This is a genomic window from Arthrobacter sp. JUb119, from assembly GCF_024807995.1.
GTDB lineage: Bacteria > Actinomycetota > Actinomycetes > Actinomycetales > Micrococcaceae > Glutamicibacter.
This window is the reverse complement of the sequence record NZ_JANUFE010000001.1, coordinates 1,205,165-1,260,298: the sequence shown is the minus strand read 5'-3', so window position 1 is coordinate 1,260,298 and position 55,134 is coordinate 1,205,165. Positions and strand designations below refer to the sequence as shown.

Here is a 55,134-nt window from a genome sequence, read left to right as displayed (position 1 = left end):
CAATCCCTCGCGCCAGGTTCTGCAGTCCTTGGCACGGCTGTTCCGGCTCACCCCGGTGGAATCCTCGTACCTGTTTTCTCTGGCAGGGCACGGTGAGCTTGACCCGATTGGCACCGGCGGCATGACTCCAGCCCTGCAGCGTTTGCTCGATGCGTTGCAGTTCCCGGCCTTCCTGCTCTCCGCCGACTGGACCATCCTGGGCTGGAATGAGGCCTATGAACAGCTGTATCCGCGGGTGGCTTCATTGGACAGCGAAGATCGGAACCTGTTGTGGCTCGTATTCACCGATGCGCAATTGCGTGAGATGCTCCCGGATTGGGAAGTGCAAAGCCGCGGTTTCGTGGGAAGCTTCCGTGCCGAAACGCGTGGATGGCTCAGCCCGTCGGGGGAGAGCGGCATCGTTGCGCGGGTCTCGGCGGCCTCCCCGGAATTTGCCGCGATCTGGAATGAACGCGACGTTGCAGGTTTCCGCACCGGTGAACGGGTGTTCCGGCATCCTAAATTGGGGCTGACCCGCTACGAGCAGCACAACCTGACTCCTACCGAAGCCACGGACTTGACCTTGTTGATGTACACGCCGCTGTAGATGGAACCGATTTCGCAATGAGTTTGTCGTAGGGAGAGCTTCGTAACAGAACGCATCACATTGCCATTCGGTTCCAGTACTGCAAATTAGTCCCGAAACCGAACGCTCCGTTTAAAGATCCTTATCCCAAATTTCACTGTATTCCGTGCTGAAGGCGGGCCAAATTTTGGATCGAACATCATCGAGACACGAAATGCCCTTCATATCGTCGCCTGTGAGGACAAATTCATGAGGAATGACTCGGCCCGATCTGTCCTTGCGGTCCAGCGGATCAGCGAAACGAATAGCTATGGAATCGGCGTCTCGGTGGAATACTTCTAATTCGTCGTCGACTTCAGAAAACGCTCGATTGTAGAATTCCAGAGGCTTTTCGTGACTCCCATCTCGAAGAAATCGAAATCCCCAAATCCTGCCCCGTGTGGCCCAAATGACGCTCAACGTGGGCTCCTGAGCAATACCTTGTCAGATTCAGCTTGTGAGAGTTCTAATTGGAAACCCGCAATAATGGCACTGATAAAGTCCTTCTTCTGTATTGCCTTCTTCTGGAGTTTCTCCAAACCTTCATCCGCCATGTTTGCTACGTGAGCCATAGCTTGTGGCTGGACATGATTAAATAGCGATGCGATGCGATTGGGGAATCGATGTTGGACCAGTTGAACCGCCGCAGCGATTAGTCCTACGCCATTTAGCAGTTCTTTCGCAACCTTGCCGGGCAGGACACGTGCATTCGCCCAGCGAAGATGGCGTTGCATTGGCAGCGCTGAAGCGAGGGGTAGGACCAGATTGATGCCAACGCGATCACCGAGATCGATATGGCCAGATTCAAATTTCGCTGATGATGTCAGCACGAAGTCTTCCCCCACAGACAGTGCTTCATTTCCAGTGACAAACCCTGACAAAATTTGCCGGAGATCTGCGATTTCGCCTGCGACCTTACCGATCAAAAGATCGCGAAAACGATACGCATCATAATCTGGCAGCAAGTCACATTTCGTCAGTGCAAACATCCAGATTCGAGGGAACCTGACGAGCTTCTTGCCATCATGCAGCAATTCGTCTTGAAGTGATAGGAGGGTGCTCTTGAGATTTCCTAGCAAGGACTTGAGGTAACGCTCGATGTCGTCGTCATCGTCAAGGAGTCGCGAACTGTCGACGAGGATCAAGGCAACGTCCGACCGGATCAAGTCGTTGAAGGTCTTCAGGCGGATCTCGGCTTCTTCTTCAGTATTGGCTCCGTGGCTGAGCCATTCGCCTGGATAATCGTGCCATACGAGCCTGAGCGCATTGAAAGGGATGCTCGGATGGTTTTGTCCGTTGTTTTCTTTCAGCTTTAAAGTGAATGAGTACGTTTCGTTATTGAAGCGGTTGGCTAGCGGTGTGCGCGAATTTTCCCGCATTCCCAAGTAGTTCTTATGAAGTTTTGCACCCTGCTTAAAGTCGTCGGCAACTATCCGATAGAGGTTGCGTTCGGTGAACTCCGGTTCTTGCGCGGCTCCGTATAAAGCGGACAGTAGAACTGTTTTTCCGCTACCACTTTCGCCGAAGACAGCAATGTGCTGCTCAGGTGTTTTAGTACTCGCCATGGAATCATTCCTCAGGCTTATCGCGCAATTAGCGCTGTCAATCGATTTCTGTTGGGATCAGCTTATAGGCATACAGCGACGAAAGGGCGGAGGTGTCTAATAGGCGAACTATTTTGACTGCAGAGTAGCGGCGAAATGTAAATTATAAGAATTCAGCATTAACGAAGTTTAGTGCCTTTTCCTTGAACTCGCGGCTGGTTACCGCGTTGGCGTGATTGCGTCCTGCCAGCCACAGCACTTCATTGCGTGTTCCTTCGTCCTTCAGGAGGCGACGCAAATGCGGCATGGTGGTCGCGAGATCATCCTGGTCTCCGGCGACCAGCAAGGTGGGAACCGATGGCACCTTGGCTGCCGGATCGTAGGGCTCGGATTTGATTGCCTCAATCAGCTCAAAGAGCGCCGATAGATCATTGGACGGTTCAGCCTCGGCAATCCGCATGATGGCGGCGGTGTAGTCGTCATGGATCTTTTCGCCGGTCTCAACGTAGGTGCGGGCCTGGTCCAATTCGAAGGCGGCCAGCGGATCACCGGCTCCTGGACCCCCGATGACCAAATGATTCACCAAATCCGGATTGAAAGCGGCGAATTCCCAGGCCAGCCGGGAACCCAAAGAGTAGCCGATGACATCTACGGGTCCATCGTCCAGATCCATCACGATGGCAGCCAGGGCCTGGCGAATCTGGCTTGGTGCCCAGCTGCCGTCGTTGCGGCGAGGATCTTCTCCATGGCCCGGCAAATCAACCAGAAGGACATCGCGTCCTGCATCAGTGAAATATTTCAGCCACCGCGAGCGGTCCCAATTCAGTTCGCCGGATGAGGCGAAGCCGTGGATGAAAAGCACGGATGGGCTTTTCACCTCAGCGTTTGCGCGAACCACTCGAAGATTCAGATCCAATGTCATGCCATTGATCATAGGTCATTCACCCTTGAAATGTGATCTGGGCTAGCGCCTCAAGAGCGTTAATGTCAGAATGACTCTAACGAATCCGAATGTGCTGAAAACGAGGCAAATAAGAAATGTCATCCGTACCGGGTTGGGCGAATGTCGACGAACGCCGCAACCTCCCGCCCGCTCTTGCGGTTTCCACTGTGATCCTGGGAATCCGTGAAGGCAAAGATGGCGGACCCGACAAACTCTGCTTGCCAGTGGTACGCCGCATTCGCCAACCCCACACTGGAATGTGGGCGCTGCCAGGCGGACCAGTTGATCCGCGGGAATCCCTCGGCCAAGCGGCAGGGCGCAACCTTGCTGAAACCACAGGCCTACGCCCCACCTATCTGGAACAGCTCTACACCTTCGGGGATATCGACCGCTCGCCAACCCACCGCCTAGTCACCATCGCCTACTTTGCGCTGCTGAACGCTGACCAGGTCGGTGCCACCGTCCAAGACGACAACGTGGCCTGGTTCGATATCGATGATCCGCAGATTGCCCAGATGGCTTTCGACCACCGAAAGATCTTGGACTACGCCATGTGGAGGCTGCGCAACAAGACCGAGTACGGGCAGATAGCGCATCGATTGCTAGGAGAACGCTTCACCCTGGCGGCCCTGCGCGGAGTCTATGAAGCTATCCTCGGACGCCGCCTGGATCCTGCGAACTTCCGCCGAACACTCAAGAACACTGCCTCCATCGAGGAGACCGATGAGTATCTGGCCGGCGGACAGCACCGGCCGCCACGGTTATACCGCTACGTGGGCCACGGACCAGACCCGTTGGAAGTCGACCCGCTGCACGACTAGCAAGCACCATTCATACTTTTCACCGTCATCCTGTAAGAAACGGACGAACCCATGAGCACCCAAATCACTGACAACGCCAATGCCTCGGTAGCCCAGAACATCGCTCGGCTCAATCTGCTGGCTCCGGAATCCACCTGCTCCACCGATCTGGCCTCCAACCCGTGGGACACCCCTGCGGGCTACGGGCCAGGTGCCTCCCAAGAGGATTCGGTTCCAGCTGGTTACCCGGTGCAGGGTTCCATCCCAGAGGAATACCTGGAGGCTAGCGACGCCGAGCTTGATACTCGCATCATTGCTGCCAAAGAAACCCTGGGGGACAGGGCAGTGATCCTAGGGCACTTCTACCAGCGCGATGAAGTGGTGAAATATGCGGATTTCGTGGGTGACTCCTTCCAGCTGGCCAACGCAGCATTGACCCGAGACAAGGCGGAAGCCATCGTGTTCTGCGGTGTGCACTTCATGGCCGAAACGGCAGATATTCTCAGCCGCGAGGACCAATCGGTGATCCTTCCGAATCTTGCAGCAGGTTGCTCCATGGCAGACATGGCAGACGGTCCGAGCGTGCAAAAGTGCTGGGAAGAGCTCACCGCCCTATATGCGGATGAAGCTGATGATGGGCGGATGCCGGTCATTCCGGTGACCTACATGAACTGCTCTGCAGAGCTTAAGGCCTTTGTCGGTCGCAACGGCGGACTGGTCTGCACCTCCTCCAACGCTGCAACTGTTCTGGAGTGGGCTTTTGAGCGAGGACGCCGCGTCCTGTTTTTCCCGGACCAGCACCTTGGACGCAACACCGCTAAGGCCATGGGCATTCCCCTGGAGCAGATGCCGATGTGGACTCCGCGCAAGGAATTGGGCGGCAACGAAGCTGACACGCTGCTCGATGCCAAGGTCATTTTGTGGCACGGCTTCTGCTCCGTGCACAAGCGCTTCAACCCCGCGCAGATCGCCAAGGCGCGTGAGGATTTCCCTGGCGTGCGCGTGATTGTGCATCCGGAATGCCCCATGGAAGTTGTGGACGCGGCAGATGAAGCCGGCTCTACCGACTACATCCAAAAGGCTATTGCCGCTGCTACCGAGCCAACTGCTTTTGCCATCGGTACCGAAATTAATATGGTCAACCGCTTGGCTGCCCAGTACCCGCAGCACAACATCTTCTGCCTTGATCCAGTGATCTGCCCATGCTCCACGATGTACCGAATCCACCCGGGCTACCTTGCCTGGGTGCTCGAAGAGCTGGTTGCCGGACGAGTGGTCAACCAAATTTCGGTACCGAAGGAACAACAAGGGGATGCAAAGATCGCCCTGGAGCGCATGCTAGCTGCCAAGCCATGAGCCAGGTCCAACAAGAACCGAAGAAGCTGGTGATCGTCGGCTCCGGTGTGGCTGGACTGTGCGCAGCTTTGCACGCCGTAGAGCTGGGCATCCAGCCGGTATTGCTGACCAAATGGAAACTGGGGGACTCGAACTCTGAGCTCGCGCAGGGCGGGCTATCAGCTGTTACCGGAGCATCCATGGCCCAAGGCGACTCTGTTTCCAAACACGTTGCCGATACGCTCAAAGCTGGCGCGGGCCACTGCGGCGTGGAACCGGTGGAACACCTGTGTTCCTCAGGCGAAGAGCTAGTGCAGGCTTTGGAATCCTATGCAGTGGATTTTGACCGTAATGCAGATGGCTCCTACCAGCTTGGCCTTGAAGCCGCGCACAGCGCACACCGTATTCTGCATATCAATGGGGATGCCACCGGCGCTTCATTGGTGCAATCCCTGGTTGGTGCCGTGCGCCAGCTGGAGACTGCCAAGAAGCTCAGTATTATCGAGGATGCGCTTGCCACCGAACTGCAGCTGCAGGACGGAAGGGTTTCAGGGGTGCACTACTTGCGCCACGATGCACAGCAGCTGCTCTCGTCCAGCGCCGTGCTGCTGGCTACCGGTGGACTGGGCCAGTTGTACTCAGCGACCACCAATCCCCGAGGAGCAACCGCCGACGGCCTGGGACTGGCTGCCCGGGCCGGTGCTGTCATCGCGGATGCCGAATTCGTCCAGTTCCACCCAACGCTGGTTGACCCGGCCCGATATCCCGAAGCCGGGATGGTTTCCGAAGCTGTCCGCGGCGAGGGCGCCATCCTGGTCAATGACGCAGGGCAGCGGTTCATGCCTGGAATTCACCCGGACGCTGAGCTGGCACCTCGTGATGTCGTGGCCCGAGGCATCCATGAGCAGATCCAAGCCGGACACCAGGTGTACCTTGATGCGCGGGCCGTGGAAGAAACGCGCGGCGCAGGATTCCTCGCTCGCCGTTTCCCGTCCATCACCGCCAAGCTGGCGAGTTGCACCGCGGGCGGCTCCGGCCTGGACATGGCTCATGACCTGATTCCGGTGGTAGCGGCCCAGCACTACTTCATGGGCGGGATCTACACCGACACGTCAGGACGAACCTCTGTCCCCGGTCTTTATGCGGCCGGCGAATGCGCCAACACGACAGTTCACGGCGCCAACCGACTAGCCAGCAATTCGTTGCTGGAGGCCATGGTTTTTGCGCGGAACGCGGTTGCCGCCATGGCCGGTGAAGCTTCCGACACCGGGTGCGATATCAGCAGGCTGGTGGTCCAGGAGATCAGCGCGCCAACTCCACAAGCACCCCTGGATCTTGAACAGTTGCAAACGGCAGCCAGCAGCAAACTTGGCGTCTACCGCACCGGCGTGCAGCTCGAAGAAATGGTCCAGCTGCTAGCGACGAGCGCGCCTGTAGCTGCCACTGCGCGCGAGCAATCGGAACTGCGCAACCTGTGGATCACCGCACGGATCATCGCCGCAGGTTCCATGGCACGCACCAAAAGCCTGGGTGCGCACCATCGCTTGGATTCAACCGAATTCACCAGCAGCCAGCCAGATGAGGGTGTGCGCTATGGCTGGACTCTGCACCCGAGCGAGCTGGACAATGAAAATCTTTTGAGCAAGGAATTGAACGCGTGAACACTTCGACCCATCCGGTACCGAACGCCGCCATGGACCGCATCATCGAGCTGGCGCTCGCCGAGGACAATCCGCGCGGCGACATCACCGCGCTGACCATCGTTCCCGAAGGTGCGACAGCGACTGCTGTGGTCCAGGCCCGCCAGCCAGGCGTACTCTCAGGAGGGGCGGTATTCACCCGGACAATGCAGCTAGTGGATCTGCAGCTGGAGGTAGAGCAGCTGATTGCCGACGGAAGCACGTTTGCCGCCGGTGACAGCTTGCTCAAGGTCACCGGGCCGGCGGCGAGCTTGCTGACCGCTGAACGCGTGGGGCTCAATCTCCTGCAGCGCATGAGTGCCATCGCCACGGCGACCGCTGAGCTCGTCGGCCTGGTTGCGCATACCAAAGCCCGCATTGTCGATACCCGGAAAACTACGCCAGGCCTTCGCGTCCTTGAACGCTACGCAGTGCGCTGCGGTGGAGGAGTCAACCACCGGGACAACCTGTCGGATGCTTTCATGGCCAAGGACAACCACCTGGCTTTGCTGGATAACGGGGAGCAGCTTACGGCGGCCTTGAAATCCGTACGTGCGCGGCTGGGGCACACGACATCGATGGAAGTTGAAGTGGATTCGATTGCGCAGATTCCAGCTGTGCTCGCCGCCGGCGTGGATATCATCATGCTGGATAACTTTGATCCGGCGGGCATTCCCGCAGCCATTGAACTGATCAACGGGCAAGCGGTGGTCGAAGCCAGCGGAAATATCAACGCCGCAACTGTCGTGGCTGTCGCTGAAGCTGGTGTTGATGTCATTTCCTCGGGGGCCATTACGCACTCGGTGAAAGCTATTGACCTTGGACTGGATATGGTTATTGCATGATCTACATGGATGCCGCATCCACTGCGCCGCCTCGCCAAGACGTTCTCGACATGCTCAATCCGTTGCTGACCAAAGATTTTGGAAATCCGGCATCTTTGCATGAAGCAGGGCAGCAGGCCAAGCGGGCTAACGACTGGGCAAGAACCCAGGTGGCTAGCCAGCTGGGCGTGGCAGCTGAGGAAGTCTATTTCACTTCCGGCGGCACCGAGGGGGCCAATGCTGCCGTGATCGGGGCGGCTTTGGCCAACCCCCGCGGACGCGTGGTGGTCTCCAGTTCCATTGAGCATCCAGCGGTACTGGAAGCCTGCAAGTACCTTGTTGAATTCCACGGATTCGAACACCGCATCATCCCGGTATCGGCCACGGGGCTGGTCGATCTGGATGCGGCCGGCCAGCTGATCGATGCAGCTGTTGCCGTGGTTTCGGTGATGGCAGTGAACAATGAAGTGGGCACCATTCAACCGGTTGCGCAGGTTGCCCAGCTGGCCCGCAACGCTGGGGCGATCATGCATACGGACGCCGTGCAGGGCGCCGGCTGGATCGATCTCAAGCCGTTGTGCGCCGCTGTGGACGCATTGAGCATTTCCGGGCACAAGCTCGGCAGCCTCAAAGGCAGCGGAGCACTGTACCTGTCCGCTAAGCATCGCTTTGTGCCGCTGCTGCACGGTGGCGGACAGCAGGGCGGAATGCGTTCGGGAACCGAGAACCCGGCCGCTGCCGTGGGCATAGCCGCGGCATTGCAGGCAGCGACCGCACAGCGCGAAGCAGGACTGGGCGCAAGCTTTGGCCCGTACTTGGTTGAACGGATTCTCAAGGAACTCAATGCCAAGCATCCGGGCAGCGTCCAGCTGACAGGGGATCCGGACCATCGTGTTGGCGGCATAGTCTCCTTCGTTTTCCCGAAGACCGCAGGCGAAACTGTGCTGATTGAATTGGCCCGCAGGGGAGTCCTATGTTCTTCAGGTTCTGCTTGCGCAGCAGGCTCGACCGATCCTTCGGCGGTACTCACTGCGATGGGCTATGAAGAAGAACTGGCCCATACTGCTGTCCGTCTTTCGTTCACGCGCACCGCAAAAGAAAATGAGATCAGCCAGGTGGCCTCGGCTGTAGTTTCCTGCGTCTCCGGGCTCTTAAGCTGAAAATCCTGCTTCCCGGAACAGAAAAGTTCTTGGAAGCAGGATTGCAGCCAGCCGATGCCGGTGCCCTAGCGCAAGTACGTGCCGGAGACCCAGCCGTTCTTCCCGGCATACTTCACCGGGTACCAGCCGGACTTCTTCGAGCCGCGGATGGTCACCGTCTTTCCTTTGGGAATAGTGAGGATGACACGCTTGCCTGTTCCCGCGCCACTGCGCATGTTCAGGTTCGCGATGGTCTTCTTAGACGAGGACTTTGAGCTCTTGGGCTTGGTGGTCTTCGGCGCAGTCCCGGAGGAGGAGAAATTGCTCAGGTAGGTGCCCGAGACCCAGCCATTCTTCCCTGCGTACTTCACCGGGTACCAGCCGGACTTCTTTGCGCCGCGAATGGCGAGCTTCTTGCCATTCGGAATAGTCAGCACGACGCGATGGCTGGTGCCTGCCCCGGCACGCATATTCAAGTTCGCAGTGGTCTTGGCAGACTTGGCATTGCTGGTGCTCTTCTGAGGCGAGCTCTTCTTCGAATCCTTCTTCGGTGCTGCCGGCATCGAGATGTTCTTCAGATACTTGCCCGATACCCAACCGGTTTTCGAGCTGTAGCGAACCTGGTACCAACCGGACTTCTTGGATCCGGTCAGTTGGACGCTCTTGCCTTTCGGGATGGTCAGCAATAGTCGGTTCCCGGCGCCTGCCCCGGTGCGCATATTCAGATTCGCGGTGGTCCGCGCTGTGCCCTTGGTCTGCTTGGGAGTGCTCTTGGCTTTCTTGCCTGAAACCCCATAGTAGGCTTCGAGGCTCTTGGCGCCAGAGTTCTTCACGCTCTTGGCCAGGGAGGTACCCAGGTAGCGGAAGTGCCACGGCTCGTAGGAGTAGCCCGTAACGGATTCCTGGCCCTTCTGGTAGCGCATGATGAAGCCGTACTTGTGTGCGTTCTTGCCGACCCACTTGCCCACGGGAGTGTTGGCGAAGCAGGCCTGCAAACCGCAAGCGCCGTTGGCATTTCCCACGTCAATGGCCAGGCCAGTTTGGTGCTCGCTGGTGCCCGGTACAGCGGAGATGCGTGAAGCGTAGCTCTTGCCATAGATGCGGGTGTAGTAGTTGAACAGCTCAGCCTGGCGGTTGTATGAACGATAACCGCTGACAGCCCGGATCTTGACACCGTCCTTCGCAGCTGCCTTGGCCATCTTGGTGTAGGCCTTGGCCGCCGAGGACTTCAGCCGGACGTTGGTGCCCTTGACCGCTACCGTCTTCGGTGCGTACTTAACGGGACTGAGCGGGTAGTTCTTGTTGACGAAGACGTCATCCTTGCTCGGATTGCGCTGGATTTTCTTGGCGGCAATCTGCAGTCCGCTATTAACTGCCAGTGCCTGAGCCTGTACCGCTGAAGTTGCTGGGGCAGGGGCTGCGGCTAGTGCCGGGGTTGCCGGAAGCACTGTTGCGAGCAGTGCGGCCGAGAGGACGGCAGCCATTGAAGTCTTGAACGCCCGAGGCAGTTTCATGGAACTCTCCGATAGAGGTGACAAGCGATGCGACCATCATTCCATCATCTATCCATGACTCGTTCAAGACGTTACTGCAAACGTTAGAGAAGGAATGGTCTCGTTGGGCCCATCTTTTGAATCAACTAGCGGGGCAGTTCCGCCCTTGGCGCCAGGTGCCGGCAACCAGTGGCTGCTGGCGGTGCGGATATGGATAAACGGCCTCCCACTTGAGGCACCGCAAGTTTTCCCGGGGCCATGGCCGCAGGGTCTTCGCAACTGGGTTTTCCAGTCGGCCAGGCGTGCCGCAAGGAGCGCGGCCTGGGAAAATGCTCGCTGAACTTTGCTTGCAAGAAGTCGCAATCCTCACGCCAGCCGCCAGGAAAATGCCCCGTTCCTGGAGTCAAGTTGGTGGAAGAACACGAAGGGCCAATTTTTCTAGCTCGGCGAGATTTGGTAGGTTTGCGTGCATGCGTATCCGTCCAGAAGTCTTCGATGACCGAGCTGCGGTGTATGCAATAACCCATGCTGCGTTCTCCGGCATCGATCCGATGGTTGAGCCTGAGGAAGTCGGACTGCTGCAGCGTCTATTCGACTGCGACCAGTACGATAACCGTTTCTCAATCGTTGCCCTGGATGACACAACGGTCATTGGGCACGTCATCGCTACATGGGGAGAAGTGAATGGGGAACCCTTGCTGGGACTTGGCCCGCTAGCTGTCGCCCCGGAATACCAGCACCGAGGTGTCGGGTCGATCCTGATGCAAGAAATCCATGACAAGGCCGAGCAAGAAAGCATCAGCGGTATCGTTCTGCTGGGCGCCCCTGGCTACTACCGCCGCTTCGGCTACGAAGCGGCGCAAGGTCGCGGGATCCTGCCTACGCGCACCTCATGGGGCGAGCACTTCATGGTGCGGGTCTTCGACGATAACCGCCTGCCGCGCGGCAACTACCGCTATGCCAAGCCGTTTGGCGTCTAAGCGCTAATTTTCGCTGGGAATTTTCCCATATCTATTGTCACTAGTGCTCTTCGGGCGTAAACCTGTCTTATGGAACCACATGAAGAGCTTCGCGAACTGTCCTTCACCGTGTCGGGAATCATTTCCAAATCGATCAGGCAAGTATACGAAGCTGTGGCTGATCCAGAACAGCTTTCCCATTACTTCACTACCGGCGGAGCATCCGGGCACATGGAAAACGGTGCCACCGTGACCTGGGACTTCCATGATTTCCCCGGCCCGTTCCCGGTCAAGGTCGTGGAAGTGGAAGAGCCAAAGCGCATTGTCCTGCAATGGGGCGGCCAGCAATCCACCGCTGCCGATGGCATGAATACCGTGACGTTCGAATTCGCTTCTCTGGAAGACAGCACCCGAACCAAGGTGACCATCAGCGAGGCCAGCTGGGTGGCGACCTCCGAAGGAGCCAAGGCCGCCTTTGGGAATTGCGAGGGCTGGACCGGGATGCTGGCCGCGATGAAGGCGTGGCTGGAATACGGGATCAACCTCCGCGAGGGGTTCTACAAATAGCCGGGATCGGCAGCTAGCGGCGGCGCTGGTAGTAGACGTGCGTGGCAAGCGTCGTTTCGCGCCGCGACACGCGGTCCATATGCGTTTCTATATCTTCAACGCTGATCGGTTCGCCATGCCCGAGGCGGATGGGCGCGATATGCAGCCGCAGCTCGTCAATGAGGCCGGCTCGCAAGAACTGCACAATGGTGTTTGCTCCACCGGCGATGGCCACTGGATTCTCTCCCGCCGCTTCCTGGGCTTCGGCGAGGGCTTCCTCGATCCCATCGGGGACGAATTGGAAGCTGGTCCCGCCCTCCAGGCAGAGCATCGGCTTCGGATGGTGGCTGAGCACGAAGACCGGGGCATGGTACGGAGGGGTCTCTCCCCACCACCCGATCCAGTCGGCGTCTTCCTCACCGGCTGGAGGGCCGAACATCTTGCTCCCCATGATGAAAGCCGAGGCTTCGGTAATAGCGGAAATTTCCGCCTGGTTCTCGTCGAGGCGCTCAAACTGCCAGCGGTGCAGGGCTTCGGCTCCCTCGCCCAGCGGATTATCCATGCTCTGATTGGGTCCAGCGCAGAATCCGTCCAGGGAGACGGTGACATCGCAAACTACCGAGCCCATGGCAAATGCCTCGATTCAACCTACATGCCGGCGGGAGAGTGGCTACTCCTACAATGAACCTGCCCGGAGGCAGAATCAAGCCCAGGTTCGGGACAATGCACCCAGACGCCTAGCTCTCCACGTCTTTTGGCGCACCGGCAACATTCCACAGCGACAAGTGGTATTTCCGGATCAGCGCTGCTTCCAGGAGCAGGGCCGCCTTGCGGTGGATGCAGGTGACCCACCGGCCTTCAAGATTCAAGCGGTCAATGGCCAGGCGTGCCACTTGCTGGATTGAGCGGGATTCACCGCGGTCCGCCTCGATTGCCAGGTCCCGCAGCCACTGGGGATCCGCTAGTCCTTCGTCAAAAGCGTACTTGCCCATGCCGGAGGTCGCGCCCTGGCCGCTGGAATAGATCTTCAGTCTTCCGCGAAGTCCCTTGCCGCTGCGTTCACCAGCCTGGCCCACGTAGATTGGCTCATGGTCCGAGGCGCCCGCGCGGCGGAACATGTAGACGCCCGGGGCCACTGGCGCCGAGTCGGCGGTGGCTTCAAAGGAGTCCCACGGCGACCAGTCCAGGGATTCAATGACCTGGTCGTCAATGGGCGTGAGGGAAATTTCCAGCCCCGGCGCGCCGGCGAACTGAAGTTGGGTCTGCAAAGCGGCGGAGACATGCCAGTTGCCACCTGGCTGAGGCGGCTTCTGGATGGCGCCCTTGGGACGATGCTGGCGCAGATAGCTGCGCAACTCCTTGGTTTCTACGCCAAGGGTGCTGGCAGCTTCTTCCAAGCTGAATAGCTTTTCGTCCTTCAAGAGTGTTCTGCCTTCTGTGCGCCGTGATTGAACAGTTGATGCTGAATCAATTTAATCCCATGGAATGCCCGGGAGCCCGGAAGGAGCTGCCTATGGCATGTCCTTCCGGGCTGGGGCAAAAGCTACTGCACCGCTTCACGCAGTTTGGTGCTCAAGCGTTCCAACTCATGGAATTCTTCTTCGGTCAGTGCGGTGCCCAGCAAATTGTGCAGATGCTTGACGTGCTCCCTTCCGATTTCCTGCTGGAGCTTGCGGCCTGCCTCGGTCAGCGAGAGCTGCATGGCACGGTGGTCATCCGGGTCGGCCTCGCGAACTACCAGCCCCTGGTCTTCCAATCGGGTGACCATGCGGCTGAGGCTGGGCTGCGAAATCAGCAACTGCTTGTTCAGGTCTACCATCCGGCTTTTGCCGCCGGGGCAGGTGCGCAAGTTGAACAGCACGTCGTACTCGCGCATGGACAGCTTGCCGAACTCCGGCATTGCGGTGATCTGGCGCATGACCGCCACCTGTGCCCGGAAAAGAGCCTCCCAGGCATCGGTGGCGACCTTCAATGAGGCTGCTGGATTACTGGTCCCGGTCACTTGCTACAGGCTCCTTGGTGTTTGCTTGCTCAGCTTCCAGTTTAGCGTCGCGAGCAGCAACCAATCCCGCATGGGTAGGAGCCGGGGTAAGGTCCTTCGGTGCCCGGGAATCCATTTCCTTGCGCAGTTCAGGCAGTACGTACTCGCCGAACAGGTCCAGCTGGTTCAGCACGGTCTTCAGCGGCAGGCCGGCATGGTCGATGAGGAACAGCTGTCGCTGGTAGCTGCCGAAGTACTCCTGGAAGGACAGCGTCTTCTCCAGCACCTGCTGCGGGGAGCCAACGGTCAGCGGGGTCTGGGAGGTGAAGTCTTCCAACGACGGGCCATGGCCGTAGACCGGGGCGTTATCGAAGTACGGGCGGAATTCCTTGACTGCCTGCTGGGAATCCTTGGCCATGTAGAACTGGCCGCCCAGGCCAACCACGGCCTGGTCGGCGCGTCCGTGCCCATAGTGCTCGTAGCGCTCGCGGTACAGGTTGATCAGCTGCTGGTAGTGCTCCTTTGGCCAGAAGATGTTGTTGGCGAAGAAGCCGTCACCGTAGTAGGCGGCGATTTCTGCTACCTGCGGGGTGCGGATTGATCCGTGCCAGACGAATGGTGCCACGTCATCGAGCGGGCGCGGGGTCGAGGTGAAGTTCTGCAGCGGGGTGCGGAACTTGCCTTCCCAGTTCACCACGTCCTCATCCCACAGGCGGCGCAGCAGGTGGTAGTTCTCCACGGTCAGGTTGACCGAGTCCTGCATGTTCTTGCCGAACCATGGGTAGACCGGCCCGGTGTTGCCGCGGCCCAGAACCAGGTCCACTCGTCCATCTGCCAGGTGCTGGAGCATGGCGAAGTCCTCGGCGATCTTCACCGGGTCATTGGTGGTGATCAGCGTGGTCGTGGTGGAAAGGATGATGCGCTCGGTCTGGGCGGCAATGTAGGCCAGTGTGGTGGTAGGGGAGGAGGAGAAGAACGGGCGGTTGTGGTGCTCGCCGATGGCGTAGACGTCCATGCCGATTTCTTCGACCTTCTTGGCGATCGCCACCGATGCGTCGATGCGCTCTTTTTCGGTAGGGATGCGGCCGGTAGTCGGGTCGCGGGTGATGTCGCTGACTGAGAATACTCCGAATTGCATGTCCACTCCTGTTTTCCTGGTGCAAGCGTTATGTCCTGCCACCAATTTATATGCGTATGCATGTAATAACAAGTTGATGCGTCAAATATTCCCGGGCTCCTCGGAGATGTCCCTTCCTGGGGTGCACCGTCCGGCGGGTGCCCGTCACACTGCCGGCAACGTGCAATGAGTCAATGGGCAATAAGTCAATGAGCAATGAGTCAACGGCGGGTGGGGATGAAACCTGCACCCCAGAACAAGTTGCCTTGCTCGTGGGCCGGTTCCAAAGAGGGCTGCCCTGGCACGCACCGGCAATTGCGCCTGTGCTTGCGCAACTGGCGCAAAGCCCGTCGCAGCTGGCGCGCAGTCAGCGCGGATCCGGTATCCGTACCGGACTGCTGCTCCTGGATGCGAGCGAACAGGATGGTGCATGGCGGAATCTGGGTTGCGGTCATGAGTTGGCCTTTCGTAGAAGTTCATACGACAGCCAACAGGCTCCAGCTAACTTGAGGTCAAGCGGCCGGACCTGAATAATTCCTCATATGACATCCTCCAGCCACTCCGCAGTTCCAACAAGGAAAAGCCAATTAGGCATCGGGGATCTCGCTCGGCGCGCGGGAGTATCAGTGGCCGCGATCAGGTACTACGAGTCGCGGAACCTGATTTTCTCCACGCGGACCAACGGGAACATGCGCGTGTTCCCCAAGCACACGCTGCGCAGGCTGGCGATTATCGCTGCTGGCCAGCGCGTGGGCCTGACCCTGGCTGAAATCGCCGGCACGTTGGGCGAGCTGCCCGAAGACCGGGCGCCGCGGCAGAGTGAATGGGAACAGCTCAGCACGCATTGGAAGCAGATCATCGATCGCCGCATGCTCCAGCTCGAATCGCTGCGGGATTCGCTGGATGGATGCATCGGCTGCGGATGCCTGTCGATCAAGAATTGCTCGCTGGTCAACCCCGGAGATGAGGCCGCCGCGGAAGGCGAAGGCTCTCGCTGGATCCGCAAACTCGATGCGAACTCCAGCCACGGGTTTACCGGCGCCGTGGAGTGACGATTCCGCCCTGATAGGCAATCAGGGCGGCCTCCACGCGGTTGCGCGCCCCGAGCTTGAGCAGGATCGCGGTCATATGCCCCTTGACTGTCGCCTCGGTGAGCACCAGCCGGGCGGCAATCTCCGCATTGGACAGGCTCTGGCCCACCAGCGCAAGGACTTCGCGTTCGCGCACGGTCAAGCCGTGGACCAGGGACCGGGCCCGGGACTGCGCGGCGGTGTCGATCCCGCGCACCTTGTCGATCACCCTCCGGGCAATGCGCGGGGAGAGCGCCGCGGCGCCTTCGGCCACCGCATGGATGGCGCCGAGCAGTTCCTCGGGTCCCGAGCTCTTGAGCATGAATCCGCAGGCTCCGCCGGACATGGCCTGGTCGATGTATTCTTCCTCGCCGAAGGTGGTCAGGACCAGCACCTTGGTTTCCGGAGCCTGGCCCAGGATTGCTTCCATGGCTCCCAGTCCGTCGAGCTGCGGCATGCGGATATCCATCAGGATCACCGAGGGGTCCAAGCGCGCGGCCAGTTCGATGGCGCGCACCCCGTTCTCCGCTTCCCCGGCAATGAAGATGCCCGGGTCGCTGGACAGGATCGCGCGCAGCCCGGCGCGGATCAGCGCATCGTCATCCACCAGCAGGACGCTGACGGGGGTATCCATGCTCATCTGCAGTTCCTTTGGCTAGCCGGCGGGGTAGAGGTGGTCGGTGGAAACCAGTACGTTATCGGCGAAGCACAGGCGGAACATCTCGCTGCCCAGATCCAGCAGCCCGGTCCGGGCCGCATAGTAGCGGCACTGCGCATCCCCTGGCGGTGCCGGCTCGTCGATCACGGGAAGCGGCTCATCCAGGCCCGGGGCGTGGACCAGCGAAGCAACTTGCCGTGCGTCCATGCCCACCGAGAGCTTCTGGAAGTCCGAGGGGTGCAGGGCGGTGGCCTGGTAGGTGGCATGCTGCAACAGCAGCAGGGCCGCGGCAATCACCGTGACGGCGAGGACCGGCATCAGCACCAGCATCGAGGTGCTCGTGCGCTTCACCGGCGGCTGCACCCCGGCAGGCGCCGGGTACGGGAATGCCTGGGCAATGGAAGCGCGCAGTTCGAAACGCTCCTTGGTGCGGTGCACCGCCAGCGAGCCTCCGGCAGCTTCGAGGGTGCCGCGCAGCGAAGCTATCCCGGTGGCCCCAACCCGGCTGGGAGGCAGGGGGCCATGCAGCGGATTGGAAATGCTCAGCACCGCCTGCTCCGAGCGCGTATCGAGCTCGAGGTCCACCTCGGCGTGCGGCGCGTACTTCGCCGCATTGGTCAACGCCTCCTGGGCCACCTGGCGCAGCACCGCGGCCCACCGGATGGATCCGGGGGCCTGGAGCGAGGGGCCCTTCCGGGAGAAATTGATCTTCATGCCCTTGGCCCGGGCCTGTTCGACCAGCTGCTCCAGCGATGAACCTGCCGGGCCCAGCGGCGCTTGTTCGCCGTCCTCGTGCAGCACCCCGATGATCTGGTGCAGATGCTCGATGGACTCATCGGCCTGCTCGCGGATCCGCTTAGCCTGTTCGTAGGCCGGCGTGCCCTTTTCCAAGGACACCTGCAGCCCGCCGGTGGACAGCGCCAGCAGCGCCAGATCGTGGCCCAGCTGGTCATGCATGGCTTCGGCAATGCGCGCCCTTTCCCGCAGCTCGGCTTGCACCACCACATGCCGGCGCTCCTGGCTGCGGAACAGCACGGCATTGCGCCGCGCCCGGCCCGCCCACCAGGGCAGCAACGCGAAAAGCACCAGACCGGTAAGGATATTCAGTGCGAAGGCCAGCAGGCTCAGGTGCGAGGACCATGCCAGCGTCACCCCGGAGGCCAGCGTTCCTGCCCCGAGGGCCAGCAATCCATGGGCCAGCGCGGACACATGCCGTCCGGCCAGGTAGCTGCAAGCCGCGGCCAGGGGAGCGAGCACAACCCAGGCCCCGTTCGTGGAGATGGGAACCAGATAGGCGCACAGAGCCAGCAACAGCAACAGGACCGGCTGCTTCCACGAGGTAGTCATGGAGAACATGCTACGCAGAATCGGCGCAGCCAGACACCGACCAAGGTAGGGGTTGGGGCCGCGCGATGGCCGACTTCCAGCCGGTGCGCGGCAGCCCGGGCGAATCCTAGGGTTGAGCGCAGAACCAAAGGAGCACACCATGATCGCACTTGAAGCGCTGAGCAAGGACTTCGGCGCCACCCGCGCCGTCAATGCGCTGACCGCCACCATAGAACCCGGGCAGGTGACCGGATTCCTCGGACCCAACGGGGCCGGCAAATCGACCACCATGCGGATGATCCTCGGACTGGACGCGCCCAGCAGCGGGCGGGCACTGGTCAATTCGGTTCCCTACGCGCAGCTGCGCTACCCGCTGCAGGTTCTCGGAGCGCACATCTGCGGCACGGCGGGGCACCCGGGGCACACCCCGCGCACCTTCCTCGCATCCCTGGCGCAAAGCAACCGGATCCCGGCAACCCGGGTGGATGAGGTGCTGGCCGACGTCGGGCTGCAGTCCGTGGGCACCCAGCGGATCGGCGGATTCTCGCTGGGCATGCGCCAGCGCCTGGGCATCGCCGCAGCGCTGCTGGGCGACCCCGAGATCCTGGTCCTGGACGAGCCGATGAACGGGCTGGATGCCGAAGGGATCGTCTGGATCAGGCAGCTGCTGCGAACCCGGGCGGATCGCGGCGGGACCGTCTTCGTCTCCAGCCACCTGATGAGCGAGGTGCAGCAGGTCGCGGACCAGCTGATCCTGATCGGCCGTGGAGAGCTGATCGCCCAAGCCCCCACCAGGGAGCTGATCAGGCAATTCACCCAGCAGGTCATTACGGTGCGCTCGCCGCAGCTCGCGGCGCTCGCCGGACTCCTGCAGCGACCGGGCATCGAGCTGAACGCTGGCGAGGACCGGCTGGAGGTCATCGGCCTGCCGCTGGAAAATGTCGGTGGGCTGGCCTTCGCCCATGGCATCGAGCTGCATGAACTGAGCGTTGCCCACGGATCGCTGGAAAACGCCTACAACCAATTGACGCATGGCATGGTGGAGTACTCCGCCGAATCAGCTAGGGGAGCGGGAAGCAAATGAGCACGCTGCAGATCAAAGGGTCCGCATCCGGATACCTGGGCGCAGAGCTGCTGGCGGCGGCGCGCGCCGAGGCCGCTAAATTCTTCGGGCTGCGGTCGCTGCTCTGGCTTTATGGCTCGGGAATCACGCTGTCCATCGCCCTGGGGTGGCTGCTGGGTGCCAGTGCGAAAGCCAGCGGGGACAATGGCTTCGACACGGCGATGCCCGCCCCGCTGATGGTTTTCGCAACCCTGCAATTCGGCCAGCTGTTTTTCGCTGCCGCCGCGGCCCTGCACATCACCAGCGAGTACTCCAGCGGCACCATCACCACCTCCTTGCAAGCGGTACCGCGCCGCGGGCTGCTGCTGGCAGCGAAGTCGCTGCTGCTCTCCGGGCTCGGTTTCGCTGCCGGAGTGGCCATGATCGGCGTGGGCACCATTCCGGCAGCGCTCAGCGCGGGGCCGTACGGGGCATTCGCCGTCTCCGACCTGGTTTCGGCCTGCCTGGGCGCCGGAACCTACCTGGCGCTGCTGAGCTTGATGGTGCTCGGGCTCGGGCTGCTGTGCCGGAACTCGGCCGGGGCAATCGTCTCGGCGATCATGCTGGTGACCGGGCTGCCGCAGATCCTGCAGCTGATTCCCTTCTCATGGGTGCAGACGGTGGCCGACTACCTGCCCAGCAATGCGGCGACGTTCATGGCCACCGGCGCCACCGAACCCTATGGGCCGACGGTGGCGCTGCTGGTGCTGGCAGGCTGGGCCGTGGCCCTGCCCGGAGCCGGATATGTTTCGCTGAAGCGGCGCGACGCCTAGCCGCAGGCAGCGCACAGCGGGGTATCGGGCGTGATGCCCGATACCCCGCTGTGCGCACGTGGCTGAAGTTGCTAGGCCTTGGACCGAAGCTGGGCCCGGTCTCGCCATGCGGCGGTGCTCCACAGTGCAAGCGCTACCAGCGCTGGTTGGAAGAAGAGCCGGGCAAGCCGTTTCCCGTCGGTGTCCAGGCCGAACGCGTCGCGTCCCTCCTGCCACTGGGCGAGATTGCCGGGGAACACCGCCACGAAGAAGAGCGCGGCGATCCAGCCCACGGCGACCCGCTTCTTGAGCAGCGCCAGCAAGGAAAGTCCCAGGCCGATTTCGGCGACACCGGAAAGGATGACCGTCAGGTCCGGATCCAGCGGGACGAAGTCAGGGACCTGCGCGCGAAATTCCTCGCGGGCAAAGCTCAGGTGGCTGACCCCGGCGAAGACCAGGAATGCCCCGAGCGCACTCCGTGCGCCGTGCCGGGCGATTCCCAGGGGTTTCGCCGCGGGAGACCTAGTCATCGCTGACGCTGACCAGGACATCGATGTTGCCGCGGGTGGCATTGGAGTAGGGGCAGACCTGGTGGGCCGCGTCAGCCAGTTCCTGGGCCAGCGCAGGTTCCATGCCGGGAATGATGACTTCCAGCTCAACCGAGAGCTTGAACCCGTTCTCTCCCTCGCGGTTCAGGTGGACTCGGCCTCCGACGCTGGAGTCCTCGATCTTGACCTTGCGGCCACGCGCCACCATATTCAATGCCGAGTGGAAGCAGGCGGCGTAGCCAGCGGCGAACAGCTGTTCCGGGTTGGTGCCGGCTCCCGAACCGCCCAGTTCTGCCGGGGAGGCCAGGGCCAGATCGAGCTTGCCGTCCGGGGTCTGGACGCGGCCTTCGCGGCCTTGGCCGGTGGACAGGGATTCAGCGGTGTACAGGGTTTCCATGAAACTGCCTTTCGATGAGGGGGAAATCTGGTAGCTATTGTCCGGAGGCTTGGTCCGGAGCGGGGATTTGCTGCATGGAGGCGGTGATGCGGTGCAGGGATGCCAGCAGCGCTTTGGCGCTTTCCATATCCGACAACCCGGTGCCGCAGGCAATCTGCGCCGGGATATGCGCCAGTTCCTTGCGCAGGGATACGCCAGCGGGGGTCAGGCGGACGTTGACGACGCGGCTGTCCTGGTCATCGCGTTGGCGTTCGATGAAGTCCTTTTGTTCCAGCCGGCGCAGCAGCGGGGACAGGGTCCCGGAGTCCAGCTGGAGCATCTCGCCGATTTCGCGCACCGGCTTATCGTCTTCGGACCACAGTGCGACAAGCACCAGGTACTGGGTGTAGGTCAGCTGCCAGGGGGCGAGCAGCTCGGTATATGCGCGGGTGGTGGCCCGGCTGGCCGAGTAGAGGGAGAAGCACACCATGTCGTCAACTATTGCCATGGAATAATGATTGCACGCAATTCAATTGTGCGCAACTTATATTATTGATTCTCCAGGCACGGCGCTGCGCGGAGCGCAGGACGGGGCTTGGAATCGGATTTGGAATTGGAGCCGGACCGGCACTGGAATCGGGGGACAGCGACGGGTCGGAGCACCGGCAGGGATCTTGTCCCGCCGGCTGATGGGGTCATGTTTCGCGCCCTTGCGTTGGCGTCGCTAAGCTGGGAGCCATGAGTATCGGCAACTACCTGGCGAAGGCCGGAGGGCGCACCTGCCCCCGCCTGGCGGTAGTCCGCTCGCTGCTGCTGATCAGCGCGGTGCTTTTCGGCTTGTTCTCGATGCATGTGATGCATCATGGAGCCTCGGCGCAATCCCCGGCCACGGCCCCGGTCGCGCAGGCGCATCCGGCTCACACCCAGCCCGCGCACCATGCTCCGCCAGCCGATGCGGGCGGCGAGGAACAGGGCTGTACCGACTGCCCGATGGGCCATGAGATGGCCGCCGCCGGTTGCGTCTTGGCGTTGCTGGCCATGCTGCTGTTCCTGCGGCCGCCGCAGACCGTAGCCGTTCTCCGGTCGGTGTTCCCGCGGACCCTTTGCGCGGCACCGGAACTGCGGGGGATCGCACCGGATAAACCCGATCTGGTTGCGTTGGGGATCTGCCGAACGTGAGAACTTGGCCGGTCGATGCACTGGCCTCCAGCTAGTTCCGGCGCCGCCGCAGGCGGGCGCCGCTCACGTTCCAGATCCACCAGGAGAATCACCATGAACAAGCAGACCCTCATTTCCAGCGCCCTCGTACTGGGTGCAACTCTCGCCCTCGCCGGATGCGCAGGGGAACCATCAAGCACCGAGGCGCCCAGCGCCTCGGCCTCCGGTTCGCATTCCGGGCATTCCATGGACCAGTCCGCATCGGCCAACGACGCCGATATGGCCTTCGCCGCGGGCATGAAGGTGCACCACGAACAGGCGATAGAGATGTCCGGCATCCTGCTGGGCAAATCCGGGATTCCCGCCGAGGTGGCATCCCTGGCCGAAAGGATCCAGGCTGCGCAAGCCCCGGAGATCGAACGCATGGACCGCTGGCTTTCCGAGTGGAATATGCCCGGCGGGATGGATCACGGGGGCATGGACCACGGCGACGGGATGGTCCCGGAGGAGGGCATCAAGGCGCTGGAAGACGCGACCGGCTCCGACGCTGCCCGGCTCTTTCTCGAGCAGATGATCATGCACCACGAAGGCGCCGTGGAGATGTCCAAGACCGAGATCAGCGAGGGAAGCTACCCGGCGGCCATCGACCTGGCCCAGCAGATCGTTGATTCCCAGACCAGGGAAATCACTGAGATGAAGCAGCTGCTTGAGACGCTGTAGCCCGGAATTGGAGACAGGAAGATTGGGAGTGGCCATGTCCGAGAAACTTTCCGGCGGCAAGAGCTACCGTGCCCGCATTGCGGCCAGGGGCGCCGGTTCGCTGCTCGCGCTGGCCGTGCTGGCCGGATGCAGCACCGCCGCGGCACCCGTCGCGCAGCCCGAGCCTACAGTAGTTGCAGCCGAGGACACCGGTCAGTTCCTCGCCGAACTGGGACTGGAAGGACTCGACGCCAAGGCGGCCATCGACCGGCTCGATCGCTTGCCGCAGGAGCAGCGGCCGGAGAACTTCACCGCCATGGTGCAGCCAACGCAGCTGGTGCTGGCTGATGCGTCGGGACGCACCGCGAACCTGCCGCTGCCCCAAGACCAGTACTATCTCTCGGCCGCGCCCTATGTGGACCAGACCCACAGCTGCCATTTCCATAGCCTCACCACCTGCCTTGGGCAGCTGCAAGGCAGGCAGATGGAGGTCAAGGCCGTGAACGCCGAGACCGGCGAGGTGCTGGTTGACCAGGGCATGGAAACCTTCGACAACGGATTCATCGGCCTCTGGGTTCCGCGGGGAATCACGCTGGACCTTGAATTCACCTACCAGGGGAAGAGCGCCAAAACCACGGTGTCTACCGCCGGGCAGTCCAACGCAACCTGCCTGACGGAGCTGCGCCTGGTCTAGGGCCAGCGGCCGCGGACAGCGCGCAAACGGACTCGGGCCTGCAACCACGAAGGTGGTTGCAGGCCCGAGTCATAGCGTCGCCAAAGCCTAGTCGTTGGGCTTTGGCGGTGCCTGCTTCATCAGCTCTTCGAAGGCCCGGCGTTCCTTGCGCGAGACCGGGATCTGGCCGGTCAACGGGTTGACGACCTGGCCAGCGGCTTCGGCAGGCGCAGGCTTAGCCGCGGGGCTCTTCCCGGCATCCGCGGTCTTCGAGGCCTCCGTGGCCGCGGCTTCTGGCGCAGCGCCCGGAACGATCTTGGCGCTGGCGCTGTCCATCGCCCGGGACAGGTCCTGGGCAGCGGTATGCTGCTGCGCCGAATGCTTGCGCGCGCGGCGGGCCTTGGCGTTCTTCTCCTTGCGGGACTCGACCAAGCGGTAGAGCACCGGCACCAGGATCAGGGTGAGCACGGTGGAAGAGACCAGGCCGCCGATCACCACCACGGCCAGCGGCTGGGAGATGAATCCGGACTGGCCGGTCAGGCCCAGGCCCATCGGCACCAGCGCGAAGATGGTAGCCAGGGCGGTCATCAGGATCGGGCGCAGGCGCTGGCGGGCGCCGTGCATGATGGCATCCTCCAGGGACATGGCCGGACGTTCGGCGCTGTCCTGGCGGTACTGGTTGATCAGGTCGATCAGCACAATCGCGTTGGTCACCACGATGCCCACCAGCATCAGCATGCCGATCAGCGAAGGCAAGCCCAGCGGGATCCCCGAGATCAGCAGCAGGCCGATAGCGCCGGTCGCCGCGAAGGGAATCGAGACCAGCAGGATCAGCGGCTGGATCAGCGACTTGAAGGTGGCCACCATGATCACGTAGACAATCGCGATGGCCGCCAGCAGCGCCAGGTACAGCTGGTTGAAGGACTCGGCCTGCTCGGTTGCGGCGCCGCCGATCTCCGCGGTGGCGCCCTCGGGCAGCTGCACCGAGTCCAGGCTCGTGGCGACGTCCTTGGAGACCTCTCCGAGCATGTTCTCCACCGGAGCCAGGGTGACCGTAGCGATACGCTCGCCGTTGGAGGTGGTGACCTGCTGGACCACCTTGGCACGCTCAACGGTGGCCAGATCCTGCAGTTCCCTGATGCCTGCGGCGGTAGGGATCTGCAGCTCGCGCAGCTTCTCCAGGTTGTCCAGGTCCATCCCCTCGCCGATCTGCACCGTCATGTCGGTGTAGTCCAGGCGCAGGGTGCCTGCCGGAACAGGGGAGACCTGCGAAGCGACCATGCCAGCGAGCTGGGTCTCGGTCAATCCCGCCTCGGCAGCCTTCTGCGCATCGATATCGATGGACACCTGCTCGCGTTCGGCAGAAAGGTTATCGGAGATTTCGGTGACGTTCGCGGTCCCTTCCAGTGCTTCGCGCATTGTGGAGGTCGCCTCGCGCAGGATCCCCTCGTCCGGGGCCTTGATCTCGATGGTGACATCGCTGGACATCATGGCCGAGGAGTTCGAGCCGAAGCTCAGGTCCAGGTCCTCGGCCAGGTCCAGGCCTTCCACCTGCTCGCGCACCGTGTTCGTCAGCGCTTCCTGGTCGGCATCGGCATTGGTGATCACGGTGAAGCTTGCGGTATCCGAGCCGGAGGAGAACATGGCAGCCATGCCGCTGGCGGTGCCCACGGTCAGCTGGACATCTTCGATTCCCTCGATATCAGCGAGCCCGGTCTCGATCTTTGCCGCTTGCTTTTCGGTCGTTTCCATGGAGGTGCCCGAAGGCATCTTGGCGGTGATGGAAATCGAGTTCTCGCCGGTGGAGCCCAGCAGGTTGGTGTTCAGCAGCGGGGTCATGGCCACGGTGCCGGCAAGGACCAGCACCGAGGCCAGCAAGGTGATGACCGGGTGCTTCTGGGTCCCCTCCAGCACCGGAATGTAGGCACGCTGCAACCACGACTTGTCTTCGGCCACATGCACGGTATGGGTTTCGCCGCTGCCCGGGCGGTGCGGCAGGAACCAGTACGCCAGTACCGGAACAATGGTCAGCGATACCAGCAGCGACGCCAGCAGTGCGATGGTCATGGTCAGCGCGAACGGGCTGAACAGTTCGCCGGCCATGCCGCCCACCAGGGCGATCGGCAAGAAGACCGCCACGGTGGTCAGGGTCGCCGCGGTAATGGCGCCGGCCACTTCCTTGACCGCCAGCAGGATCGACTGCGCCTTGGATTCGCCATGGGACAGGTGGCGCTTGATGTTCTCGATCACCACAATCGAGTCATCCACCACGCGGCCAATGGAAATGGTCAAGGCGCCCAAGGTGAGCATGTTCAGCGTGTATCCGAAGGCATTCATCCCGATGAAGGTGGCCATCAGGGACAGCGGAATGGAGATCGCGGTGACCAGGGTGGAGCGTACCGAGAACAGGAACACCAAGATGATGATCACCGCGAAGCCCAGGCCCAGGGCGCCTTCCAGCGCCAGGTGCTTGATCGAGTCTTCGATGAAGGGCGCCTGGTCGAAGATCGTGGTCAAGGTGGCCTTGTGGCCCAGCTCTGACTCCAGGTTGGCAAGCATTGCGGTGACCGCGTGCGAAATGGCTACCGTATCGCCATCGGGAGTCTTGGTGACCTGGATGGATAGGGTCTCCTCGCCGTTGGTGCGGGTAATGCTGGTGGCCTCATCGGCCTTGACCGAGACCTCGGCGACGTCCTTGAGCAGCACCGGACCGCCATCGGTGACCAGCGGGATATCCTTGATGGCCTCCAAGCTGTCCGGGGTGGAGCCGGCGATGACCGGCAGTTCCAGGCCATCGACGTCCATGTTGCCAATGGGCATGGGGGAGCCGGCGTTCTCGATGCCGTCCTTCAGATCCGTGACGGCCAAGCCGGCATCGCGCATCTGGTCGTCTTTCGGGATCACCGCAATGTGCTGGGAGGCGCCACCGGAGACCGAGGCCTCGCGGACCCCCTCGATCTTCTGCAGCTTGGGCAGGGTCAGGCGCTCCACGTCGTCGTTGAGCGCTTCCAGTGACTGGTCCGAGGAGACGGCCAGGGCCAGGACCGGGAAGTCCGCGATGGAGCCGGCGAAGGCGGTGGGCTCGACATCCTCGGGAAGCTGGGCCTTGGAATTGGCAATGGCCCGTTCCACCTGGGTCCGGGCACGATCCATGTCCGTGCCGTATTCGAAGGTCAGCGAGATGCGGGTGAAGCCGGTCTGCGAGGTAGCGGTGGAGGATTCCAGGCCCTCAACTGCCTGCAAAGCGGTTTCCAGCGGCTCGGCCACCTGCTCGTCGATCACCTCGGGGCTGGAGCCCATTTGGGTTGCCATGACCGAGATCTGGGGGAATTCCAGGGCGGGGATCAGCTCCTGCTTGAGCGATCCCATGGAAATCACGCCGAAGACGGCGGCGAAAACCGTGATGAGCGCAATGAGCGCCCGGTTTTTCAATGACAAGATGGCCAAGCGCTGCATGCGGGTGTGGTCCTAGCTGTGTCGCAGTGGGAAGGGCTGATCTCAACTTTAGTTGGTTGCCATTGCTCAACAGTCACCGGGAGATGTAAAGCACGCAAAATCATCCCAATGGATTACCCCGAAGCGGCCTGGGGCAGCCCCGCCCGCACGTGCCAATGCTGCCGATGCCGCGGCGCGCGCAGTGGTGCTGGAGCGCCTGCCCGATTCTTAAGGGAAGGCGGCGGCTGGTGGCCGCATGGAATACTGGGGACATGAGTCTGCAGATGCCGATTGCGGTGCAAGCCACCGCACAGCAAGGGATCCGGCGGCTGATCAGGATCCGCTACCGCTATTTCAGCTATGCCCTGCGCTACGCCGACGGGCGGGAAGTCTCCGGCCTGGGCTGGGCCGAGGCCGATAAATTGCTGCAAGGGCACCGGTATCCCGCTGACGCCTCGTGCACGCGCCACGGCGCCGAACGCCATTGCCCCGACCTTGGCGCTGGTGCTTGGGTGGACTACCCCTACGGCGAGCCGCTGGACCGGCCATAGCCCGACCAGTGCCCGGATACGCGAGAACCGCCCACCAATGCTGGTGGGCGGTTCTCGTTGTGCTTGGTGCCTACAGTCCCAGGGACTTGTCGGTGGCTGCCTTGACCTCAGCGTAGAGTGCTGGGTTCTCGTTCAGCTTCTGGCCGTAGGAAGGAATCATGTCCTTGAGCTTCGACTCCCAGCCTGCGAACTGCTTGGGGAAGCAGCGCGACAGCAGCCCGACCATGATCGGGGTAGCGGTCGAAGCGCCTGGCGAAGCGCCGAGCAGGCCGGAGATCGAGCCGTCCGAGGAGGTGATGACCTCGGTGCCGAACTGCAGCACGCCGCCCTTCTTGGCATCCTTCTTGATGACCTGCACGCGCTGGCCAGCGGTGATCAGCTCCCACTTGGAACCATCTGCATCCGGGAAGTACTCGGCCAGCGCCTCGTCCTTCTTGGAGCGGGACTTGAGAACTTCCTTGATCAGGTAAGTGGTCAGATCCAGGTTGTCCTTGCCTACAGCCAGCATCGGGATGATGTTGTGCGGACGCAGGGACAACGGGAGATCCAGCTGGCCGGTGGACTTCAGGAAGTTCATCGAGAAGCCGGCGTAGGGGCCGAACATCAGCGAGCGCTTGCCGTCGACAAAGCGGGTATCCAGGTGCGGTACCGACATGGGAGGAGCGCCCACCGAAGCCTGGCCGTAGACCTTGGCGTGGTGCTGGTTGATGACGGTCTCATCGGTGCAGCGCAGGAACTGCCCGGAGACCGGGAAGCCGCCGAAGCCCTTGATCTCGTCGATGCCAGCCTTCTGCAGCAGTGGCAGTGCGCCACCGCCGGCACCGACGAACACGAACTTGGCCTTGACGTTCTTGACTGCGCCCGAAGCGTTGTCCTTGACGCTCAATTCCCAGCCGGCGCCCGAACGCTTGATGCCCTTGACCTTGTGGCCGTAGTTCACCGAGGCGCCAGCGGCGCCCAGCGAGTCGGTCAGGTCGCGGGTCAGGCGGCCGAAGTCGACATCGGTACCGGAGACAACGCGGGATGCGGCAACCTTCTGCGAGGCATCGCGGCCCTTGGCCACCAGCGGGGTCCACTGGTTGATGGTGTCCAGGTCGTTGGTGATTTCCAGTTCCTCGAACAACGCATTGGGCTTCAGTGCCTCGTAGCGGGTCTGCAGGTACTTGGAGTGGTCCTCGCCGATGACGAAGGACATATGCGGCAGGGCGCTGATGAAGCTGTTGTCGGCAACGCGGTTGTTCTCGACGGCCCACGAGTAGAACTGGCGGGAAACCTGGAACTGCTCGTTGATGCCAATGGCCTTGGCCGGATCGACCGATCCGTCAGCCTTGGCAGCGGTGTAGTTCAGTTCGCACAGTGCCGAGTGGCCGGTACCTGCGTTGTTCCAAGGGGAGGAGGATTCCTGCCCGGCCTTGTCCAGGTTCTCGAAAAGACCAATGGACCAGGTTGGTTCCAGCTGGTTGATCATGGTGCCAAGGGTGGCACTCATGATGCCGGCACCGATTAGTACTACGTCAAAAGATTCGGTTGACGTTTCAGAAGGCACGAGGATCTCCATCGACAGTGATACTTTGCTCTCTCCCAGAGTAGACCTATATCCCCGGGGGTTAGAAATCGTTAACTGGGTTAACGGTCACTAACTTGAGATAGACGGCGAGTTTGCCATCTGCACATCCGCGTAGCACTCGTTGAGCATCGGCGAGGGAGGATAGAAGGTGACGTTGCCGTTAAACGCCAGCGCAGAGATCGGAAAGACCAGTGGGAGCGCGGGCAGATCCGCGTTCAGGGTCTTGAGGATATCGGCATAGGCGGCGGTCCGTTCCTCTCCGGAAGGGATGGAACGGGACAGCATGATCTGTGAGTCAAGTAACGCCGAGGTGTATCCGAACTCATTCTCCTTGGCCGCCAAAATGCCGGACAGGAAGTCGTCTGCCGAACGGTAGCCGCCGGAGAAGCCCAGCAGGTGCAGTCCCTCGAAGTCCTTGGACTGCACGGTCTGCACGTAGCCGTCGGTCCATGCAATCGGGCGCGGCTTGATGCGGATCCCCACTGCGGCGAGGTCCTCGGCGATCTGCGCGAAAGTGCGTTCAGGCAGCGGAAGGTAGTTGCGCGAAACCTGCAGCGGGTAGGCGAACTCGATCTGTTCGCCCTTGTAACCCAACTCGGCCAGCAAGGTCTTGGCCTTCGACGCATCGTGGTTCGGCGTATCTTCCGGTGCCGGAATGCTCAAGGCAGAGGGCAAGAGGGTCGAAGCGTGCTTGGACCCTTGCAGGAACAGCTTCTCAGCCAGCGAGCTGCGGTTGACCGCGTGCGCAATGGCCATGCGGAACTCCGGCTTGGCCAGCCACTTATTGCGCTGGTTCATGCCGAGGTAGAGCACGGAGAAGGGATCGCGCTGGACAACCACCTTGGCATTGCGCACCAGGGTGCGCATGATGTCCACCGAGACCATGTCGAAGCCGTCGATTTCATCGGCCAGCAGTGCGCCTTCGCGGTTGTAGGGCGAAGGAACAGCTGAGATCAGCGCAACCTCGGGATGCGCGGTGTTATTGGATAGCCGCGGTTGATTCCAATAGTCCTTGAAGATCTCCAGGCGCACCACATTGTCCTCATGGGAAACAAAAGTGTATGGCCCGGTACCTACCGGGTGGGTGGAGAGCGACTCGGCCGGGTTCTGCCCGGGGCCGCCGGTCAACGCGCTGGGCGCGGCAATGGCCATGCCCGGCAGGGTCAGCGCTTCGATCAGCCCTGGCAGCCGGCGGCGCAGGTTCAAGGCGACCAGGTACTTGCCGGTTGCCTTGACGGATTCGAAATAGCTTGCGGAACCGGCTGCGGACTTCCCTTCGAAGAGCTTGGTGTCGAACTTCTTGGTCAGCTCTTCAAGCTGCTTGGTGCGTAGCTGCTGGGTGGCCAGTTCCTCTTCGCTGGCGTCGGCAGCGCTCTTGAACTCTTCTTCGAGTTCCTTGGCGGTTGGAAGCTTGGGGATATCGCTGTCGAAGTGGAAAACATTGGCAAAGCCCTGGCTGGATGAAGCGCGCAGCTGCGGGGACAAGCTTTCCCAGCGGTTGAAGTTGGCGACAACTGCTTCTGCTGTCAATTCGGTGCCGTCGTGGAAGAGCACGCCTTCGCGCAGGGTGAAGGTGTAGCGCAAGCCATCAGGGCTTTCGGTCCAGGATTCGGCCAGGCCGGCTACCGCGCCACCGGTATCGGGATCGATATCGACCAGCGTCTCGTACACCTGGCGGGTGATCCGGAAGGATTCGTTATCCGCCACGATGGCCGGATCGAGCTTGACCGGGGGAGCGGCTGCTGCCAGGCGCAGGGTCCGGGGAATGCGCGGTGCACTGGCCGAGGCTGTGGGCGAAGCGGAGGACGCGGGCCCCGAATTTCCGGTGCAGGCGGTCAGTGCCAGTGCGGTAGTCGCCAATGTACCGGTCAGCAATGCGCGTCGTGATACGAGTTTCAATGGCAATTCGGGCACTGGGATGACTCATCTTCCTATGGCAGGCGGTACTGCTTCGCGCAGGGAACAAGCAAGTAAATGTGCGCAAAGGTATTTATCAAAGATAGCGCACCACGGCCACGGCTCCGGGAGCCAAAACTCCCGGAGCCGTCAACTGTCGCTAAATTGTTAGCTGCGGTGCACGAGGTTCTCGCCGTCGTTGCCCGCGGCCCAGGCCTGCACCTGCTTCTTGAGCAACTTCACCATGCGCGGGAAGAACGCCTTGGTGTTGCCGCCGTTGTGGGGAACGACCAAGGCATTGGGGTGCTGCCACAATGGGTGATCGGCCGGCAGGGGTTCTGGATCGAATACATCCGATGCCATATTCAAGCGGCCCGAAGCGACTTCTGCCACGATTGCCTCGGTATCCACCACCGGGCCGCGCGCGACGTTGACCACGGTTGCACCGTCGGGAAGCTTAGCCAGCAGATCAGCGTCAACCAGATGATGGGTGGAATCGTTGAGCGGCACGATCAGGATCAGCACTTCGATCTCCGCCGCGCGCGCTGCGAGATCCGAAGTTGCGAAGACCTCGCCATGCTCATCGGTGCGGGCCGTGGAGCCGAAGCGCATGAGATTGACCTCGAAGGGCTCCAGGCGCTTGCGGATCTCTTCGCCGATGCCGCCCACGCCAACCAATGCCACCGTCCGATCAGCCAAGCCGGGCCACTGCTGGGGATTCCATCGGCCTTGTTGCTGGTCTCGGACCGCGTGCGGGTAGCCGCGCAGGGATGCGATGGCCAGGCCGATGGCCATCTCGGCGGTAGCCGCCGCGTGGACGCCGGCCGCGGTATTGATATTTGCGCGATCGCCAATCAGGTCAACCATTCCGTCGAAGCCGGTGGTCTGGGTCTGGACGATCTTGACGTTCGGTGCCTTGCGGATGTTCTTCAGCGTCTGGGGATTCGACATATAGGGAAGGATGGCAATGTCGATTTCTTCCAGCGCAGTTCCGGGGGTGCTCTCCAGGTCCCAGAGCACAGCTTTGAGGTTTTCCGGGATCGGACCAACCGCATCAATCAGATCTTGTGTCGGGAATGAAATCGTTCGTTGGGTGCTCATGGAAACACTGTACAAACCCCATCCGCGCTTTGGTAGTAACCCCTAGTCATGTCCTGTAATGAAGGTCACCGCAGAATACTGGCCCCCGAATTTGCGCTGAGGGAAATTGCTGGTAAAGTTTTATCTCGTTGCGAAAGCGCGAAGCCCGAAAAGCTTCTAGAACATCGCAGCGGGCGCCTCTAGCTCAATTGGCAGAGCAAATGACTCTTAATCATTAGGTTCCGGGTTCAAGTCCCGGGGGGCGCACGAACAATTTGTTCGGTTCACCAGACAACTTGTTTTCATAAATAAATACGCGCTTTTAGCTCAATTGGTAGAGCAAATGACTCTTAATCATTAGGTTCCGGGTTCGAGTCCCGGAGGGCGCACAAAACAAAGGTCAGGCTTCGGTCTGGCCTTTTTTGTTTGTCCCGGTGGACCAGCTAGCGCTTGACGCGGAACCACTTTGGCCTGTGGTCGCCGGTAGGCTGGCCCGCGCCGGAGCCGGGAGGGGATCGGGGAAAGGATTCGAGGCCACTGGCGGGAAATTGACCGGCTGGCGGCTGGTCCTTCGGGCGACGCCGCATTGCGGTTTCGTGGAAATCATTGCTGCAGGTGCGCCCGGAGTGCTGTGCGGACCGGAGCCGAGCGGGAGTGCTGGCCGCGAGTGGCAAATCCCGGATTTGCCCCGCCGGTGGATAGTGAGGTCCGGATCGGAAAACTATGTGTGTTTTAGATTACTTTCAAGCCGGACAAATGTGATATTATGAATCTGACTTGGACTTTTATGTTCTCAGGTCGGGTACTGGCCGATTTTTGCTTTTGCATCATTTCTGCCTATGATTGTCTACGTCGCAAAGACGAGTTCTGAAAAAGAACTAGTCAGAGCGAGGAAGCGCTTTTAGCTCAATTGGTAGAGCAAATGACTCTTAATCATTAGGTTCCGGGTTCGAGTCCCGGAGGGCGCACAGTAGATCCGATCTGATTCGTCAGGTCGGATTTTTTGTATACCGCAAAGAAAAGAGGATCAGCTCATGAGTACTTCCGAAAAGACGAACCGTCTGTCCATCGGTGACCAGGCCCCTGATTTCACCTTGCAGGACGCTGCTGGCAAGTCTGTTGCCTTGGCCGATTACCGCGGCAAGAAGACCATCGTGTACTTCTACCCAGCCGCATCCACCCCGGGCTGCACGAAGCAGGCCTGCGATTTCCGTGATTCGCTCGAATCCTTGCAGTCCCTGGGGTACGCAGTTCTGGGCATTTCCCCGGACAAGACCGCCAAGCTGGAAAAATTTGTCGCCAAGGAAGAACTGAACTTCCCGCTGCTCTCCGACGAGGACCACGCAGTAGCTGAAGCCTACGGCGCCTGGGGAGAAAAGAAGAACTACGGCAAGGTCTACGAGGGCCTGATCCGCTCCACAATCGTGCTCGATGAAGAGGGCAAAATCGCGCTGGCGCAGTACAACGTTCGCGCCACCGGCCATGTAGCCAAGTTGCGCCGTGACTTGGGCATTGATCCCAAGTAGACCCCTTGTTTGGCTGATTTCATATCAGGCAGAACTTCCGCTACACTAAATGAGGTCGCCTTCGAGGAAACAGTGTTTCCGGTGTAGCGCTAGCGAGTATGGCGGAATTGGTAGACGCGCTGGATTTAGGTTCCAGTGTCTTCGGACGTGAGAGTTCAAGTCTCTCTACTCGCACCAACTGAACCCTGCGGTCTGATTCCATCGGCCGCAGGGTTTTTGCATGCATCCGCAGCGGTTGACCAAGCGTATGATCCAAATAAGGCAAGCGGCCGCGATCCGAGGAGGAGGGGCACCATGGCAGCCAAGGAACTGCCCACCATGTATGGGCTTTCTGAATCCGATCCTGGCCAGGACCTGATCAAGCGGGCGGGCATAGCCCCTGCCAATCTGGAGCAAATCGACCGCATCATGGCTGAAATGGGCCGGATGCGCCAGATCGAACGCCGCATCATGCGCAGCTCCCAGCAGTTCATGAAACTGAACGAAACCGACATGCGGGCGATCCGCAAGATGATCTCCGCCAAGCATGCGGGCCAATCCGTCACCCCGGGTGCGCTGAGCCAGTATCTGGGAATTTCCAGCGCATCGGTCACCAAGATGATTGACCGCTTGGAAGCCCACGGCCATGTGCGGCGCACCAGGCATCCAACCGACCGGCGTTCGCAATGCGTCGAGGTCACCGAGGAAACCCACCTGGCAGCACGGGAGCAAGTGGGGCGGCACCATGCCAAGAGATTCGAAGTGGCCAACGCGATGAGCCCCGAGGAGCGGGACGTAGTGATCCGGTTCCTTGCCGGGACCTCCGATGCCTTGGAAAGCAGCCTCGATTCAACGACTGCCGGCGAAGCGGACTAGTACCGGGACGTGCTGGATCCTCAGCCAGCCGCCTGCTTTTCCGCATCGCGCACAATGTTCTTGATGGTGGCCGGGAAAATGGCCCCATGGAACGGGTATACCGCCCACCAGTAGCAGCGTCCGGCCAAGCCCCGCGGGAAGAACACCGCTCGCTGGATCAGTTCGCTGCGCCCGTCAGCTCGCTTGTCGATCCGGTAATCCAGCCATGCCTGGCCCGGTGCACGCATCTCCGCGCGCAAGCGCAGCAAGCTGTTTTCCTCCAGGGCTTCCACGCGCCACCAATCCACCACATCTCCTAGTGCCAGCGTGCTGTGCGAGCGGCGTCCGCGCCGCGACCCCACGCCGCCTGCCAGCTTGTCCATCAAGCCGCGCAGCTTCCACAGGGCGGGGAAGGCGAAATACGGTGATTCCCCGCCGAGCCGATGCAGCACGCTGAAGAGCTGCGCCTCGGTTGCCGTGGTGCTGATGCGGCGGATGTCGGTGTAGGCCTTGCGCCCTGACCAATCCGGATCAGAGGGCAGCGGTTCGGCGGGTGCCGAAATCGGCTGGGCGGTAGCCCAACTGGTTTGCACCGCGTCGGCATCCATCTTCTCCAGTGCCAGCTGCACCGCTCGCGGATAATCGCACAAGCCCTGGGCCGGCGGGGCAATCAGCTTATCGATGTCCCGCGAGCCCATGACGCAATCATGCTGCAGCGACTGCACCAGCGCGGAAGCCAGGGTGTGCGGCAGCGGCGTCACCAGATTCACCCAGTGCGAAGCCAGCCGCGGGGTGAGCAGCGGCAACGGCCAGACTTTCGGTTCGCGCAGGCCGGCCACCTGGGCGTAGATCTTCATCAGCTGCGCGTAGCTGTAGGTGCCGGGGCCGCCGATGTCATAGGTTCCCTGCGCGGGCTGCGCCAGCTCGGCGCAGGCCGCCAGGTAGTGCAAGGTGTCGCGGATGGCGATGGGCTGGACCTGGTTCAGTACCCAGCGCGGGGCCGGCATCACCGGCAGCACATCGCTCAGGTGCCTGACCATTTCGAAACTGGCCGAGCCGGAGCCGATCACCAGGCCCGCCTGGAGCACCAGGGTGCTGGTGGCCGCTGACAGGATCTGCCCCACGGCCACGCGCGAAGCCAGATGCTCGCTGAGTTCGCCTGCCGGATGCAACCCGGAAAGGTAGACCAGTTGGCTGACCTCCTGTTCGCGTACGGCCTGCGCCATGACCTGCGCGCACGCTTTTTCCTGAGCCGCGAAATCCCGGGTCCCGGACATCGAATGCACCAGGTAGTAGAGCAGATCCGCGTCCTTGCAGAGCTTGGCCACTGCGTGCTCATCTTGCAGGTCGCCCTCGACGATCTCGACTTGGCCGCGCCATGGGGTATCGCGCAGGCGCTGCGCGTCACGGGTGAAAACCCTGACCTGGTGCCCGTTGCGCAAGAGCAGGGGCACCAGCCGTCCGCCGATATATCCGGTTGCTCCGGTCACTGCTATCAGGCTCATGGAGTTCGAACACCGCGCTTGCGCCAGGCGATAACCATGGATCCGAGCAGGAGCAGCGCGGCGCAGCCCAGCGCGGCGTACCCGGCCAGTTCGGACTGGTTGGTTCCGGACAGCCGGCTCACGCCGATCCAGCCCAGGCCCCAGGCGATGGCCAAGGCGGTGAAGATCCTGCCCGAGTAGGCGGTGGTGCCCAGTCCGATGGCCGCTGCGACCACCAGCAGTGCCACTGCCGCTCCTGGTGCCCAGGAGGCGTCCTGGCCAAAGCCCAGGGAGAGCAGCCATGCGGAGGTGTTGGCGATGCTGGCTACGCAGACCCAGCCCAGGTAGATGCCGAAGGTCAGCCACATGATCCAGTATTCGGTGCGCGAGGCCGGGGTGCCTGCCACCATGATGGTCAGCATCCAGGCCAGGCACGCGACGAGGATGAAGATCACCGCGACGCTGGCGCCCAGCCAGCCCAGCTGGACCACGGTAATCCATGCGGCGTTCAGCAATGCCGAAAGCAGCGCGGGAATACGCAGCTTGGCGGCCCAGGCCGAGCGGCGTCCGGCGGGGGTGAGCTGGAAAATTCCGTAGACGGCCAGCCCGGCGTAGATCACGCTCCAGATGGAGAAGGCCGGACCCGCGGGGGCCAGCAGCGTCGAGTCAGCGCCCAGATAGCCGCCGGCTGCCTGCTGGACCGGAGTTCCGCCCAGGGCCCCGCTTCCGATGAATGAAACGGCAATGGCCAGGATCAGGGCAATCGCTGTGAACACCGGCAGTGCCCAGGATGTGGCTGACGCGGGGGCTCGGTAGGGAAAATTCGGGGAATCCGTGGAACTGCTCATCGTGTGCTCCTGATGTCGGTTGAAAATTTTTCCCGCTTCGAGTCGACAAAACGAGATAGTTAAACCATGATGTATCTAGAAAAGCTAAATATCAACTAGGCGAGAGAAGTTATCATGGATTGTTCACGTCCGCTGATTGCCTCGGAAGTGTTCCGGTTGCTGCTCAAGCTCCAGCGGTCCTATGCACTGAGCGAAGCGCGCCTGCGCCACAGCCTTGACCTGAACGATACAGATTTGCGTGCGGTGAACCTGCTGCGTTCCATGCAAACGCCCAGCTCCGGGGAACTGGCCCGCGAACTGGGAGTGTCATCGGCAGGAATCACCTCGGTCCTGGACCGGCTCGAAGCCCGCGGGATGGTTGAAAGAAGGCACCATGCCGCGGACCGGCGGCGCACCCTGGTGGCACAGGGACCCAATTTCCCGGTGTCCACCGGGCCAGGGCAGGTGCTGCTGCGCAAGCTGCACACGTTCTACGCGCAGCTGGACGAGCCGTCCCGCAGGAATCTGGGCGCGCTGCTCGAAGACGCCCGGCGAGAGCTGGAGACGCGGGACACCGTGACCAGCGAAGAGAACCAAGCAAACCCCACCACATCCTTTCAGTAGGGAACCATGAGAATGCACACCACCACACACCAGGCCCCGCCGGCCGAAGCGGCTGGCGCGCCAGCCTCAGGCGGGCTCATCGATGCACCCACCCGGCGCGCCATCAGCGATCGGCTGGAATTGCTGGCCACGCAGGCCCAGCGCCGCAGCGCCGCCTACTCCGCGCAGACTGCGCTGCTCTGGTCCCGGATCTCCGAACGGCTGGCTACCGGCAAGCTGATGCGCCCGGGGCTGGTGATGCTCGGCTACCGGGCCTTCGGCGGCCGCAATGAGGCCCGCGCCGTCGACCTGGGCTGCGCCTTCGAGCTGCTGCACGCCGCCTTGCTGATCCACGACGACGTGGTGGACCGCGACTTCGTGCGCCGCGGGGAAAAGACGATCTCGGCGCTCTACCGCGACCACGCCATCGCTAGCGGCCGGAACCGGGCCGATGCCGAGCATGCGGGCAACTCCGTGGGCATCATCGCCGGAGACCTGCTGATCAGCGAAGCGATCAAGCTCGCGGCCAGGGCCGCGGCCGGAAGCGACAGCGAAGCCGGGGTCCAGCAGGCCTTCTTCCAAGCCATCGAGCAGGCAGGGGCCGGAGAGCTCGAGGACCTGCTCTACTCGCTGGGCCCGGCTCCAGCCACCACCAGCCAGGTGCTGCGCATGGAGCAGATGAAAACCGCGGCCTACTCCTTCCAGCTGCCGCTGCAGGCCGGAGCGCTGCTGGCCGGGGCGGACCCCGGGCAGGCCGAGGCCATCGGCGCGGTGGGCTGCCAGCTCGGGGTGGCCTACCAGATCATCGATGATGTGCTGGGCACCTTCGGGGACCCGGCACGCACCGGCAAACCAGTGGAATCGGACTTGCGCGAATTCAAGAGCACCATCTTGCTGGCCCTGGCCAGCGAGCAACCCGAATTCGCCAAGCTGCTGGGCGGATTCCGCGAAGGAACAGTGGATGCCGGCCGGATCCGCCAGGAACTGGCCACGCAGGGGGCCGAGCGCTTCGCCCGGCAGCTGGCTAAGCAACTCTGCTCGCGGGCCACCGGCTCCGCGGCCTTCCTGGACCTGCCCGAAGAAGCCCGGACGCTGCTGCGCGAATGCACCAGCCTGATCCTGGATCGAAGCAGCTGAACGCCATGAAACCCGACAATTCCCCTCACAGCACCGCAGGCACCGCCGCCTTGGAGCACTATTCGCGCGCCGCCCAGCGCAGCGCCAGGGTGGTGCTGGGCGAATACTCCACCTCGTTCTCGCTGGCCTGCAGGCTGCTGGATGCCGCCAGCGCCCGGCACATCGCCAATATCTACGCGCTGGTGCGCCTGGCCGATGAAATCGTGGATGGGGTGGCCTGCCAGGCCGGCCTGGACAACCAGGCCATCGCCGCGTGCCTGGACGAGCTGGAAGCGGAAACCCTGCGCGCCATGGAACGCGGGTACAGCACCAACATGGTGGTCCACGCTTTCACCATTTCCGCCCGGGCCACCGGCATCCACGCCGAGCTCACCGCCCCGTTCTTCGCCTCCATGCGCGCGGACCTGGGCACCGGGCAGCATGATGCGCGCAGCTTGCAGGACTACATCTACGGCTCGGCCGAAGTCATCGGGCTGATGTGCCTGCAGGTCTTCCAGGCGATGCCCGCCGCGCCGGACTTGACGCCTGCCCAGGCGCAGCGCGCCAAGCACGCCGCCCGCAGCCTGGGCGCGGCCTTCCAGAAGGTCAACTTCCTGCGCGACCTGGCGGAAGACAGCGAAGATTTGGGACGCAGCTACTTTCCCGGCCTGGACCCGGCAGGATTCGATGAGCCAAGCAAAGCGAAGCTGGTTGCGCAGATCGAGCAGGACCTGGCCCAGGCCCGTGCCGGCCTGCCCTACCTGGCCCCGTCCGCTGCCCGAGCGGTGCGCCTGGCCCATGACCTGTTCCGCGAACTGAACTCCCAGCTGGACAAGGCCCCGGCCTCCCAGCTGCTGCGCACCCGCATCTCGGTCTCCGCCCCGCGCAAGGCGCTGATCGCCGCCCGCGTCCTGCTGGGCACCCGGGGCACCACCGGCCGCAAGCCAAGAATGGAAGTAGCAAGCAGATGAACCACGCACAAAGAGAAGTCGTAGTCATCGGGGGCGGATTCTCCGGCCTGGCCAGCGCCGGGTTGCTCGCCGCCCGAGGCTGCAAGGTCACCTTGATCGAGCAGCAGCCGCATCCAGGCGGTCGCTCCGGGCGCCTGGAGCGCGACGGGTTCCGTTTCGATACCGGCCCCTCCTGGTACCTGATGCCCGAAGTCTTCGAGCACTGGTTCAAGCTCATGGGCACCAGCGCCAGCGAACAGCTGGAGCTGCGCGAACTGGCCACCGGCTATCGCACCTTCTTCCAGGACCGCGAAGAACCGGTGGATGTCGGAACCGGCGCCGCGGCCAGCGGACTCTTCGAAGCCCTGGAACCGGGCAGCGGCCCAGCCTTGGAGCGGTACCTGCGCGCCGCGAAGGAGGGCTATGAATTGGCCTTGGAGCATTTCCTCTATGACGATTTCAATTCGCTCACCTCCCTGCTGCACCCAAGGATCCTGCGCCGGACCCCGCAACTGGCCCAGTTGCTGGCCTCCAGCCTGGAAAGCCATGTGGCCCGGCGCTTTTCGAGCAACGAGATCCGCCAGCTGCTCGGATACCCGGCGGTGTTCCTGGGCTCCAGCCCGAGCCGCACCCCTGCGCTCTACCAGCTGATGAGCCACCTGGACCTCACCGACGGGGTGAAATACCCGATGGGAGGCTTCGCTGCGGTGGCCGATGCCATGGCCGAACTGGCCCGGAAACACGGCGCGGACATCCATCTCTCAGCTACCGCAACGGCCATTGAAACCAGCGAAGGAAAAAATCCCCGGGTCAGCGCGGTGCGCTGGACCGACGCGCACGGCAGGCAGCAGCGCACCCCGGCGACCCAGGTGATCGCAGCCGCCGATGTGCGCCACCTGGAAGGCCAACTGCTCCCCGAAGCGCTGCAGACCCATACCGCCAAGAGCTTCCAGCGCAAGGATCCCGGCCCCAGCGCGGTGCTGCTCTGCCTGGGCATCAGCGGCAAGCTGCCGCAGCTGGAGCACCACAACTTGCTGTTCACCACCGACTGGAAAGAGAATTTCTCGCGGATTCGCCAAGGGAGGATGCTGGAGGCGGAAACCAGCATCTATGTCTGCAAGCCCAGTGCCACCGACCCCTCAGTGGCCCCGGAAGGCTGCGAGAACCTGTTCATCCTGGTTCCGGCTCCGGCCATGCCCGAATGGGGGATTGGCGCAGCCGATGGGGCAGGAGATGCCGCGGTGGAAGCGGTGGCCGACGCGGCCATCGACCAGCTGGCCGCATGGGCTGGCATCACGGATCTTCGCGAGCGGATCGTGGTGCGCCAGAGCATCGGCCCGGGGGACTTCGTCCAGCAGTACGGCGCCTTCAAAGGCGGTGCGCTTGGCCTGGCCCATACCCTGGGGCAAAGCGCCATGCTGCGTCCGGGCAACCGCAGCGCCAAGGTGGGCGGGCTGCACTATGCCGGCAGCACCGTGCGCCCCGGAATCGGTGTGCCGATGTGCCTGATCAGCGGGGAACTGGCTGCCAAAGCGGTGCTCGGGATCAAGGCCGCGGGGCCCATGGACGAAAACTGCGCGGCCACGGTGCGTCAGGAGGCCGGAGCATGATCTACCTGGGCATCTTGCTGGCACTGCTGGCCTGCATGGGGCTGCTGGACGCGAAGGGAAAGCTCTTCATCTTCCGCCACCCGGTGCGCGGGATCCTGGCCCTGGGGCTGGGCACCGGATTCTTCGTGCTCTGGGATGTGCTGGCCATCAGGCAGGGCATCTTCCTGCACAAGGAATCGGAGCTCATGACCGGAATCATGGTGGGCGAGCAGTTCCCTGTGGAAGAAGTCTTTTTCCTGGTCTTCCTGTGCTATTGCGCCATGATTGCCTTCACCGGGCTGCCGGTGCTGGCCGGCATGCTGCGCAACCGGAACCAGAAAGCATCCAAGCGCACGTTAGGGGAGAACCATGTTCCTTGAATTGAGTCTCTGCTTCCTTCTTGCGGCCATGGCCGTCTTTGCCGCCGGGCTGGCCGCCAGCAAGCAGCGCCTGCGCTCGGTAGCCAAGCCGCTGGGCGCCGCCATGGCCCTGATGCTCGTGCTCACCGCGATCTTCGACAACCTGATGATCTACGCCGGGTTGTTTGGCTACGGCAGCGGGACGCTGTCCGGGCTGCATCTGGGCCTGGCCCCTATTGAAGATTTCTTCTACGCCGCCTGCGCGGTCTTCCTGCTCCCCGGGCTGTGGTGGCTGCTCGGTGGCCGCAGCCACAGAAAGGACGCTTCATGATCCGCGGAATCCTGGCGAGCTCACGCCCCATCTCCTGGGTGAACACCGCCTACCCGTTTGCCGCCGCCTATCTGCTGGCCGGCGGCGGGATCGATTGGCGCTTGGTCCTGGGCACGGTGTTCTTCCTCTTCCCCTACAACCTGCTGATGTACGGCGTGAACGATGTCTTCGACTACGAGTCGGACCTGCGCAATCCGCGCAAGGGAGGAATCGAGGGGGCGCTGCTGTCCAGGCAGAGCCATAAGGCGCTGCTCGTCGCCTGCGTCCTGTGCGCCGCGCCGTTCCTCGCGGTGCTCGTGGCGGCCGGGGATGGCGCAGCCAACCTCGTTCTGGCCGTGTCCATCCTTGCGGTGCTGGCCTACTCCGCACCGCGGCTGCGTTTCAAGGAAAGGCCCGGGCTGGACTCGCTGACCAGCGCGGTGCACTTCGTCTCTCCGGCGGTCTACGGGTGGGTGCTGGCTGGCGCCAGCGTGCAGGCCGAGCAGTGGCTGGTCTTCGGCGCGTTCCTGCTCTGGGGGATGGCCAGCCATGCCCTGGGCGCAATCCAGGATATTGTTCCCGATCGCCAAGGCGGGCTCTCCTCGATCGCCACCGCCTTGTCGGCCCGCACGACCATCTACCTGGTCTTGGCCGCCTACCTGCTTGCCGGAGCGCTCGTGGCGGTGGGCCTGTCGGGCCTTGGCCGCTGGGCGGCGGTGCTGGCCCTTGCCTATGTGCTCAACGTCCTACCCCATCTTGGAATCAGCGATGCAAGCTCGGGTACGGTTAATCGAGGATGGAAGAGATTCTTGTGGATCAACTACCTGTGCGGTTTCCTGCTGACCATGCTCCTGATCTTTTCGGCACTTTTCACCTACTAGACCCGGATGGGGATTCAAGGATTTCAATGGACGTCATTTTGCTTTCGGATCAAGGCCAGCCTATTGGCACGCACCCGAAAGAATTGGTTCACACCACGGATACCGTGCTGCACCAGGCATTCTCCTGCCACGTGCAGAATGAAGCCGGCCAGGTGCTGGTGACGCGTCGCGCCCTGTCCAAGGTGACCTGGCCAGGGGTTTGGACGAACTCCTTCTGCGGGCATCCCCAGCCCGGCGAGAGCTTCGAAGAAGCCATTACGCGCCACGCGGCCCATGAGCTCGGCTTCAAGGTCAACCGCATCGAATCGGCGCTGCCGGACTTCCGCTATTGCGCCGTGGATGCCTCGGGCATTGTGGAAAACGAAATCTGCCCGGTCTTCACCGCGATAATTGACAGCGAAATCACTGCGAACCCGGACGAAGTCATGGACTACTGCTGGGTGGATCCGGCACAACTCGGTGGAGCCCTGCGCGCCACTCCGTGGGCCTTCAGCCCGTGGCTGGTGATGCAGGCTGCAGGGATGTCCCTGTACCAGGCCGAGCAAGGCTGATTCCGGGCCCGCCGCCGGCGTGGAATCCCGTACTGGATGATTCCTGTGGAATTGTCCGGGTCATTGGCTATGCTCGATTGCATGGTGCTTCAAGTAATTTCTTCCGGTATCCAGTGGCGCTGCGCGGCCATCGATGCGTTGCGCAAGGCCAGTGTGGTCGCCGGTGGCCTGGTGCTGGCTTCGTCCCTGGCCAGCTGTGCCCCGCTCCAGTTCGAAGCATCCGCGCAAACTCCTAGCGTGAGCCCGCAGATCGCGGCCTTGCCGAAGTATGCCGACAACCTCCAGGAAGTCGAAGGGCGCCAGGAATGGGCGGATCAGAAGATCTTCCAGTACCTCAATGGCCAGGGCGCCGCAGGCTTCCATTCATTCGCCGAGGATTCCATCCAGTACGCCACCGTGGGGTGGCTCTCTCCAGTCCAGGGCGTGCTCGCCATTGTCGTGGAGGGCAGCGATTGGATCGCGGAGGGCAGTGCTGCCGGCTATGCCGAGCGGGTCATGACCTCCGTCGGCTACGAATCAATCGAGTTGGACCGGGTTGAGATCCTCACCGTCGAAGGGCAGCTGCTCGCCTCCGACTACCGCGGGAATCATCCCGGGGCTTTGTAAGCGAAAAGGCCATCTCGCCACGTAGCTTCCAATGGAGCTAGCTGGCGGGATGGCCTTTGCTATCGGGAATTCTCTTGCCGGCTATACGAAGTTCTCGGTGCCTTCGATGGTGTTCATGAAGTGGTCCATGAAATCAGCGAAGTCCTCTGCATCGGATTTCTGGTCAATGGTGGCACCAATGCTGATGGCATCATCGACATGCAAGTCGATGCTCGGCGCTTCGGGAATGCTGAAGCGGAACACCCGGCCCGAAGAGATCGCGATTTCGTAGCCGCCATCGCTGAGCTCGGCGAGCTGGTTCACATTCGTATTGTTGATGTTGATCGCATCCTCGGATGCTTCCAAGCTGCTGGCATTCACTGGCGCAATAATCAGTTCCGCTGGTTGGCGCCGATATCCAATGACCTTGAGCCCTCCGGAGCCGGCGATGCCGGTGCCCGCCACGAGATTGTAGCTGGCGAAGTTGGGGATCTGCGAGTCGAAGGCCTCATGGAGGCGGGCCTTTACCTGCTGGGTTGGATTTTCGTCTGGGCGCTTGTCCATAACCAATACTCTACCGATAACTTTGGACAATTTGACCAGTCACAACATTTATCGAAATGTGTCATCGGCACGTCATGGGTTATCTGATTGGTCATATTGACTTCTAGAATGGGATTAATGAGCCAGGATGCTAATTGAGTCGCCAAGCCATGCGCCCGTGTGGCCATCGACGGAACTCATGCCTTTCCCGGCTCAACGCTGCAAGCGAAACCAACTGCATGGCAGGGGACTTCCTTGGAGCAAGGGGTGCGTAGCGCGAGCGATGCGCATTCCCGGCAGCTGGTGCTTGTCTCCAGCTAATCCCGTTTCGACAGGCGCTTTTGGTGCTTATGAAGCGAAAAAGCCAAGGCTTGTTTGCGGTGTCGCGTCCAAGGCTTGGACATCCATCTCATATAATGAGATAAACAGGGTGTCTAGTTGCTCTTTGCCGTGAGGTGGAGAAAACTAGAGGCATGCAAACAAACACCGATGTACTACTAGTTATCAGGCGCGGAGCCTGAGACACTGTCCAACACCACGGACAGTACGTCGGTAACGCGCAAGCCCCCTTTCGTCAGTAGTGACGGCCGCGGGGCGTTTTTTATGCGCAAACGAAGAGATAGATATGGAAAGGATCCCGATGAGCAACTCAACACCCGCCAATCCGGCGTCGGTTGCGAAGTCAATCAATCGAACCAAGGATGCCGCCGCCGCTGTCTCTTCCGTCGTGGAGGCTTCGAACCCGGTACAGGGTCCGAATAATATCGTTGCTCCCACACAGATGACGGGCTCACAAGCCATCGTCCGCTCGCTGGAAGAACTGGGCGTCAAAGACGTCTTCGGATTACCAGGTGGGGCCATCCTTCCCACCTATGATCCACTGATGGATTCGACCAAGATTAACCACATCTTGGTCCGCCACGAACAGGGTGCCGGCCATGCCGCACAGGGTTACGCCATGGTGAGCGGGGAAGTGGGCGTATGCATCGCTACTTCCGGACCAGGCGCAACCAACCTCGTCACCGCACTGGCCGATGCCAATATGGACTCGGTACCAATGGTGGCAATCACCGGTCAGGTCAATAGCGCTTTCATTGGCTCTGACGCATTCCAGGAAGCAGACATTGTCGGCATCACGATGCCGATTACCAAGCACGCTTTCCTGGTCACTAACGCGGAAGACATTCCGCGCACGCTGGCCAGCGCGTTCTACCTGGCGCAGACCGGCCGTCCCGGTCCGGTGCTGGTGGATATCACCAAGGATGCCCAGCAGAGCGACATGACTTTCTCATGGCCGCCAAAGGTCGACCTGCCTGGCTACCGCGTGGTCACCCGCGGACACAACAAGCAGCTGCGCGAAGCCGCCAAGCTCATCGCTTCGGCAACCCGCCCGGTGCTGTATGTCGGCGGTGGCGTGATCAAGGCCAACGCCCATGAGCAGCTCAAGGAATTCGCGGAATTCATCAACGCTCCGGTGGTCACTACGCTGACCGCACGCGGTGCCTTCCCGGACTCGCATGAACAGCACGTGGGCATGCCCGGCATGCACGGTGCCGTCTCTGCGGTCACGGCACTGCAGCAGTCGGATTTGCTCATTACCCTCGGGGCCCGCTTCGATGACCGCGTCACCGGCGTGCTCTCCACCTTCGCGCCGAACGCGAAGGTGATCCACGCCGATATCGATCCTGCGGAAATCTCCAAGAACCGCGTGGCCGATGTGCCGATCGTCGGCTCGCTGGATGAAATCATCCCGCAGCTGCACGAGGCCTGCGCCTCGCGCTTCGAGAACGAAGCCCAGCAGGATCTGGCCGGCTGGTGGGGACTGCTCAACCGCCTGCGCGAAACCTACCCGATCGGCTACACCGAAACCCACGATGGCCTCTCGGCTCCGCAGAACGTCATTGGGCGCATCGGCGAGCTGACCGGTCCGGAAGGCGTCTACGTGGCAGGCGTGGGCCAGCACCAGATGTGGGCAGCGCAGTTCGTCAAGTACGAGCGCCCGCGCTCGTGGCTGAACTCCGCCGGCCTGGGCACCATGGGCTACTCGGTTCCTGCCGCCATGGGCGCCAAGGTGGCGCAGCCGGACCGCGTGGTCTGGGCCATTGACGGAGATGGCTGCTTCCAGATGACCAACCAGGAACTGGCTACCTGCGTGATCAACCGGATCCCCATCAAGGTTGCCATCATCAACAACTCGTCGCTGGGCATGGTCCGCCAGTGGCAGACGCTGTTCTACGATGGCCGCTACTCCAACACCGATTTGAACACCGGCCACGGAACCGCACGGATTCCGGACTTCGTGAAGCTGGCCGACGCCTACGGCTGCGTGGGCCTGCGCTGCGAACGCGACGAGGATATCGATGCGACCATCCAGAAGGCATTGGAAATCAATGACCGTCCGGTAGTCATCGACTTCGTGGTCTCGGCCGACTCCATGGTGTGGCCAATGGTCCCATCGGGAGTCAGCAACGACCAGATCCAGATTGCCCGCGGCATGACCCCTGAATGGGAAGAGGAGGACTAGGACATGGCAAAGCATACGCTTTCGGTACTGGTTGAAGACGTTCCCGGCGTGCTCACCCGCGTCGCCAGCCTCTTCGCCCGCCGTGCCTTCAACATTCACTCGCTGGCCGTGGGCCCCACGGAAATTGCCGGCATCAGCCGCATGACCGTGGTGGTGGACGCCGAAGGGGATTCCCTGGAGCAGGTCACCAAGCAGCTGAACAAGCTGGTCAACGTCATCAAGATCGTGGAACTGCTGCCGGAAACCTCGGTGCAGCGTGACCACATCATGATCAAGGTGCGCGCCGATGCGGCGACGCGACTGCAGGTCACCCAGGCCGCGGAGCTGTTCCGCGCATCGGTGATCGACGTATCCACGGACTCGCTGGTCGTTGAGGCCACCGGCAATGCGGCGAAGATCGAAGCACTGCTGGCAGTACTTGAGCCATTCGGCATCCGCGAGATCGTCCAGGCCGGAACGCTGGCCGTGGGACGCGGAACCAAGTCGATGAGCGACCGTGCCCTGAAGACGCTGTCCGCCTAAGCGCACAACGACTTCAAGAGACACGAACTACAAATTTAGGTATTTGGCACCTAGCTTAGAAGAAAGCAACAGTGCCTAAGCACAAGACTTCTTTACCAGAAGCACAAATAAGGAGAATTACAGTGGCTGATCTGTACTACGAAGACGACGCAGACCTCTCGATCATCCAGGGCAAGAAGGTAGCTGTCATTGGCTACGGGTCGCAGGGCCACGCCCACGCACTGAGCCTGCGCGACTCGGGCGTCGAGGTTATCGTCGGCCTGGCTGAGGGCTCCAAGTCCCGTGCCAAGGCCGAGGCCGAAGGCCTGAAGGTAGCTACCGTTGCCGAGGCAGCGGCCTGGGCTGACGTCATCATGATTCTGACCCCGGACCAGGTCCAGGCCCAGGTGTACACCGAGTCGATCGCCGAGCACCTGGAAGAGGGCAACGCCCTGTTCTTCGGCCACGGCTTCAACATCCGCTTCGGCTTCATCCAGCCACCAGCCAACGTCGACGTTGCACTGGTTGCTCCCAAGGCACCAGGCCACACCGTGCGCCGCGAATTCGAAGCCGGCCGCGGCATCCCTGACCTGATCGCCGTGGAGCAGAACTTCACCGGCGGCGCCAAGGAACTGGCACTGTCCTACGCTGCAGGCATCGGCGGCACCCGTGCCGGCGTTATCGAGACCACCTTCACCGAAGAGACCGAAACCGACCTGTTCGGCGAGCAGGCTGTGCTCTGCGGCGGTACCTCCCAGCTGGTCCAGTACGGCTTCGAGGTCCTGACCGAAGCTGGCTACAAGCCGGAAATCGCCTACTTCGAGGTGCTGCACGAGCTGAAGCTGATCGTTGACCTGATGTGGGAAGGCGGCATCGCCAAGCAGCGCTGGTCGATCTCCGACACCGCTGAGTACGGCGACTACGTCTCCGGCCCACGCGTGATCACCCCAGAGGTGAAGGAAAACATGAAGGCTGTGCTGGCTGATATCCAGTCCGGTGCTTTCGCCAACCGCTTCATGGAAGACCAGAAGGCCGGCGCTCCGGAGTTCAAGGAACTGCGTGCCAAGGGCGAAGCGCACCCAATCGAGACCACCGGTCGCGAACTGCGCTCGCTGTTCTCCTGGATCTCGGATGCATCCTCGGATGACTACGTAGATGGTTCGGTAGCCCGCTAATCATGCGGCTGACTGCATAATCTGCACACAATAAATCGACCTCGGTTGCTTCCCATATGGGAAGCAACCGAGGTCGATTTTTCAGTCTGCTGGGTCGGATACCAGCCAGGCAGGTTTAGAGCTTCGAAGCCCGATAGCCGGCCTTGCGCGCATCAGCTGCAGTCTTGAAGCATTCTTCTGGCTTCGTGATGTTGTAGAAGCGCTGTCCCTTGACGTGGTACTTCCACTCCTTCTGGCTGCCGGTGCGGTTGCCCTTCACCGGGTAGCCCGCAGGGCAGTTCTTCGCCTTCCCGCTCATCTTCACGGAACGCTTGGCGGCCGCCTTCTGAACCAGCAAGGTCTGCGTCTTCTGCACGGTCGAGGTCTTGCCCTTGAGCTGGTACTTGACCGTGGTGGTGACCTTGTAGGTGCCCGCTGCAAGCTTGACGGACTTCTTCTTGCTGGCGACGGTCTTCTTGCCCTTGACCACCTTCAGCAACGCCGACTTGATCTTCACGTTCTTTGCCTTGGAATAGCTAGGCTTGATGGTTGCCTTGGCTGAACCCTTGACAGTCTTCGTGCCGATTTTCTTGATCGTTACCGCAGGAGCCTTTTTCTTCGCAGCAACGATGCTGGCAGATGAAATGCTGGTGGGCAACGGAGCGGCCGAGGCCGCGGAGACACCGGAGAATACAAGTGCTCCCGAAGCCATGACAGCGAGTGAACGCTGAACTAATTTATTCAATTTCTCCCCATGGAAAGTCGAACGAGCATGGGCACTGATCGGTCCCATGTGCTGATTCTAATCTGGACTGGGAATAGAAACTATGGCTGGACGCGATTGCGATCGATTGCGGCTATTGCCGTCAAAGCGTTACCCGAGCAGTCGAGTGTTTTCCCAATGATTAGTTGAAGCCTTTGCTAGGCTCGGGCAAAACCATGCAAAGGAGCGCGCCCGTGCCACAGGAAAGCAACTACGACGATTTCGCCCAGGACTACGCTGACGAGAACGAATTCAGCATGCTGAACGCCTACTATGAGCGGCCAGCCACCCTGGAACTGGTGGGAGAGGTTGCCGGCCGGAACATCCTGGATATCGGCTGCGGCGCCGGTCCTCTGTCCGAACAACTCATGAGCCGTGGCGCGAGCGTCTCGGGCTTCGACACCAGCCGGGCCATGGTGGACCTGGCACGCCAGCGGCTGGGCGAAGATGCCGACCTGAAAGTGGCGACATTGGGGGAGAAGCTCCCGTATGCCGACAACAGCTTTGACGATGCCATTGCTTCCTTGGTGTTCCACTACTTGCCGGACTGGGACTACGCCTTGGAGGAAGTCCGCCGGGTGCTCAAGCCCGGCGGCCGGCTCATCATGTCGGTGAACCACCCGATTCTCTACCCGTTCAACCACCGCGGCAAGGACTACTTCCAGCTCACCCAGTACACCGACGAAGTGACTTTCAAGGGGAAGCCCGCCGAACTGACCTATTGGCATCGGCCTTTGCACGAAACCATGACGGCGCTGATCTCCGCAGGCTTCGCGGTGGAGCGTGTCTGGGAGCCGCCGTATATCAAGGATGCGCCCGACGGCGTGATTCCAGAAGCCTTGCGTGAACGCGACGCGTTCTTGAGCTTCCTGTTCTTCTCGCTGCGCTCGACGTGCTAGCAAGCGAGGCGCAAACCTGCCGCTGCGGACTAGACGCCGATGTTCTTGCCAGAACGGGGGCGACCTGCAAGAAACACCCAGGTCCCCAGGAGCAGCAGTGCTGATCCGAGCCAGACGCTCCACCAGGGGAAGCCCGGTATCTCAGGAGTGGAGCCGAGGGCTTCCAGATCTGCACGCGGGGTAGGGTGCACGCGTTCGCCGGTGACCAGCATGCGATGCGTATTGATGCCTAGTGGAGTGCAGGTGACCAGGGTGGCCAGATCCTTGTCGTATTGCGGGGTCAGCGCCTTCGTTTCATCCGGCTCTACCGTCTGCGTTTCAACCACCCGGTACGTTAGTACCTCATTGAAGACTTCAATGCTGAAGGTCTCGCCGATTTTCACCTGGGGCAGATCATTGAACAGGTTGGCCTCAGGCAGCCCGCGGTGAGCGGTCAGCACCGCATGCATCGACTGCCCGCCCACAGGCAGTGCGGTGCCTTGCAGGTGCCCGACGCCTTTGAGCAAGGTCTGGTCATCGGTACCGTGGTAGATCGGCAGGTCGATGTCCACCGACGGGACTCGCAGCCGGCCGATGAGCCCCTCGCTGTTGACGTTGAGCAGGGAATCGTACTCGGTATCTTCCCGCACCGATCCGTTGCTGGTAGGGATATTGCTGCCCGGGGCCAATAAGCCGCCGCCAACCAGTTCCTCGTTGTAATCCCGGGCCCGCTGCAGCTCCTGGGAAATCGTGGAGCTGCCCTCGTGGGACACGTCGCTGGAGATTTCCTTGATGATCTTGGATTGGTTGTATTGCGAGAACCAGCTCGCCGCTGGCGGGTACAGCAACATGAGCGTACCGGCCAGGAAGACGACGGCGATCACCAGCGTGGACACCGGGACGCGCCAGCGGTTCCTGTGCTGCGGGGGAGGGGAAAGCGTGGAACTGGGAGTTGAGCTCATGATTTCTGCCTATGAAGTCTTGGGAATCAGGAAGTTCAGAAAGAAAATGGTGGGAGTCCCAAGCAATGCTTAGTTCTCCCACCATCTACTGGCTACCCTGGTGCTGCATCAAGCAGTACGCGGGTTAGCCCTGGGTGCGCGAGCGGCGGCGCTTCACCAGTACCGCACCACCGGCGGCGGCCATCAGGCCAAGACCTGCAATGGTGAACAGCACGGTGCCCGAGGCGCCGGTGAGCGGCAGATCAGGACCGGTTGGCTTGTGGTTGGTGATGGTCTCGATCAGGATCTGGCCGTTGGTGACAACCAGTTCGCCGGACCACGGATCAGCCGGAAGCACGTATCCGGCTGGCGCCTTGGTTTCCTTGACCCAGTAGCTCGATTCCATGTCGTCCTCGATGCCCAGGTGCAGTTCCCACTTGACGACCCCGTCTACCGTGGTTCCGGTAGCCAGAGGCGAACTGGTGGGTTCGCCCTCGGCATCAGGTGCAGTTCCATAGAGCTCGAATTCCGCGCCGTCCAGCAGTGCACCGTTCTCGCCTTCAGCCTTCTTTTCCAGCTGCAAGGTGCCCAGGTTGGTGTTGGTGGTGCCATCAGCTTCCGTGCCATTGATGTTCACGGTCGCGGTGTTCTCGATGACTCCGCCTTCAGGGATGGAGTTGACCTTGGTCTTCAAGACGGCCGTCACGGTAGTCGCTCCAGCCGCATCGAGTTTGGCGAGGCCCGCCCCGGTGAAGGTGATCACCGCATTGTCGGCCGAGATGGTGTAGTCATCAAAAGGAACAAGTTCCCCGGTGCCAATCGATACCGACTCCCAGGAGATGAAATCGAGGTTCCCCGAGAGGCTATCGGTCAGGGTGTAGGACTTGTAGGGAAGATCCGAGTCAGGGACATCGGTGACCAGTGTCCAGGTGACCTCATCGCCCAGAAACACGGCGGTATCATCCACGGTCTTGGTCTGCTCGATGGTGTTCAGCGTGTTCTTCGGATAGACGTGCACGTCGTAGTTCCAGGTGCCGTCGGCATTCGGATAAGGAATGCTCACGTAGAACGGTGCGGCCGCGGCATCGATCAGGTTGTCGCCCGAATCGGTTTCGGTGACCAGATACAGTCCCAAGTCCAAACCGCTGAAGGTAGCGATACCTCCCACTGTTACCTGGGGGACACTGGTGTCCAGGGTGTAGCCTGCAGGCAATGCGCCGCCGGCGGATTCCGGTGCCAGGGCTTCTGCCAGTTCCCAGCCGTCGGCCACGCTCAAGTCGATTGGCTCGCCGTCGAACAGCACCTGCTGCAAGGTGAATTCAACGCCATCCAGGCCCAGGCCCGCGCCGGGGTCCGGTTCCAGCAGGGAGCCGTTGTTGAGGCCTTCAACAGGGTCCGCTGAAGACTTGTGGACCGAGATGCTGCCGGGGGTCCCCGGCGTAATATCCGAAATTTCGTCAGCGGATGCGGCGGCTACCCCAAATAGCCCCATCCCAGCAAGTGCCATGGCACTTGCTCCGGCAATCAGCTTGCCGAGTCTGCGTTGCGTGAACACGATTACTCCTTTTGTGCGAGTGATTTTTACGCCTACCCAAGTTCAGCGTGATTGGTGAATTGGTTGAATCTAGCCGAGGTTGCGGCTATGACGGATACGGAAGGCCTGTGCACCCCAGATGCCCAGCCCCAGTACCAGGATTGCGCCGCCAATCAGATAAATCTGATCTCGGCCGATGCCACCGGTCAGTGGTAGCACGGGACCGTCCTGCTGCTCATTGGTAATGGCAGCAAGCTCGATCTGCAGTGCGTCGCCGGTGACCTCGAACTCATGGATCTGCTCGTCCTTGACGTAGCCCGGAGGAGCGGTGGTTTCCTGAAGCGTATAGCTGCCCCACTTCAGGTTTGCCAAGGCAAATTTGCCCTTGGCTGGATCCATATCCGGTCCGGTGCAGCCTTCGGCCATGCAGTCGGTGACCGCGATGGCTTCCGATGTATCGCCCAGCGGTCCGGTCAGGGTCCATTCGGCACCTGCAAGCAGGTCGCCGTCAACGGTGGTCTTGGTCCAGCTGGCCGAACCGGGAAGGGCCGTGTTCACGATGGTGCAGGTGGCCTCCTGGCCAAGCTCCAGCGTGATCGCCGCTCCTTCGCCGCTTCCGGTGCCGACGCAGCTCCAGGTGCCTGGTTCGTAGCCTGCGGCGGGGCCTTCCTCGGCCAATTGGTAGGTTCCCACGCCCACCGATGCTTCGGTGACGGCCGTTTCTCCGGTCTTTCCTTCGATGCTCCCCGCGGTGCCCGAAGCGCTCAGCGTCCAGTCATCGGTGGTCGAGGTTCCGTTGAAGTCCTCGTTGTCCACCACCTTGACCAGCGTCAAAAGCTGTTCGCATTCCACGGTGTTCACGATTGCCACCACATTGGGCGAGGGAGTCCCGGCCATGGTGTGGGTGGCGGATAGCCCTTCGACGCCGTCAACGGTTGAACTGGTCACCTGGCACAGCTCGGCGAGCGTGCCGGTGAGGGTTTCCTCGATGGCCACCTCGTCCCCGATCAGATGCCCGGAACTGGTTGCCCCGAATTCAGCTGCTTGGCCGTCAATGCTCAGCTCCGCGTCTCCTGCCGGCTGCTCGCCGTGAGCGTACTCGGTGCCGTTGACCACCCAGGTCTTGGTGACCGTCAGGTCAATCTCCTGGGTGTTGGTGAGCACGCAAGTGGCCTTGCTTCCGGCAGTGATGATGATGGTGTTGCCATCGCCAACCACCGCGCCCTCGCAAGCCAGGTCCGTCAGCTGGTAGTTTTCCGGCCCGGTTTCGGAGATGGCGTATTGGCCGGCAGCTACCGGCACATTGGTGACGCCTTCGCTGCCGGTCACTCCGGACAGATCCGTTGAGCTGCCATCAGCTGACAGCGTCCATTCCGTGGCCGCTGCCTCGCCGATGACTTCCTTTTCCAAGGTCAGGGTGGTGCAGGTGACGGTGTTGGTCACCGTGTAGGAGTTCAGCCCAGGTTGCAATACATGGTCACCCAGATCTCCCGAGGGGGCATTGGTGCACCCTGCGGGCAGCTGGGCCACCGACTCGCCGATGGTGATTTCATCATTGGCCTCGTAATCGGTGCCATTGCTGTACTTGGCGTAGCCGGTACCGAACTGAGGCGAGTTTTGGCCGGTCAGCTCAAGTGCAGCGGCGATGCCATCGGGCTGCTGGCCGTTCTCGAATTCCTCACCGTCGATGACCCAGTTCTTTTCGACCTGCACGCTGGAGCAGGTGCTCGGCACGGCAAGGGAAATCGGGGCAATCCAGTCACCCAAGTTGGATGTTTCCGGAATCGAGGAGGAAGAACGCAGATTCAGCGTGCCGTAATTGCCGGTACAGGTCGCTTCCCCAAACAGGGCAGTCAGGTCCACGCCGATTTCCGCGAAGCCGCGTACCGGGATGGTGCTGGTTCCGTCGAAGCCGGTAATGGGCTGGGTATTCGTCGCGCCGACGAAACCGCTCAGGGTTTGCTGCTGCACCCACGTTTCCGTGCTCGCGTTCCACATGTAGGCACCGGTGAGGATGAGATTATTATTTCCATCCTGCTCGATGCTCAGGCGAAGGTCGCCGTCGCTGCGAATCGGAGTGGGAATCACCGCGGGGTCGTTCTTCTCGGCGTTGAGCTCGACGATGTAGCGGATGGTGCCGGTGCTTGTCCCTCGCTCGAATCCCAAGAAGGCGAAGACATGGCCATCACTGGTTGTCGAATAGGCGTAGTTGCGGCCTATATCTGCCTGGCCGGAGGCTTGGCCCGTACCGTTGACTTGGTTCGCACCCCACGGCCAGCTCCTTTCGCTGGCACCACGGGTGAACTGTGTACTGTCGTCGAAACCATCGTTGCCCGATGGTTGTGTCAAAACGGTCGTCCAATCATCCAGTGCACCGTCGTTGGCGCACAGGTTGCCATCAAGCTCAAATCCCCCAAGAATCTGAGTTGATGCCTGGGAAGCACTGCAGACGTCCCCTACTGCCATCGGTGCGAGCAGTTTGTTGTCAGCCTCCCTGGGCGAGGCTGTCGGTAATGGTGATTCCGATGGCTTCTTGGCAGTTTCGGTAGGCGAATGCTCGGCAGGTGCCGAGGACTGCGCAGTTGCTGGCGCGCTTATCGACGCTGGAGCGCTAGTAGGTGCCTCGGAGGCTTTTTCCTCTTCGCTTGCCGATTCCTCGGCTCGTGGCGTTTGAACAACCGGCGCCTCGGATTCAGTTTCCGGCGCGGCCTTCGGCGACTGCGTTACCGTTGGCTTGGTTTCAACCGGCGGCTTGGACGCTTTCGCTTTTGGAGCTGGGGTTTCGGAAGAAGCCGCAGCAGCGGAAGTTTCAGTCGAAGAGGGTGC

General features: G+C 61.6%; 55 protein-coding genes and 4 tRNA genes (2 of these 59 only partly in view). 35 read left to right on the top strand and 24 right to left on the bottom strand.

From position 1 onward, the window contains the following. Positions 1-586 carry the 3' portion of a helix-turn-helix transcriptional regulator gene (locus M2368_RS05885; RefSeq protein WP_426734791.1) on the top strand. The gene continues 194 nt to the left of window position 1, outside the view, so 586 of the gene's 780 nt are visible here — the last part of the coding sequence; its start codon lies off the left edge, out of view; its stop codon occupies positions 584-586. A 434-nt stretch (positions 587-1,020) separates the two neighbouring features. On the opposite strand, the gene M2368_RS05880 is transcribed toward M2368_RS05885, so the two are convergent. Together M2368_RS05880 and M2368_RS05875 are read right to left on the bottom strand one after the other, a co-directional pair. Next, entirely contained in the window at positions 1,021-2,169 is a 1,149-nt protein-coding gene (locus M2368_RS05880; protein ID WP_402741864.1) for a TRAFAC clade GTPase domain-containing protein, read from the bottom strand. A gap of 142 nt (positions 2,170-2,311) precedes the next feature. Continuing rightward, positions 2,312-3,070, bottom strand: a complete 759-nt coding sequence (locus M2368_RS05875) for an alpha/beta fold hydrolase (protein WP_332498684.1) — start codon at positions 3,068-3,070, stop codon at positions 2,312-2,314. 116 nt (positions 3,071-3,186) lie between these two features. Here M2368_RS05875 and M2368_RS05870 point away from each other — a divergent pair, with 116 nt between their 5' ends. From M2368_RS05870 to M2368_RS05850, 5 genes are read left to right on the top strand one after another with little or no spacing between them, the layout of a single operon-like run. Beyond that, positions 3,187-3,912, top strand: coding sequence for an NUDIX hydrolase (locus M2368_RS05870; protein WP_332489031.1), 726 nt, complete (start codon positions 3,187-3,189; stop codon positions 3,910-3,912). A gap of 51 nt (positions 3,913-3,963) precedes the next feature. Then, positions 3,964-5,247 (top strand): quinolinate synthase NadA, encoded by a 1,284-nt coding sequence (gene nadA, locus M2368_RS05865; protein WP_332489029.1) that lies wholly within the window; start codon positions 3,964-3,966, stop codon positions 5,245-5,247. Then, on the top strand, positions 5,244-6,887 hold the full coding sequence (gene nadB / locus M2368_RS05860) for an L-aspartate oxidase (protein ID WP_426734789.1): 1,644 nt from the start codon (positions 5,244-5,246) through the stop codon (positions 6,885-6,887). Before nadA ends, nadB begins: the two co-directional genes overlap by 4 nt. Further along, positions 6,884-7,750 (top strand): carboxylating nicotinate-nucleotide diphosphorylase, encoded by an 867-nt coding sequence (gene nadC, locus M2368_RS05855; protein ID WP_426734787.1) that lies wholly within the window; start codon positions 6,884-6,886, stop codon positions 7,748-7,750. The genes nadB and nadC overlap by 4 nt, the downstream gene beginning before the upstream one ends. Further along, on the top strand, positions 7,747-8,889 hold the full coding sequence (locus tag M2368_RS05850) for a cysteine desulfurase family protein (protein ID WP_426734786.1): 1,143 nt from the start codon (positions 7,747-7,749) through the stop codon (positions 8,887-8,889). Before nadC ends, M2368_RS05850 begins: the two co-directional genes overlap by 4 nt. Before the next feature lie 65 nt (positions 8,890-8,954). On the opposite strand, the gene M2368_RS05845 is transcribed toward M2368_RS05850, so the two are convergent. Next, positions 8,955-10,382, bottom strand: a complete 1,428-nt coding sequence (locus tag M2368_RS05845; RefSeq protein WP_426734784.1) for a D-alanyl-D-alanine carboxypeptidase family protein — start codon at positions 10,380-10,382, stop codon at positions 8,955-8,957. 449 nt (positions 10,383-10,831) lie between these two features. Between M2368_RS05845 and M2368_RS05840 the strand changes: the two genes are divergently transcribed. Both M2368_RS05840 and M2368_RS05835 read left to right on the top strand, forming a co-directional pair. After that, positions 10,832-11,341, top strand: coding sequence for a GNAT family N-acetyltransferase (locus M2368_RS05840; protein ID WP_181148886.1), 510 nt, complete (start codon positions 10,832-10,834; stop codon positions 11,339-11,341). Positions 11,342-11,410: 69 nt separating this feature from the next. Beyond that, the gene (locus M2368_RS05835; protein WP_332499038.1) at positions 11,411-11,887 is read left to right on the top strand and encodes an SRPBCC family protein; all 477 of its coding nucleotides are present in this window, start codon (positions 11,411-11,413) and stop codon (positions 11,885-11,887) included. A gap of 13 nt (positions 11,888-11,900) precedes the next feature. Here the strand turns inward: M2368_RS05835 and M2368_RS05830 are convergent, their stop codons facing one another. The 5 genes from M2368_RS05830 to M2368_RS05810 form a co-directional block, all read right to left on the bottom strand. Then, positions 11,901-12,494 carry a dihydrofolate reductase family protein gene (locus tag M2368_RS05830; RefSeq protein ID WP_133834714.1) on the bottom strand — a complete coding sequence of 198 codons (594 nt, stop codon included), beginning with the start codon at positions 12,492-12,494 and terminating at the stop codon, positions 11,901-11,903. 109 nt (positions 12,495-12,603) lie between these two features. Beyond that, on the bottom strand, positions 12,604-13,287 hold the full coding sequence (locus tag M2368_RS05825) for a GIY-YIG nuclease family protein (protein WP_105661090.1): 684 nt from the start codon (positions 13,285-13,287) through the stop codon (positions 12,604-12,606). A gap of 122 nt (positions 13,288-13,409) precedes the next feature. After that, entirely contained in the window at positions 13,410-13,868 is a 459-nt protein-coding gene (locus M2368_RS05820) for a MarR family winged helix-turn-helix transcriptional regulator (protein WP_105658053.1), read from the bottom strand. Further along, a complete protein-coding gene (locus tag M2368_RS05815) occupies positions 13,852-14,985 on the bottom strand; it encodes an LLM class flavin-dependent oxidoreductase (RefSeq protein WP_105661548.1) in 1,134 nt (377 codons plus the stop codon). The genes M2368_RS05820 and M2368_RS05815 overlap by 17 nt, the downstream gene beginning before the upstream one ends. Positions 14,986-15,185: 200 nt before the next feature. Continuing rightward, complete coding sequence (locus tag M2368_RS05810; protein WP_133834713.1) at positions 15,186-15,419, bottom strand: hypothetical protein; 234 nt, start codon at positions 15,417-15,419, stop codon at positions 15,186-15,188. 87 nt (positions 15,420-15,506) lie between these two features. Between M2368_RS05810 and soxR the strand changes: the two genes are divergently transcribed. Beyond that, complete coding sequence (gene soxR, locus M2368_RS05805; protein ID WP_332489009.1) at positions 15,507-16,016, top strand: redox-sensitive transcriptional activator SoxR; 510 nt, start codon at positions 15,507-15,509, stop codon at positions 16,014-16,016. On the opposite strand, the gene M2368_RS05800 is transcribed toward soxR, so the two are convergent. Then, the gene (locus tag M2368_RS05800) at positions 15,997-16,674 is read right to left on the bottom strand and encodes a response regulator (protein WP_332728518.1); all 678 of its coding nucleotides are present in this window, start codon (positions 16,672-16,674) and stop codon (positions 15,997-15,999) included. The two genes, soxR and M2368_RS05800, sit on opposite strands and share 20 nt — an antisense overlap. 15 nt (positions 16,675-16,689) lie before the next feature. After that, on the bottom strand, positions 16,690-18,039 hold the full coding sequence (locus M2368_RS05795) for a sensor histidine kinase (protein WP_426734781.1): 1,350 nt from the start codon (positions 18,037-18,039) through the stop codon (positions 16,690-16,692). A 139-nt stretch (positions 18,040-18,178) separates the two neighbouring features. On the opposite strand from M2368_RS05795, the gene M2368_RS05790 reads away from it, so the two are divergent. Together M2368_RS05790 and M2368_RS05785 are read left to right on the top strand one after the other, a co-directional pair. Continuing rightward, complete coding sequence (locus M2368_RS05790) at positions 18,179-19,102, top strand: ATP-binding cassette domain-containing protein (RefSeq protein WP_426734780.1); 924 nt, start codon at positions 18,179-18,181, stop codon at positions 19,100-19,102. Continuing rightward, positions 19,099-19,893 carry a hypothetical protein gene (locus tag M2368_RS05785; protein ID WP_426734778.1) on the top strand — a complete coding sequence of 265 codons (795 nt, stop codon included), beginning with the start codon at positions 19,099-19,101 and terminating at the stop codon, positions 19,891-19,893. Before M2368_RS05790 ends, M2368_RS05785 begins: the two co-directional genes overlap by 4 nt. A gap of 71 nt (positions 19,894-19,964) precedes the next feature. On the opposite strand, the gene M2368_RS05780 is transcribed toward M2368_RS05785, so the two are convergent. From M2368_RS05780 to M2368_RS05770, 3 genes are read right to left on the bottom strand one after another with little or no spacing between them, the layout of a single operon-like run. Further along, a complete protein-coding gene (locus M2368_RS05780; protein ID WP_426734776.1) occupies positions 19,965-20,402 on the bottom strand; it encodes a DoxX family protein in 438 nt (145 codons plus the stop codon). Further along, positions 20,395-20,817 carry an organic hydroperoxide resistance protein gene (locus tag M2368_RS05775; protein WP_105661097.1) on the bottom strand — a complete coding sequence of 141 codons (423 nt, stop codon included), beginning with the start codon at positions 20,815-20,817 and terminating at the stop codon, positions 20,395-20,397. The genes M2368_RS05780 and M2368_RS05775 overlap by 8 nt, the downstream gene beginning before the upstream one ends. Before the next feature lie 34 nt (positions 20,818-20,851). Next, positions 20,852-21,304 (bottom strand): MarR family winged helix-turn-helix transcriptional regulator, encoded by a 453-nt coding sequence (locus M2368_RS05770; RefSeq protein WP_426734774.1) that lies wholly within the window; start codon positions 21,302-21,304, stop codon positions 20,852-20,854. A gap of 230 nt (positions 21,305-21,534) precedes the next feature. Between M2368_RS05770 and M2368_RS05765 the strand changes: the two genes are divergently transcribed. From M2368_RS05765 to M2368_RS05755, 3 genes are all read left to right on the top strand, one after another. Beyond that, positions 21,535-21,975 (top strand): DUF6153 family protein, encoded by a 441-nt coding sequence (locus M2368_RS05765; protein WP_498724168.1) that lies wholly within the window; start codon positions 21,535-21,537, stop codon positions 21,973-21,975. Positions 21,976-22,068: 93 nt separating this feature from the next. After that, entirely contained in the window at positions 22,069-22,674 is a 606-nt protein-coding gene (locus tag M2368_RS05760) for a DUF305 domain-containing protein (RefSeq protein ID WP_434693516.1), read from the top strand. A gap of 34 nt (positions 22,675-22,708) precedes the next feature. Then, positions 22,709-23,347 (top strand): CueP family metal-binding protein, encoded by a 639-nt coding sequence (locus M2368_RS05755; protein ID WP_483561339.1) that lies wholly within the window; start codon positions 22,709-22,711, stop codon positions 23,345-23,347. Positions 23,348-23,434: 87 nt separating this feature from the next. Here M2368_RS05755 and M2368_RS05750 read toward each other — a convergent pair whose 3' ends face one another. Further along, complete coding sequence (locus M2368_RS05750) at positions 23,435-26,782, bottom strand: efflux RND transporter permease subunit (protein WP_498724167.1); 3,348 nt, start codon at positions 26,780-26,782, stop codon at positions 23,435-23,437. 251 nt (positions 26,783-27,033) lie between these two features. On the opposite strand from M2368_RS05750, the gene M2368_RS05745 reads away from it, so the two are divergent. After that, positions 27,034-27,312 (top strand): hypothetical protein, encoded by a 279-nt coding sequence (locus M2368_RS05745; protein ID WP_105661102.1) that lies wholly within the window; start codon positions 27,034-27,036, stop codon positions 27,310-27,312. Between the two features lie 70 nt (positions 27,313-27,382). Here M2368_RS05745 and M2368_RS05740 read toward each other — a convergent pair whose 3' ends face one another. The 3 genes from M2368_RS05740 to M2368_RS05730 form a co-directional block, all read right to left on the bottom strand. Further along, positions 27,383-28,876, bottom strand: a complete 1,494-nt coding sequence (locus tag M2368_RS05740) for a malate:quinone oxidoreductase (protein ID WP_332499058.1) — start codon at positions 28,874-28,876, stop codon at positions 27,383-27,385. Positions 28,877-28,948: 72 nt separating this feature from the next. Beyond that, positions 28,949-30,793: an ABC transporter substrate-binding protein gene (locus M2368_RS05735; protein ID WP_426734765.1), complete on the bottom strand. Its 1,845-nt coding sequence runs from the start codon at positions 30,791-30,793 to the stop codon at positions 28,949-28,951. 150 nt (positions 30,794-30,943) lie between these two features. Continuing rightward, positions 30,944-31,876, bottom strand: a complete 933-nt coding sequence (locus M2368_RS05730) for a 2-hydroxyacid dehydrogenase (protein WP_426734763.1) — start codon at positions 31,874-31,876, stop codon at positions 30,944-30,946. Between the two features lie 173 nt (positions 31,877-32,049). Here M2368_RS05730 and M2368_RS05725 point away from each other — a divergent pair. The 6 genes from M2368_RS05725 to M2368_RS05700 all read left to right on the top strand — a co-directional run bounded on the left by M2368_RS05725 (position 32,050) and on the right by M2368_RS05700 (position 34,236). Further along, positions 32,050-32,122: transfer RNA gene (locus M2368_RS05725), tRNA-Lys, on the top strand. Between the two features lie 49 nt (positions 32,123-32,171). Continuing rightward, a tRNA-Lys gene (locus M2368_RS05720) sits at positions 32,172-32,244 on the top strand. A 506-nt stretch (positions 32,245-32,750) separates the two neighbouring features. Then, positions 32,751-32,823: transfer RNA gene (locus tag M2368_RS05715), tRNA-Lys, on the top strand. Positions 32,824-32,889: 66 nt separating this feature from the next. After that, complete coding sequence (gene bcp / locus M2368_RS05710) at positions 32,890-33,381, top strand: thioredoxin-dependent thiol peroxidase (RefSeq protein WP_133834698.1); 492 nt, start codon at positions 32,890-32,892, stop codon at positions 33,379-33,381. Between the two features lie 92 nt (positions 33,382-33,473). After that, a tRNA-Leu gene (locus tag M2368_RS05705) sits at positions 33,474-33,558 on the top strand. A 117-nt stretch (positions 33,559-33,675) separates the two neighbouring features. Beyond that, on the top strand, positions 33,676-34,236 hold the full coding sequence (locus M2368_RS05700) for a MarR family winged helix-turn-helix transcriptional regulator (RefSeq protein ID WP_105658071.1): 561 nt from the start codon (positions 33,676-33,678) through the stop codon (positions 34,234-34,236). A gap of 20 nt (positions 34,237-34,256) precedes the next feature. Here the strand turns inward: M2368_RS05700 and M2368_RS05695 are convergent, their stop codons facing one another. Together M2368_RS05695 and M2368_RS05690 are read right to left on the bottom strand one after the other, a co-directional pair. Further along, positions 34,257-35,720 carry an SDR family oxidoreductase gene (locus tag M2368_RS05695; RefSeq protein ID WP_426734760.1) on the bottom strand — a complete coding sequence of 488 codons (1,464 nt, stop codon included), beginning with the start codon at positions 35,718-35,720 and terminating at the stop codon, positions 34,257-34,259. Continuing rightward, positions 35,717-36,547, bottom strand: coding sequence for a TspO-related membrane protein (locus tag M2368_RS05690; RefSeq protein WP_426734758.1), 831 nt, complete (start codon positions 36,545-36,547; stop codon positions 35,717-35,719). Before M2368_RS05690 ends, M2368_RS05695 begins: the two co-directional genes overlap by 4 nt. A gap of 114 nt (positions 36,548-36,661) precedes the next feature. On the opposite strand from M2368_RS05690, the gene M2368_RS05685 reads away from it, so the two are divergent. From M2368_RS05685 to M2368_RS05645, 9 genes are all read left to right on the top strand, one after another. Next, complete coding sequence (locus M2368_RS05685) at positions 36,662-37,150, top strand: MarR family winged helix-turn-helix transcriptional regulator (protein ID WP_426734756.1); 489 nt, start codon at positions 36,662-36,664, stop codon at positions 37,148-37,150. Positions 37,151-37,162: 12 nt separating this feature from the next. Further along, complete coding sequence (locus M2368_RS05680; RefSeq protein WP_498724166.1) at positions 37,163-38,266, top strand: polyprenyl synthetase family protein; 1,104 nt, start codon at positions 37,163-37,165, stop codon at positions 38,264-38,266. A gap of 5 nt (positions 38,267-38,271) precedes the next feature. Next, positions 38,272-39,216: a phytoene/squalene synthase family protein gene (locus M2368_RS05675; protein WP_402697563.1), complete on the top strand. Its 945-nt coding sequence runs from the start codon at positions 38,272-38,274 to the stop codon at positions 39,214-39,216. Further along, entirely contained in the window at positions 39,213-40,805 is a 1,593-nt protein-coding gene (gene crtI, locus M2368_RS05670) for a phytoene desaturase family protein (RefSeq protein WP_498724165.1), read from the top strand. The genes M2368_RS05675 and crtI overlap by 4 nt, the downstream gene beginning before the upstream one ends. Further along, the gene (locus M2368_RS05665) at positions 40,802-41,164 is read left to right on the top strand and encodes a lycopene cyclase domain-containing protein (RefSeq protein WP_483561331.1); all 363 of its coding nucleotides are present in this window, start codon (positions 40,802-40,804) and stop codon (positions 41,162-41,164) included. Before crtI ends, M2368_RS05665 begins: the two co-directional genes overlap by 4 nt. Further along, positions 41,154-41,474 carry a lycopene cyclase domain-containing protein gene (locus M2368_RS05660; protein WP_483561330.1) on the top strand — a complete coding sequence of 107 codons (321 nt, stop codon included), beginning with the start codon at positions 41,154-41,156 and terminating at the stop codon, positions 41,472-41,474. Before M2368_RS05665 ends, M2368_RS05660 begins: the two co-directional genes overlap by 11 nt. After that, positions 41,471-42,334: a prenyltransferase gene (locus tag M2368_RS05655; RefSeq protein ID WP_483561329.1), complete on the top strand. Its 864-nt coding sequence runs from the start codon at positions 41,471-41,473 to the stop codon at positions 42,332-42,334. The genes M2368_RS05660 and M2368_RS05655 overlap by 4 nt, the downstream gene beginning before the upstream one ends. A gap of 26 nt (positions 42,335-42,360) precedes the next feature. Beyond that, positions 42,361-42,885, top strand: a complete 525-nt coding sequence (gene idi / locus M2368_RS05650; RefSeq protein WP_498724164.1) for an isopentenyl-diphosphate Delta-isomerase — start codon at positions 42,361-42,363, stop codon at positions 42,883-42,885. 81 nt (positions 42,886-42,966) lie between these two features. Continuing rightward, positions 42,967-43,491: a hypothetical protein gene (locus tag M2368_RS05645; protein WP_498724163.1), complete on the top strand. Its 525-nt coding sequence runs from the start codon at positions 42,967-42,969 to the stop codon at positions 43,489-43,491. 81 nt (positions 43,492-43,572) lie between these two features. On the opposite strand, the gene M2368_RS05640 is transcribed toward M2368_RS05645, so the two are convergent. Continuing rightward, positions 43,573-44,034, bottom strand: coding sequence for a hypothetical protein (locus M2368_RS05640; RefSeq protein WP_105658083.1), 462 nt, complete (start codon positions 44,032-44,034; stop codon positions 43,573-43,575). Between the two features lie 619 nt (positions 44,035-44,653). On the opposite strand from M2368_RS05640, the gene M2368_RS05635 reads away from it, so the two are divergent. From M2368_RS05635 to ilvC, 3 genes are all read left to right on the top strand, one after another. Beyond that, a complete protein-coding gene (locus M2368_RS05635; protein WP_105658084.1) occupies positions 44,654-46,537 on the top strand; it encodes an acetolactate synthase large subunit in 1,884 nt (627 codons plus the stop codon). Positions 46,538-46,540: 3 nt separating this feature from the next. Next, entirely contained in the window at positions 46,541-47,059 is a 519-nt protein-coding gene (gene ilvN / locus M2368_RS05630; protein ID WP_105658085.1) for an acetolactate synthase small subunit, read from the top strand. Positions 47,060-47,181: 122 nt separating this feature from the next. Further along, on the top strand, positions 47,182-48,213 hold the full coding sequence (ilvC, locus tag M2368_RS05625; RefSeq protein ID WP_013348730.1) for a ketol-acid reductoisomerase: 1,032 nt from the start codon (positions 47,182-47,184) through the stop codon (positions 48,211-48,213). A 115-nt stretch (positions 48,214-48,328) separates the two neighbouring features. Here the strand turns inward: ilvC and M2368_RS05620 are convergent, their stop codons facing one another. Then, positions 48,329-48,904 (bottom strand): sunset domain-containing protein, encoded by a 576-nt coding sequence (locus M2368_RS05620; protein WP_498724162.1) that lies wholly within the window; start codon positions 48,902-48,904, stop codon positions 48,329-48,331. Between the two features lie 245 nt (positions 48,905-49,149). Here M2368_RS05620 and M2368_RS05615 point away from each other — a divergent pair, with 245 nt between their 5' ends. Continuing rightward, entirely contained in the window at positions 49,150-49,854 is a 705-nt protein-coding gene (locus M2368_RS05615) for a class I SAM-dependent methyltransferase (RefSeq protein WP_498724161.1), read from the top strand. A 29-nt stretch (positions 49,855-49,883) separates the two neighbouring features. On the opposite strand, the gene M2368_RS05610 is transcribed toward M2368_RS05615, so the two are convergent. The 3 genes from M2368_RS05610 to M2368_RS05600 form a co-directional block, all read right to left on the bottom strand. Then, positions 49,884-50,795, bottom strand: coding sequence for a class C sortase (locus M2368_RS05610; protein WP_498724160.1), 912 nt, complete (start codon positions 50,793-50,795; stop codon positions 49,884-49,886). 124 nt (positions 50,796-50,919) lie between these two features. Next, positions 50,920-52,329, bottom strand: coding sequence for a SpaH/EbpB family LPXTG-anchored major pilin (locus M2368_RS05605; RefSeq protein WP_426734739.1), 1,410 nt, complete (start codon positions 52,327-52,329; stop codon positions 50,920-50,922). Positions 52,330-52,398: 69 nt separating this feature from the next. Further along, positions 52,399-54,657 (bottom strand): SpaA isopeptide-forming pilin-related protein, encoded by a 2,259-nt coding sequence (locus M2368_RS05600; protein ID WP_498724159.1) that lies wholly within the window; start codon positions 54,655-54,657, stop codon positions 52,399-52,401. 403 nt (positions 54,658-55,060) lie between these two features. On the opposite strand from M2368_RS05600, the gene M2368_RS05595 reads away from it, so the two are divergent. Beyond that, positions 55,061-55,134: the 5' portion of a hypothetical protein gene (locus tag M2368_RS05595; protein ID WP_400343446.1), read on the top strand. It continues 370 nt past the right edge of the window; the window shows 74 of its 444 coding nt (coding positions 1-74); the start codon lies at positions 55,061-55,063; its stop codon lies off the right edge, out of view.

What these genes read in the sequence shown, in the direction of transcription:
- M2368_RS05845 (WP_426734784.1), bottom strand. Translation starts at nt 10,382, where the DNA reads ATGAAACTGCCTCGGGCGTTCAAGACTTCAATGGCTGCCGTCCTCTCG.
- M2368_RS05665 (WP_483561331.1), top strand. Translation starts at nt 40,802, where the DNA reads ATGATCTACCTGGGCATCTTGCTGGCACTGCTGGCCTGCATGGGGCTG.
- M2368_RS05660 (WP_483561330.1), top strand. Translation starts at nt 41,154, where the DNA reads ATGTTCCTTGAATTGAGTCTCTGCTTCCTTCTTGCGGCCATGGCCGTC.
- M2368_RS05830 (WP_133834714.1), bottom strand. Translation starts at nt 12,494, where the DNA reads ATGGGCTCGGTAGTTTGCGATGTCACCGTCTCCCTGGACGGATTCTGC.
- M2368_RS05730 (WP_426734763.1), bottom strand. Translation starts at nt 31,876, where the DNA reads ATGAGCACCCAACGAACGATTTCATTCCCGACACAAGATCTGATTGAT.
- M2368_RS05870 (WP_332489031.1), top strand. Translation starts at nt 3,187, where the DNA reads ATGTCATCCGTACCGGGTTGGGCGAATGTCGACGAACGCCGCAACCTC.
- M2368_RS05770 (WP_426734774.1), bottom strand. Translation starts at nt 21,304, where the DNA reads ATGGCAATAGTTGACGACATGGTGTGCTTCTCCCTCTACTCGGCCAGC.
- M2368_RS05610 (WP_498724160.1), bottom strand. Translation starts at nt 50,795, where the DNA reads ATGAGCTCAACTCCCAGTTCCACGCTTTCCCCTCCCCCGCAGCACAGG.
- idi (WP_498724164.1), top strand. Translation starts at nt 42,361, where the DNA reads ATGGACGTCATTTTGCTTTCGGATCAAGGCCAGCCTATTGGCACGCAC.
- M2368_RS05780 (WP_426734776.1), bottom strand. Translation starts at nt 20,402, where the DNA reads ATGACTAGGTCTCCCGCGGCGAAACCCCTGGGAATCGCCCGGCACGGC.
- M2368_RS05790 (WP_426734780.1), top strand. Translation starts at nt 18,179, where the DNA reads ATGATCGCACTTGAAGCGCTGAGCAAGGACTTCGGCGCCACCCGCGCC.
- M2368_RS05850 (WP_426734786.1), top strand. Translation starts at nt 7,747, where the DNA reads ATGATCTACATGGATGCCGCATCCACTGCGCCGCCTCGCCAAGACGTT.
- ilvN (WP_105658085.1), top strand. Translation starts at nt 46,541, where the DNA reads ATGGCAAAGCATACGCTTTCGGTACTGGTTGAAGACGTTCCCGGCGTG.
- M2368_RS05620 (WP_498724162.1), bottom strand. Translation starts at nt 48,904, where the DNA reads ATGGCTTCGGGAGCACTTGTATTCTCCGGTGTCTCCGCGGCCTCGGCC.
- M2368_RS05745 (WP_105661102.1), top strand. Translation starts at nt 27,034, where the DNA reads ATGAGTCTGCAGATGCCGATTGCGGTGCAAGCCACCGCACAGCAAGGG.
- M2368_RS05760 (WP_434693516.1), top strand. Translation starts at nt 22,069, where the DNA reads ATGAACAAGCAGACCCTCATTTCCAGCGCCCTCGTACTGGGTGCAACT.
- M2368_RS05645 (WP_498724163.1), top strand. Translation starts at nt 42,967, where the DNA reads ATGGTGCTTCAAGTAATTTCTTCCGGTATCCAGTGGCGCTGCGCGGCC.
- M2368_RS05635 (WP_105658084.1), top strand. Translation starts at nt 44,654, where the DNA reads ATGAGCAACTCAACACCCGCCAATCCGGCGTCGGTTGCGAAGTCAATC.
- M2368_RS05655 (WP_483561329.1), top strand. Translation starts at nt 41,471, where the DNA reads ATGATCCGCGGAATCCTGGCGAGCTCACGCCCCATCTCCTGGGTGAAC.
- M2368_RS05840 (WP_181148886.1), top strand. Translation starts at nt 10,832, where the DNA reads ATGCGTATCCGTCCAGAAGTCTTCGATGACCGAGCTGCGGTGTATGCA.
- M2368_RS05755 (WP_483561339.1), top strand. Translation starts at nt 22,709, where the DNA reads ATGTCCGAGAAACTTTCCGGCGGCAAGAGCTACCGTGCCCGCATTGCG.
- M2368_RS05835 (WP_332499038.1), top strand. Translation starts at nt 11,411, where the DNA reads ATGGAACCACATGAAGAGCTTCGCGAACTGTCCTTCACCGTGTCGGGA.
- soxR (WP_332489009.1), top strand. Translation starts at nt 15,507, where the DNA reads ATGACATCCTCCAGCCACTCCGCAGTTCCAACAAGGAAAAGCCAATTA.
- M2368_RS05675 (WP_402697563.1), top strand. Translation starts at nt 38,272, where the DNA reads ATGAAACCCGACAATTCCCCTCACAGCACCGCAGGCACCGCCGCCTTG.
- nadA (WP_332489029.1), top strand. Translation starts at nt 3,964, where the DNA reads ATGAGCACCCAAATCACTGACAACGCCAATGCCTCGGTAGCCCAGAAC.
- M2368_RS05765 (WP_498724168.1), top strand. Translation starts at nt 21,535, where the DNA reads ATGAGTATCGGCAACTACCTGGCGAAGGCCGGAGGGCGCACCTGCCCC.
- M2368_RS05875 (WP_332498684.1), bottom strand. Translation starts at nt 3,070, where the DNA reads ATGACATTGGATCTGAATCTTCGAGTGGTTCGCGCAAACGCTGAGGTG.
- M2368_RS05690 (WP_426734758.1), bottom strand. Translation starts at nt 36,547, where the DNA reads ATGAGCAGTTCCACGGATTCCCCGAATTTTCCCTACCGAGCCCCCGCG.
- M2368_RS05800 (WP_332728518.1), bottom strand. Translation starts at nt 16,674, where the DNA reads ATGAGCATGGATACCCCCGTCAGCGTCCTGCTGGTGGATGACGATGCG.
- bcp (WP_133834698.1), top strand. Translation starts at nt 32,890, where the DNA reads ATGAGTACTTCCGAAAAGACGAACCGTCTGTCCATCGGTGACCAGGCC.
- M2368_RS05785 (WP_426734778.1), top strand. Translation starts at nt 19,099, where the DNA reads ATGAGCACGCTGCAGATCAAAGGGTCCGCATCCGGATACCTGGGCGCA.
- M2368_RS05640 (WP_105658083.1), bottom strand. Translation starts at nt 44,034, where the DNA reads ATGGACAAGCGCCCAGACGAAAATCCAACCCAGCAGGTAAAGGCCCGC.
- M2368_RS05750 (WP_498724167.1), bottom strand. Translation starts at nt 26,782, where the DNA reads ATGCAGCGCTTGGCCATCTTGTCATTGAAAAACCGGGCGCTCATTGCG.
- M2368_RS05775 (WP_105661097.1), bottom strand. Translation starts at nt 20,817, where the DNA reads ATGGAAACCCTGTACACCGCTGAATCCCTGTCCACCGGCCAAGGCCGC.
- crtI (WP_498724165.1), top strand. Translation starts at nt 39,213, where the DNA reads ATGAACCACGCACAAAGAGAAGTCGTAGTCATCGGGGGCGGATTCTCC.
- M2368_RS05700 (WP_105658071.1), top strand. Translation starts at nt 33,676, where the DNA reads ATGGCAGCCAAGGAACTGCCCACCATGTATGGGCTTTCTGAATCCGAT.
- M2368_RS05880 (WP_402741864.1), bottom strand. Translation starts at nt 2,169, where the DNA reads ATGGCGAGTACTAAAACACCTGAGCAGCACATTGCTGTCTTCGGCGAA.
- M2368_RS05685 (WP_426734756.1), top strand. Translation starts at nt 36,662, where the DNA reads ATGGATTGTTCACGTCCGCTGATTGCCTCGGAAGTGTTCCGGTTGCTG.
- M2368_RS05680 (WP_498724166.1), top strand. Translation starts at nt 37,163, where the DNA reads ATGCACACCACCACACACCAGGCCCCGCCGGCCGAAGCGGCTGGCGCG.
- M2368_RS05795 (WP_426734781.1), bottom strand. Translation starts at nt 18,039, where the DNA reads ATGACTACCTCGTGGAAGCAGCCGGTCCTGTTGCTGTTGCTGGCTCTG.
- M2368_RS05695 (WP_426734760.1), bottom strand. Translation starts at nt 35,720, where the DNA reads ATGAGCCTGATAGCAGTGACCGGAGCAACCGGATATATCGGCGGACGG.
- M2368_RS05815 (WP_105661548.1), bottom strand. Translation starts at nt 14,985, where the DNA reads ATGCAATTCGGAGTATTCTCAGTCAGCGACATCACCCGCGACCCGACT.
- nadB (WP_426734789.1), top strand. Translation starts at nt 5,244, where the DNA reads ATGAGCCAGGTCCAACAAGAACCGAAGAAGCTGGTGATCGTCGGCTCC.
- M2368_RS05810 (WP_133834713.1), bottom strand. Translation starts at nt 15,419, where the DNA reads ATGACCGCAACCCAGATTCCGCCATGCACCATCCTGTTCGCTCGCATC.